The organism is Allobosea sp. 117, from assembly GCF_000702305.1.
Taxonomy (GTDB): Bacteria; Pseudomonadota; Alphaproteobacteria; order Rhizobiales; family Xanthobacteraceae; genus Ancylobacter.
The window spans coordinates 80,883-134,008 of sequence record NZ_KL370890.1; the positions used below are offsets into that span (position 1 = coordinate 80,883).

The 53,126-nt window shown below is 66.2% G+C and carries 47 protein-coding genes (1 of these 47 only partly in view); 34 read left to right on the plus strand and 13 right to left on the minus strand.

The genetic code is table 11. The annotated features are described in order from the left end of the window. Positions 1-745, minus strand: partial view of a helix-turn-helix transcriptional regulator gene (locus tag U742_RS0121555; protein WP_156034305.1) — the 5' portion only. The gene continues 92 nt to the left of window position 1, outside the view; only the first 745 of its 837 coding nucleotides appear in the window; it begins with the start codon at positions 743-745; its stop codon lies off the left edge, out of view. Between the two features lie 103 nt (positions 746-848). Between U742_RS0121555 and U742_RS0121560 the strand changes: the two genes are divergently transcribed. Then, on the plus strand, positions 849-1,976 hold the full coding sequence (locus U742_RS0121560) for an aminotransferase class I/II-fold pyridoxal phosphate-dependent enzyme (RefSeq protein WP_029356867.1): 1,128 nt from the start codon (positions 849-851) through the stop codon (positions 1,974-1,976). Between the two features lie 71 nt (positions 1,977-2,047). Here the strand turns inward: U742_RS0121560 and U742_RS0121565 are convergent, their stop codons facing one another. From U742_RS0121565 to U742_RS0121580, 4 genes are all read right to left on the minus strand, one after another. Then, entirely contained in the window at positions 2,048-2,863 is an 816-nt protein-coding gene (locus U742_RS0121565) for an inositol monophosphatase family protein (protein ID WP_248310459.1), read from the minus strand. A gap of 26 nt (positions 2,864-2,889) precedes the next feature. Continuing rightward, positions 2,890-3,573 (minus strand): ABC transporter permease, encoded by a 684-nt coding sequence (locus tag U742_RS0121570; RefSeq protein WP_029356871.1) that lies wholly within the window; start codon positions 3,571-3,573, stop codon positions 2,890-2,892. Further along, positions 3,570-4,268 (minus strand): ABC transporter permease, encoded by a 699-nt coding sequence (locus U742_RS0121575; protein WP_051661411.1) that lies wholly within the window; start codon positions 4,266-4,268, stop codon positions 3,570-3,572. The genes U742_RS0121570 and U742_RS0121575 overlap by 4 nt, the downstream gene beginning before the upstream one ends. Before the next feature lie 69 nt (positions 4,269-4,337). Then, positions 4,338-5,156 carry a transporter substrate-binding domain-containing protein gene (locus U742_RS0121580; protein ID WP_051661412.1) on the minus strand — a complete coding sequence of 273 codons (819 nt, stop codon included), beginning with the start codon at positions 5,154-5,156 and terminating at the stop codon, positions 4,338-4,340. Positions 5,157-5,427: 271 nt separating this feature from the next. Between U742_RS0121580 and U742_RS0121585 the strand changes: the two genes are divergently transcribed. The 6 genes from U742_RS0121585 (at position 5,428) to U742_RS0121610 (ending at position 14,524) form a co-directional block, all read left to right on the plus strand. Further along, complete coding sequence (locus U742_RS0121585) at positions 5,428-6,804, plus strand: ABC transporter substrate-binding protein (protein WP_029356877.1); 1,377 nt, start codon at positions 5,428-5,430, stop codon at positions 6,802-6,804. Then, positions 6,801-8,756 (plus strand): ATP-binding protein, encoded by a 1,956-nt coding sequence (locus U742_RS0121590; RefSeq protein WP_029356879.1) that lies wholly within the window; start codon positions 6,801-6,803, stop codon positions 8,754-8,756. Before U742_RS0121585 ends, U742_RS0121590 begins: the two co-directional genes overlap by 4 nt. Beyond that, positions 8,753-10,099: a sigma-54-dependent transcriptional regulator gene (locus U742_RS0121595; protein ID WP_029356881.1), complete on the plus strand. Its 1,347-nt coding sequence runs from the start codon at positions 8,753-8,755 to the stop codon at positions 10,097-10,099. Before U742_RS0121590 ends, U742_RS0121595 begins: the two co-directional genes overlap by 4 nt. Before the next feature lie 197 nt (positions 10,100-10,296). After that, on the plus strand, positions 10,297-11,616 hold the full coding sequence (locus U742_RS0121600; RefSeq protein WP_029356882.1) for an ABC transporter substrate-binding protein: 1,320 nt from the start codon (positions 10,297-10,299) through the stop codon (positions 11,614-11,616). 77 nt (positions 11,617-11,693) lie between these two features. Beyond that, positions 11,694-13,421, plus strand: coding sequence for an ABC transporter permease (locus U742_RS0121605; protein WP_029356884.1), 1,728 nt, complete (start codon positions 11,694-11,696; stop codon positions 13,419-13,421). Continuing rightward, complete coding sequence (locus U742_RS0121610) at positions 13,418-14,524, plus strand: ABC transporter ATP-binding protein (protein WP_029356887.1); 1,107 nt, start codon at positions 13,418-13,420, stop codon at positions 14,522-14,524. The genes U742_RS0121605 and U742_RS0121610 overlap by 4 nt, the downstream gene beginning before the upstream one ends. Before the next feature lie 67 nt (positions 14,525-14,591). Here U742_RS0121610 and ugpC read toward each other — a convergent pair whose 3' ends face one another. The 5 genes from ugpC to U742_RS0121635 are packed head-to-tail and all read right to left on the minus strand — an operon-like array spanning position 14,592 to position 19,593. Further along, on the minus strand, positions 14,592-15,725 hold the full coding sequence (gene ugpC / locus U742_RS0121615; protein ID WP_029356889.1) for an ABC transporter ATP-binding protein: 1,134 nt from the start codon (positions 15,723-15,725) through the stop codon (positions 14,592-14,594). 7 nt (positions 15,726-15,732) lie between these two features. Continuing rightward, complete coding sequence (locus tag U742_RS0121620) at positions 15,733-16,635, minus strand: carbohydrate ABC transporter permease (RefSeq protein ID WP_051661413.1); 903 nt, start codon at positions 16,633-16,635, stop codon at positions 15,733-15,735. 30 nt (positions 16,636-16,665) lie between these two features. Next, positions 16,666-17,955: an ABC transporter substrate-binding protein gene (locus U742_RS0121625; protein ID WP_029356893.1), complete on the minus strand. Its 1,290-nt coding sequence runs from the start codon at positions 17,953-17,955 to the stop codon at positions 16,666-16,668. Positions 17,956-17,982: 27 nt separating this feature from the next. Further along, positions 17,983-18,795, minus strand: a complete 813-nt coding sequence (locus U742_RS0121630; protein WP_029356895.1) for a carbohydrate ABC transporter permease — start codon at positions 18,793-18,795, stop codon at positions 17,983-17,985. Positions 18,796-18,810: 15 nt separating this feature from the next. Then, on the minus strand, positions 18,811-19,593 hold the full coding sequence (locus tag U742_RS0121635) for an SDR family NAD(P)-dependent oxidoreductase (RefSeq protein ID WP_029356897.1): 783 nt from the start codon (positions 19,591-19,593) through the stop codon (positions 18,811-18,813). A gap of 230 nt (positions 19,594-19,823) precedes the next feature. Here U742_RS0121635 and U742_RS0121640 point away from each other — a divergent pair, with 230 nt between their 5' ends. The 9 genes from U742_RS0121640 (at position 19,824) to U742_RS0121680 (ending at position 29,700) form a co-directional block, all read left to right on the plus strand. Then, positions 19,824-20,669 carry a DeoR/GlpR family DNA-binding transcription regulator gene (locus U742_RS0121640; RefSeq protein ID WP_029356899.1) on the plus strand — a complete coding sequence of 282 codons (846 nt, stop codon included), beginning with the start codon at positions 19,824-19,826 and terminating at the stop codon, positions 20,667-20,669. Between the two features lie 22 nt (positions 20,670-20,691). Next, complete coding sequence (locus tag U742_RS0121645; RefSeq protein WP_029356900.1) at positions 20,692-21,492, plus strand: BtpA/SgcQ family protein; 801 nt, start codon at positions 20,692-20,694, stop codon at positions 21,490-21,492. 12 nt (positions 21,493-21,504) lie between these two features. Then, entirely contained in the window at positions 21,505-22,995 is a 1,491-nt protein-coding gene (locus tag U742_RS0121650) for an FGGY-family carbohydrate kinase (protein WP_029356902.1), read from the plus strand. Continuing rightward, on the plus strand, positions 22,992-23,594 hold the full coding sequence (locus U742_RS0121655) for an HAD family hydrolase (protein WP_029356904.1): 603 nt from the start codon (positions 22,992-22,994) through the stop codon (positions 23,592-23,594). Before U742_RS0121650 ends, U742_RS0121655 begins: the two co-directional genes overlap by 4 nt. A 320-nt stretch (positions 23,595-23,914) precedes the next feature. Next, positions 23,915-24,916, plus strand: a complete 1,002-nt coding sequence (locus U742_RS0121660) for a TRAP transporter substrate-binding protein (RefSeq protein ID WP_029356906.1) — start codon at positions 23,915-23,917, stop codon at positions 24,914-24,916. Positions 24,917-24,927: 11 nt separating this feature from the next. Further along, the gene (locus U742_RS0121665) at positions 24,928-26,790 is read left to right on the plus strand and encodes a TRAP transporter large permease (RefSeq protein ID WP_051661414.1); all 1,863 of its coding nucleotides are present in this window, start codon (positions 24,928-24,930) and stop codon (positions 26,788-26,790) included. A 4-nt stretch (positions 26,791-26,794) separates the two neighbouring features. After that, positions 26,795-27,844, plus strand: a complete 1,050-nt coding sequence (locus U742_RS0121670) for a LacI family DNA-binding transcriptional regulator (protein WP_029356910.1) — start codon at positions 26,795-26,797, stop codon at positions 27,842-27,844. Positions 27,845-27,856: 12 nt separating this feature from the next. Beyond that, positions 27,857-28,612, plus strand: a complete 756-nt coding sequence (locus U742_RS0121675; protein ID WP_029356912.1) for an SDR family NAD(P)-dependent oxidoreductase — start codon at positions 27,857-27,859, stop codon at positions 28,610-28,612. Positions 28,613-28,755: 143 nt separating this feature from the next. Then, the gene (locus U742_RS0121680) at positions 28,756-29,700 is read left to right on the plus strand and encodes a sugar kinase (protein ID WP_029356914.1); all 945 of its coding nucleotides are present in this window, start codon (positions 28,756-28,758) and stop codon (positions 29,698-29,700) included. 194 nt (positions 29,701-29,894) lie between these two features. Here the strand turns inward: U742_RS0121680 and U742_RS0121685 are convergent, their stop codons facing one another. After that, a complete protein-coding gene (locus tag U742_RS0121685) occupies positions 29,895-30,917 on the minus strand; it encodes an AraC family transcriptional regulator (protein WP_051661416.1) in 1,023 nt (340 codons plus the stop codon). A gap of 347 nt (positions 30,918-31,264) precedes the next feature. On the opposite strand from U742_RS0121685, the gene U742_RS22320 reads away from it, so the two are divergent. The 12 genes from U742_RS22320 (at position 31,265) to U742_RS22715 (ending at position 42,754) form a co-directional block, all read left to right on the plus strand. Next, positions 31,265-31,897, plus strand: a complete 633-nt coding sequence (locus U742_RS22320) for a hypothetical protein (RefSeq protein WP_248310462.1) — start codon at positions 31,265-31,267, stop codon at positions 31,895-31,897. Positions 31,898-32,095: 198 nt separating this feature from the next. After that, entirely contained in the window at positions 32,096-34,408 is a 2,313-nt protein-coding gene (locus U742_RS0121695) for a DUF3604 domain-containing protein (protein ID WP_248310460.1), read from the plus strand. Continuing rightward, a complete protein-coding gene (locus U742_RS0121700) occupies positions 34,405-35,544 on the plus strand; it encodes a hypothetical protein (RefSeq protein WP_038362419.1) in 1,140 nt (379 codons plus the stop codon). The genes U742_RS0121695 and U742_RS0121700 overlap by 4 nt, the downstream gene beginning before the upstream one ends. A 14-nt stretch (positions 35,545-35,558) precedes the next feature. Next, positions 35,559-36,548 carry a peptidyl-prolyl cis-trans isomerase gene (locus U742_RS0121705; RefSeq protein ID WP_248310461.1) on the plus strand — a complete coding sequence of 330 codons (990 nt, stop codon included), beginning with the start codon at positions 35,559-35,561 and terminating at the stop codon, positions 36,546-36,548. After that, a complete protein-coding gene (locus U742_RS0121710) occupies positions 36,545-37,567 on the plus strand; it encodes a HupE/UreJ family protein (RefSeq protein WP_029356929.1) in 1,023 nt (340 codons plus the stop codon). Before U742_RS0121705 ends, U742_RS0121710 begins: the two co-directional genes overlap by 4 nt. A 33-nt stretch (positions 37,568-37,600) precedes the next feature. Beyond that, positions 37,601-38,179 carry a HupE/UreJ family protein gene (locus U742_RS0121715; protein WP_248310463.1) on the plus strand — a complete coding sequence of 193 codons (579 nt, stop codon included), beginning with the start codon at positions 37,601-37,603 and terminating at the stop codon, positions 38,177-38,179. Next, positions 38,176-38,781 (plus strand): HupE/UreJ family protein, encoded by a 606-nt coding sequence (locus U742_RS22710; RefSeq protein ID WP_029356933.1) that lies wholly within the window; start codon positions 38,176-38,178, stop codon positions 38,779-38,781. The genes U742_RS0121715 and U742_RS22710 overlap by 4 nt, the downstream gene beginning before the upstream one ends. 260 nt (positions 38,782-39,041) lie before the next feature. Beyond that, entirely contained in the window at positions 39,042-39,851 is an 810-nt protein-coding gene (locus U742_RS0121725) for an ABC transporter substrate-binding protein (RefSeq protein ID WP_029356935.1), read from the plus strand. A gap of 82 nt (positions 39,852-39,933) precedes the next feature. Continuing rightward, positions 39,934-40,230, plus strand: coding sequence for a hypothetical protein (locus U742_RS0121730; RefSeq protein WP_029356936.1), 297 nt, complete (start codon positions 39,934-39,936; stop codon positions 40,228-40,230). Between the two features lie 21 nt (positions 40,231-40,251). After that, on the plus strand, positions 40,252-40,818 hold the full coding sequence (locus U742_RS22330; protein WP_081853146.1) for a CGNR zinc finger domain-containing protein: 567 nt from the start codon (positions 40,252-40,254) through the stop codon (positions 40,816-40,818). A 32-nt stretch (positions 40,819-40,850) separates the two neighbouring features. Further along, entirely contained in the window at positions 40,851-42,119 is a 1,269-nt protein-coding gene (locus U742_RS0121740; protein WP_197028313.1) for an NAD(P)/FAD-dependent oxidoreductase, read from the plus strand. Between the two features lie 2 nt (positions 42,120-42,121). After that, positions 42,122-42,754, plus strand: a complete 633-nt coding sequence (locus U742_RS22715; RefSeq protein ID WP_029356939.1) for a VOC family protein — start codon at positions 42,122-42,124, stop codon at positions 42,752-42,754. A gap of 475 nt (positions 42,755-43,229) precedes the next feature. Here the strand turns inward: U742_RS22715 and arsJ are convergent, their stop codons facing one another. Further along, on the minus strand, positions 43,230-44,471 hold the full coding sequence (gene arsJ, locus U742_RS0121750; protein ID WP_029356940.1) for an organoarsenical effux MFS transporter ArsJ: 1,242 nt from the start codon (positions 44,469-44,471) through the stop codon (positions 43,230-43,232). A 2-nt stretch (positions 44,472-44,473) separates the two neighbouring features. Further along, complete coding sequence (locus U742_RS0121755; RefSeq protein WP_029356941.1) at positions 44,474-45,517, minus strand: ArsJ-associated glyceraldehyde-3-phosphate dehydrogenase; 1,044 nt, start codon at positions 45,515-45,517, stop codon at positions 44,474-44,476. Between the two features lie 202 nt (positions 45,518-45,719). Here U742_RS0121755 and U742_RS0121760 point away from each other — a divergent pair, with 202 nt between their 5' ends. The 6 genes from U742_RS0121760 to U742_RS0121785 form a co-directional block, all read left to right on the plus strand. Beyond that, the gene (locus U742_RS0121760; RefSeq protein WP_029356942.1) at positions 45,720-46,604 is read left to right on the plus strand and encodes a substrate-binding domain-containing protein; all 885 of its coding nucleotides are present in this window, start codon (positions 45,720-45,722) and stop codon (positions 46,602-46,604) included. A 2-nt stretch (positions 46,605-46,606) separates the two neighbouring features. Then, positions 46,607-48,058 (plus strand): sensor histidine kinase, encoded by a 1,452-nt coding sequence (locus tag U742_RS0121765; protein WP_029356945.1) that lies wholly within the window; start codon positions 46,607-46,609, stop codon positions 48,056-48,058. Further along, on the plus strand, positions 48,048-49,358 hold the full coding sequence (locus tag U742_RS0121770; RefSeq protein WP_029356946.1) for a sigma-54-dependent transcriptional regulator: 1,311 nt from the start codon (positions 48,048-48,050) through the stop codon (positions 49,356-49,358). The genes U742_RS0121765 and U742_RS0121770 overlap by 11 nt, the downstream gene beginning before the upstream one ends. 174 nt (positions 49,359-49,532) lie before the next feature. Further along, complete coding sequence (locus tag U742_RS0121775; RefSeq protein ID WP_029356947.1) at positions 49,533-50,060, plus strand: arsenate reductase (azurin) small subunit; 528 nt, start codon at positions 49,533-49,535, stop codon at positions 50,058-50,060. An 11-nt stretch (positions 50,061-50,071) separates the two neighbouring features. Beyond that, entirely contained in the window at positions 50,072-52,534 is a 2,463-nt protein-coding gene (locus U742_RS0121780) for an arsenate reductase (azurin) large subunit (RefSeq protein WP_029356948.1), read from the plus strand. 71 nt (positions 52,535-52,605) lie between these two features. After that, on the plus strand, positions 52,606-53,126 hold a 521-nt coding region (locus U742_RS0121785), incomplete at its 3' end, for a GTP 3',8-cyclase MoaA (protein ID WP_038362425.1).

Here is a 53,126-nt window from a genome sequence, read left to right on the forward strand (position 1 = left end):
TCTTGCGATGGGTTTTCACCGTCGCCAGCGAGATGCCGAGCTGGGACGCTATCGATTCCGAGGAATGCCCTCGCAGGACGAGCTCCAGCACCTGCCGTTCGCGTGAGCTGATCCTGCCCTTTCCGAACGGATCGGCCTGGCGCGGCTCCGACTGGTCATGACTGGCGCGGTTGCGGCGCCAATACGCACTGAAGCAGGCGAGAAGGAAGACGAGCTCGTCCTGGATCAGATCGAGATCGGCTTTCTGGAAGTCGCCATTTCGCAGATAGCGGTAGAGCGCGAGCTCGACGGTTTCGTCAGCTTCTAGCCGGAGGGCGATGTCGACTTCAGCGAGGCCCTCCGGCCAATCTTGCGTCACGTAGCCGATCTCCTCGCGGCTCGTCACCTTGATCCGGTAATCATTGTAGAACTCGCTTTGAAAGAAGACGTCGGGAGCGAGGTCGCGGATGCGATAGACACCGGAAGCAAGCCCGGCACGCTGGGCCTGGTAGAACGGGTTGAGGGCATAGGTCTTTTCCAGATACTCCCGAACGCCGTTCTTGGCCTTCTCGCCGGTGAAATTGTCGAAGACATGGATGGGGCCCTGGTCTCGCCGGTGCACGAAGATCGTCGCCGCGTCGAAAGCCACGCGTTCGGCGAGGTGCCCTATGAGGGTTTCGGCGAAATCGTCCCGGTCGATCGCCCTGACGAGGCATGCCGCCCGCTCATGTGCATGCCGCATCCGCCGCTCTTCACCCCGCGCCACCGACGCCCATCCGCGCCATCCCTCTCTGGGAGGATAGGCGAGGACGAGGCGCTGTCACAATAAATCATGCAGGAAGAGCAGCCAACGACAGCGGACAATGCCGATGAAATACGCTCGCATGGTGATCGAGGCCGAAGCGCCGGAAGAGTACGGATATGAGCGGATTCGCTTCAATCTCTCGGAAAGCTCGATCCGCGACCAGACGCTTCACAGCTTCGCATCCGCGCTGCCCGACTTGACGCTGTTCTATGGCGAGCATCGCGGCGAGGCGCGCCTGCGCCGGCTGATCGCCGCGCAGGGAACGGGCCTGGCGCCGGATCATGTTCTGGTGACGGCCGGGGCGGCCGGCGCGCTTTTCATCATAGCGACCTCGCTGCTGTCGCCCGATGACCATCTCGTCGTCGTCAGGCCGAACTATGCGACGAATATCGAGACGCCGAAGGCGATCGGCTGCGAGATCACCTATATCGACCAGTCGTTCGATGATGGTTTCGCGCTTGATCTCGATGCAATCGCGCGGGCGATCCGCCCGAACACGCGCTATGTCAGCATCACCTGCCCGCACAACCCGACGGGCACGGTGATCTCCGAGCCCGCCCTGCGGCAACTGATCGCGCTGGTCCAGGTCCGCGGTTGCCGCCTGCTCGTCGACGAGACCTATCGCGACCTGTCCTATGGCGAGCAGCTCCCGGTCGCCGCCAGCCTCAGTCCCAGCGTGATCAGCGTCTCCTCGTTGTCCAAGGCTTATGGCATTCCGGGCATCCGGGTCGGCTGGATCGTCACCCGCGACGCCGCTCTCTACCAAACCTTCCTGGCCGCCAAGGAGCAGATCGGGATTTGCGGCAGCGTCATCGACGAATGGATCGCGGGCACGATGCTCGAGCGGCGCGACAGCTTCCTGGCGGCGCTCTCGCCGCTGATGCACGAACGATTGGCGATCACGCGCGACTGGGTGGCGAACGATCCCCTGATCGAGTGGGTCGAACCCAAGGGCGGCGTCGTGGCCTTTCCGCGCATGAAGGTCGACGACGATTTCGATTTCGACCGCTTCTACGCGACGCTGCTCGACAAATACGGCACCTATGTCGGACCGGGTCATTGGTTCGGCATGCCACGCAGCCATTTCCGCATCGGCTTCCTGTGGCCGCTCGAAGAGGAACTGCGCGGCGGACTGGCCGCGATCTCGGCCGCCATCCGCGAGACCGCGTCTCAACCGGACGTGGCGGCCTGAGGGTGCCATGACCTGATCCGGAAACCCGTCCCCCCTCCCGGCTGCCGGGGACGAGGACGGGTTTCCGCGATTCAGCGCAACACCGATTCCGGCCGGGATACCAACTCCCGGGCCAGCGTCGCCAGGACCTCTTCATGCAGTTCCGGCGTCGCGCTGGCAACGAAGCGCTGGCCGGATGTCAGGCCGAGCGGCCGACCCTCCCAGTCGCTGATGACGCCTCCCGCCGCCCGGATGATCGGTGCGAGCGCGCAATAGTCGAACGGATCATGGCCGGCCTCGACGCCGATATCGAGCTGGCCGCTCGCGAGGCGCGCATAGCCGTAGCAACCCGCACCATAGACGCACCAGGCCGCTTCGGAGCGCAGCGCGGAAACCGCCCGGCGCTCATCGTCGTCAAAGGGTTCGGGGCTGGTGGTGAACATCAGGCTTCCCGGCAGCGAGCGGCGCGCCCGCGTGGTCACGGCCCTGCCATTGCAGAGCGCCGGCGTGCCTTCGGCCGCGCTCCAGCGCTCGCCGGTAGCGGGGTGATCGATGATGCCGAGCACGGGAAAGCCGTTGCGGGCGAGCGCAATCAGCGTGCCGTAGAGCGGGATGCCCGCGATGAACTGCTTGGTTCCATCGATCGGGTCGAGCACCCAGACCCATTCATTGTCCAGATTGGAGGGCTCGAACTCCTCGCCCAGAATTCCGTGGTCGGGGTACTCGGCGGCAATGGCGGCGCGCAGTGCTGCTTCGACCTCCCGGTCGATCGCCGTGACCGGGCTTGAATCGCTCTTGCTCTCGAAACCCCGCACGCCATGGCCGAACCGCTTGAGGATCACGCCGCTGCATTCCGCCAGGCGGTGGGCGAAGGGCAGAAAATCGGCAGGCATGGACGGCTGGATCATGGTGGCTTCCGCGGCGGGTGGAACGGTCAGCGCTGCGCGTGGCGGTCGAGCCGCGCCTCGAGATGCGTGACCAGCGTCTGCACGAAGAACGTCAGCACGAGGTAGATCACCGCCGCCGAGATGAAGATCTCGTAGGGGGCGAAGGTTTCCGCGACGATGGACCGGGCGATGCCGGTGACGTCCAGCAAGGTCACGGTGCTGGCGAGCGCTGTTGCCTTCAGCAGGCTGACGACCTCGTTGCCATAGGCCGGCAGGCACAGGCGCAGGACGATGGGAACGGTGACGAAACGCAGTTGGTGGAAACGGCTCAGGCCCAGCGCCCAGGATGCCTCCTTCAGGCCCGTGCCCACGCCCAGCATGCCGCCGCGGATGATCTCCGCGACATAGGCGCCATTGTTGAGCGACAGCGCCAGGCACATGCACCAGAACGGCTCACGCAGGAGCGGCCATAGCGGTCCCGTCCGGATGAACTCGGCCTGCGGCAGGCCGAAATAGATCATGAACAACTGCACCAGCAGCGGCGTTCCCCGGAAGAAGTAGACATAGGCTTCCGCCGGCCAGGACAGCCAGCGCGTGTTGCGGGCGCAGCTCGTCGCGAGCGCGATCGCGAGCCCGAAGACGAGCGAGAACGCGAGCAGGCGCAAGGTGGTGCTCAGCCCCTCCAGCAGGCGGGGGAAGCTCAGCAGCATCAGCGGCAGATCGAAGCTCATCTCGCCGCCGCCGTGAAGCGGTTCGCCCTGCGCTCGAGCCGGCGCATGGTGGCGGTGATGATCGTCGTGAAGGCGAGATAGATCAGCGCAACGGTGAAATACATGGCGAAGGGCATCGAGTTCGTGGAAGCCGCCATGTCGGCCGTGAACATGATCTCCTGCAGGCCGATGACGGAAATCAGCGCCGTATCCTTCACCAGGGAGTTCATGTGGTTGCCGAAGCTCGGCAGCGCCAGGCGCCACATCTGGGGCAGGCGAACGAGAAAGAACACATGCGAGCGCCTCAGGCCGAGCGCCCTGCCGGCCTCGATCTGCCCCTGATCGACGCCGAGGAAGGCGCCCCGGAAGGTCTCTGTCGCCGCGGCGCCCACGATCAGGCTGATAGCGAGCGAGCCGGCCCAGAATGGCGAGAGATCGACGAAACGGGTCTGCGGCCAGACGAGTTTTGCCAGGGCCGTCAGCGTGACCGCCGAGCCGAAATACAAAAGCAGCAGGACGAGGAATTCCGGCGTGCCGCGGAAGATCACCGTATAGGCGTTGGCGGCGGCGCGCACCGCCCGGTTGCCGGACAGCTTGGCGCTGGCGCCGATGAGACCCCAGACCACCGTCAGAACCAGCGAGACAATGAAGACCAGCAGGATGACGAGCGAGCCCTGCATGAAGGCGCCGCTCCACCGCCACAGTTCCTCGAACATTGCATATCCCTTGCGGCGCCGGGTCGAGATCGAGCCACCGTCGGCCGGAACCGGCGGTGGCGCCTCGGATCAGTTGGTTGTGGTGGGCTTCCAGTCGCGGGGATAGATCGGGAAGGGGAAGTATTTCTTGCTGAACCGGTCGAGCGAGCCGTCCTCGGTCATGCCGCCGATGGCCTTGTCGATCTCGGCAAGCAGCGCCTCGTTACCCTTGCGCAATCCGACTCCCGCCCCGGCCCCGAAGAGCTTGTCGTCCGCGATCTCGGGTCCCACGAAGCCGAAACCGGCGCCATCCGGCTTGCTGAGGAAGGCGTCATGCGCCTTCATCGGGTTGGTCATGATGACGTCAACGCGGCCGGCCTTGATGTCCAGGAACAGCGCTTCGACCGTGTCATAACGCATGACATTGGCATCGGGCATCTTGGCCTTGAGCCAGTCGTCGTACGTGGTCGAGCGCTGCAGGCCGACCTTGATCGACTTGAAGGCTTCCGGGTCGAGCGACCCGTCCGGCTTGAACAGGGCGAGCTTGGCACTCGTCGGCGCGACGAAGCGGCCGACGGAGATCCGGTAGGGTCGGGAGAAATCGATCTTCTTCTGGCGCTCCTCGGTGATGCCCATCGAGGCCACGACGAGATCGAACTTGTTGGCGAGCAGGGCCGGGATCATGCCGTCCCACTTCTGGCAGACGAACTCGATCTTGTCGCCAAGGCGCCGGCCGATCTCATTGGCGACATCGACGTCGTAGCCGGCATAGGCGCCGCTGGCATCGCGGTAGTTGAAGGGGAAAGAGGTGCATTCGATGCCCACCCTCAACTCTCCGGCCTGTGCGCCAGCGGCGCTCGCCGCCACGCCGATCATTGCTGCGAAGAACCACTTGGCGCTGATTTTCATGACCGTTCCCGTTTTTGCAGGCGGCTCGTCCGCGGTAAGAGCCGAGCGAATGGCCGCGGATGCGAAGATTAAGCACCCGACTGCCGAAGGGGCCTATCATCCCAGAGGTTGATGCGCTGCAGCATCGGGGCAGCGTTCGCTGGCCCGTATCGCATGCGCCCCGGAGGGTTGCATGCCCCCAAACCGGTCGTTCGCAAGGCATTGTTTTCCCGCACTGGCGAAGCCGATCCCGCGGGCGATAAGGTGGCCTGCAGACTGCCGGAGCGGAGCCGTGGCTGGAAACATCCTCAGGAATGGCGTGCTTGTTGCCGCGCTCTGCTCCGTGTGGTGGAGCTCGACCTGCGAGGCGCGGGCATTGCGGGTCGTCACCTCGTTCCCTCCCTCGATGATCGACGTCTACCGCCGCGCCTTCGCGAAGGCGCGGCCCGATATCGAGGTCGCGTTCATCCAGCGCAAGACGACCGCCGCCGTCGCCGAGCTCGCGGGCGGAGACAGGCTCGACGCCGACCTGTTCTGGGCGTCTGCGCCGGATGCCTTCGAGCTCCTGAAGCTGGAGGGCCGGCTGTCGCCGCTCGCGCCGCGCGACACCGGCGCGCCCGCAACGGTCGCCGGCTATCCGGTCAACGACCCGGACGGCACCTATCTCGGCTTCGCGCTTTCCGCCTACGGGCTCGCCTGGAACGAGGCCTATCTCGCACGCCACAGTCTGCCGGTGCCGCGCGGCTGGCAGGACCTCACCGCGCCGATCTATACCGGCCATGTCGGCATCTCCTCGCCCTCCCGCTCGGGGACGACGCATCTCGTCGTCGAGGCGCTGCTGCAGTCGGAGGGCTGGGAGCAGGGCTGGCGGACATGGCGGCAGATCGGCGGCAATCTCGCCACCGTCACCGCGCGCAGCTTCGGCGTCTCCGCCGGGGTCGCGCGTGGGCGCTTCGGCATCGGCATCACCATCGATTTCCTGGCGCAGCCGGCGGGGCTCGATGCCGATCCGGTCCGCTTCGTCGTGCCGAATCCGGAGATCTTCGCGCCGGCCAGCATCGCGCTGCTGCGACAGGCGCAGAACCGGGCGGCGGCCGATGCCTTCGTCGATTTCCTGCTGTCGGTGCCGGGCCAGCGGCTGCTGCTGGATCCGAAGGTCGGCCGGCAGCCGATCCGGCCCGAATTCTACGCCGAGGGCCACGGCGAAGGGCCGAACCCCTTTCAAGCATCGGAGGATGGTGCCGGTTGGCGCTTCGACGCCGGTCGTTCCGCCGCGCGCTACGAGCTGATCAACCTCATGTTCGACGAACTCGTCACCTTCCGCCTGGCCGAGACGGCCGCCGTCTGGCGGACGGTGAACGAGGTCGAGGCCAGCCTGGCGCAGTCGCCCGACGAGGCCGCAGCCAAGGCGGCGACGCAGGCCCGCGCCCTGCTCGGCGCGGTTCCGTTCACGGAAGCGGAGGCGGCCCGGATCGTGGCTGAGACCCGGCTGGCGCGCGTGCCGCGCGGCCTCCAGCCGCCCGAGGCGCAGGCGAAGCTGATGGCACGCCTGCACGACTGGGCCGGCGACAACCTCGCCGCGGCCAGGGCGGCGGCGGCGAGCGCACGCGCGCGGCTGGTGACGCTGGAGCGGTTGCCGAAGAGCGCCCCCGGGAGCGCAGCGCCATGACCGCCCGGGACATCCAGCCGGCGGAACGGGCGCCGGAGTGGTCGCGACCGCTACGCTTCGGCATCGGCGGGCGGCTGCTCGTCGCCTTCATCGGCGTCGGCGCGCTGGCGGTCGGCGCCTGCCTGGTCGGCTGGCTCTCCTATGCCCGGCTCAGCGCCGAGCTGGAATCGACCGCGCGCGGCCATGTGCCCGCGCTGGTCTTCGCCGCGCGCCTGTCCGAGGCGGGCGGGCGGCTGACCGCAGCCGCCACCGAGCTCGCCACCGCGGAGCGGCGCGAGGCGCATGCGGTGGCCATGGCAGGGGCCCGCGAGCGACTGGACGATCTGCGCGGCCTGCTCGACACGGCGCCCGCCGCCGGAGCGGCGACCGGCTTTGGCGCCCTGCGCCGGCAGGCCGAGGCCCTCGCCGCCAATCTCGATGCGGTGGAGCGCGCGGCGACCCGGCGCTTCGACATCGAAGCCAGCACCCGCACCATCGTCGAGGAACTGCGCTGGCTGCAGGCCGACCTCGTCGACGAGGTCGAGCCGCTGGTCGACGACGCCCGCTTCAACATCCACGCCGCGCTCGAACGGGTCGGCCAGCCGGACGCCGCCGCCGATGCGCAGAAGGTGCTGCGCGACGAGAACGCAAAGACCGAGGCCATCCTCGTGCTCAACGCCCAGGCGCATCTCACCATCGGCATATTGGGGCGCGTCGCCACCGTGCGCGCGGTCGAGGACCTGAAGCAGACCAGCCATTTCCTCGGCGAGGCGGCGGACGAACTCGCCGTCGAGGGCAAGCGGCTGGAGGTCTGGCCCGACAGCATCACCGTCCGCCAGATCGTCGAGCGCCTCGTCACGCTCTCCAATATCGAGAGCGGCCTGCCGGGCCTGCGCACCGCCGAGATCGCCGCGGCCGACGACGGCCAGCGCCTGTTGGCGGAGAACCGCGAGATCGTCGGCGAAGTCGGCCGTGCCATCGGCGAGGTGGCCCGGCGCATCGAGGGCGAGGCGCGAGAGGCCGCCGCGCGGGCGGCGGAGGCGATCGAGGTCGGCCGCGGGCTGCTGCTCGCCATCGCGCTGCTGTCGCTGGTGGTCGCCGTGCTGGTCGGCTGGTTCTATGTCCGCCGCAGCCTGATTGCGCGTCTGGAGCGGCTCACCGTGGCCGCCGGCGCCATCGCCGAGGGCGGTCCGGTGGATCTGCCCCTTCCGGTGGCGCGTTCCGGAGGCGACGAGCTCGACCGGCTCTCGCATGCGCTCGCCGTGTTCCGACAGACGCGCGACGAGCTGGTGCAGGCCGCCAAGCTCGCCGCGCTGGGGCAGATGGCCGCCGGCATAGGCCACGAGCTGAACCAGCCGCTCGCCGCCATCCGCTCGCACGCCCATAACGGCGCGGTGCTGCTCTCGCGTTCCCGTGCGGGGGAGGCGGCAGAGAGCCTGGCGCGGATCGAAGCCCTGACCGCCCGCATGGCGCAGAGCATCAGCCACCTCAAGCGCTTCGCCCGGCGGCCGGAACCGGCTATCGGATCGGTCGATCTCGGCGCGGCGGTGGAAGGAGCGCTGTCCCTGTTCGCGCGCCGCATCGCCGACGAGCGCATCGTCGTCGAGCGCGACATCCCGCCGGAGCTGAAGGTTCTCGCCGAGGAGGTGCGGCTGGAACAGGTGCTGGTCAACCTGGTGTCCAACGCCCTCGACGCGCTGGACGGCGCCGGGGAGCGCCGCATATCCGTCATCGCGCGGCGCGAGGGACCGCATGTGCGGATCGACGTGCGCGACACCGGTATGGGGGTCGGCGAGGAGATGCGCGCACGCATGTTCGATCCCTTCGTGACCAGCAAGCCGCCGGGGGCGGGGCTCGGCCTCGGCCTGTCGCTGTCCTTCAACATCGTGCGCGACTTTGGCGGGCGGCTTATCCTGATCGAGAGCTCGCCGCAGGGTAGCACCTTCGCCATCGAGCTGCGCGAGGCCGCATGAACGCTCCTTCCGCCCATGACGTGCTGCTGGTCGACGACGACGACGAGGTGCGCACCGCCTATGCCCAGACGCTTCAGCTCGACGGCCTCGACACCGTGAGCTTCGCGAGCGCGGCCGATGCGCTGAAACAGATCACCCCGGCCTTCGCCGGCGTGGTGGTGAGCGACGTGCGCATGCCCGGCATGGATGGACTCGCCCTCCTCAAGGCGGTCGCGCAGATCGACCGCGAGATCCCGGTCGTGCTCGTCACCGGCCATGGTGACGTGCCGATGGCGCTCGAGGCCATGCGCGGTGGCGCCTGGGATTTCATCGAGAAGCCGGCCGACCCGGTGCTCTTGGTGGAGACCGTGCGCCGGGCCCTGCAGCATCGCCGCCTCGTGCTGGAGAACCGCGCGCTGCGCCAGCCCGCCGTGCCGGACGATGCGTGGAGTGGCCGCCTGATCGGCCGCTCGGAGGCCATGCAGCGGGTGCGCCGGACGCTTTCCGTGCTCGCCGACGCGCCGACCGACGTGCTGCTGTTCGGCGAGACCGGCACCGGCAAGGAGCTCGCTGCCCGCGCGTTGCACGATTTCGGCCGGCGGCGGACGGCGCGCTTCGTGGCGGTCAATTGTGCCGCCCTGCCGGAGAGCATGATCGAGAGCGAGCTGTTCGGCCATGAGGCCGGCGCGTTCACCGGCGCGCGCGAGCGGCGCATCGGCAAGATCGAGCATGCCAATCGCGGCACGCTGTTCCTCGACGAGATCGAATCCATGCCGCTCGGCGCGCAGACGCGGCTGCTGCGCGCGTTGCAGGAGCGCTCGATCGAGCGCCTCGGCTCGAATGCCGAGATTCCGGTCGATATCCGGGTGGTGGCGGCGACCAAGGTCGATCTCGTGGCCTGGGCGTCCGAGGGGCGGTTCCGCGAGGACCTCGTCTATCGCCTCAACACCGTCACCGTCCGCTTGCCGCCGCTGCGCGACCGGCGCGAGGACGTGCCGATGCTGTTCCGCCATTTCGTGGCAAGGCTGGCCGAACGGCACGGCGTCGAGCCCGAGACGCCGTCGACGGCCGCGTTGGCGGCGCTGATGGAGCGTTCCTGGCCGGGCAATGTGCGCGAGCTGCGCAACGAGGCGGAGCGCTTCGTGCTCGGCCTCGAGAACCTGCCGGGCGTGGCGGCGGCGAATGCGCCGGTCGCTCCGCTCGATGCCGCCGTCGACGCCGCCGAGCGGCAGGCCATCCTCGCCGCGCTGGCGCGGCACGGAGGCAGGGTCGGCCAGAGTGCGGACGCGCTCGGCGTCTCGCGCAAGACGCTGTATCTCAAGATGCGCAAGCACGGGCTGGAGCGCGTGGCGGTCGAGGACTGATGTTACCGTCCTGACCCATTGGGGCGTGCCGGGCGTTACCCGCGCGACCCACACCGGGCGCCTGGGCAGCACGGCCCACCTGGTCATCCATTTGAATTCAGAGGCATTTCCTCTCCAGCCCCACGCTGGCACGGGCGTTGCGACCCCGAGGGCAGCAGCCTCGCGGCCGCCAAGAACCCTATGTGGAGGAAATGCCCATGATCCGCTCCGCCGCCTTCGCGGCCACCCTTGCGCTTGCCTCGTTCGCCGCCACCGGCGCCTTCGCGCAGGGCAAGGTGACCGTCGTCACCTCGTTTTCCAAGGACGTTACCGATCCGATCAAGAGCGCCTTCGAGAAGGCCAATCCCGGCACCACGCTCGATGTGCAGAACCGCAACACCAATGCCGGTGTGAAGTATCTCGACGAGACCAAGTCGAACCCGCAGGTCGATCTGTTCTGGGCCTCGGCGCCGGATGCCTTCGAGGTGCTGAAGGGCAAGGGCCTGCTGCAGAAATACACGCCGAAGGCCGAGGGCATCCCGGCCAAGATCGGCGCCTATCCGATCAACGATCCGGACGGCTTCTATTTCGGCTTCGCCGCCTCCGGCTACGGCATCATGTGGAACACCCGCTACCAGCAGGCCAACGACCTGCCGGAGCCGAAGGAATGGGGCGACCTCGCCACCGCTCCCTATTACGACCACGTCGCCATCGCCTCGCCGGCACGCTCGGGCACCACGCACCTGACCATCGAGACGATCCTGCAGGGTGAGGGCTGGGACAAGGGCTGGCGCACCATCAAGGAGATGGCCGGCAACTTCCAGACCATCACCGAGCGTTCCTTCGGCGTGCCCGAGGCGGTCAATTCCGGCCAGGTCGGCTACGGCATCGTGATCGACTTCTTCGCCTTCTCCGCGCAGGGCTCGGGCTTCCCGGTCAAGTTCGTCTATCCGACCGTGACCACCGTCGTGCCGGCCAATGTCGGCATCGTCGCCAACGCGCCGAACACGAAGAACGCACAGGCCTTCGTCGACTTCCTGCTGTCGCCCGCCGGTCAGGAGGTGCTGCTGCAGCCGGCCATCCGCCGTCTGCCGGTCAATCCGGCGGTCTATGCCAAGGCGCCGGAAGGATACCCTAACCCCTTCAAGGATCCGCGCTTCGCAGCGATGACGATGTTCGACGTCAACAAGTCCGGCGCACGCACCGATGTCGTCGACACGCTGTTCGACCAGCTCATCTCGTTCCAGCTCGACAACCTCAAGGGCGTGACGAAGGCGATCCACGAGGTCGAGGGCCGCCTCGCCAAGAAGGACAACCCGCAGGCCCGCGCCCTGATCAAGGAGGCCCGCGACCTCGTCGCCGCGATGCCGGTCGCCGAATCCGAGGCCGCCAGCGACGCCATCCGCGGCGCCTTCACCGGCTCCAAGGAGAAGGGCGCCCGCCAGGCCGAGCTCGAGCAGAAGTGGGCCGCCTTCGCCAAGGAGAACTACGCGAAGGCCAAGGCCAAGGTCGACGAGGCGGCGAAGCTCGCCAACTGACATCGACGCCGGGGCGCGGCAGCGTCAACGCCGCGCCCTCCCGCCCCTGACACTCCTGCACAGATCGGAGCGCGTCCATGTCGCTCGCCCTCTCCGGGGCTTCCTCGAAGCCTGCGAGACCCTGGCGCCTGCCCGGCACACCGGGCCAGATCACGCTGGCGCTCGGCATCGGAGCCTTCCTTCTCGCCTTCCTCATCGTGCCGGTGGGTTCGGTGATCTATGTCGCCTTCACCGAGAAGGGGACGGGCGGGTTCACGCTGGTGAACTTTGCCGACTTCTTCCGCACCGACCTGTTCCTGCGCTCGTTCTGGAACTCGTTCTACGTGTCGGCGGCGACGGTGGTGCTGGCCTCGGTCTTCGCCCTGCCGCTCGCCTACATCACCACGCGCTTCGACTTCCGCGGCGCGGTGATCGTGCAGACGCTGGGCTTCCTGCCGCTGATCATGCCGCCCTTCGTCGGCGCGGTGTCGATGCAACTGCTGTTCGGGCGCAACGGTACGGTCAACCTTCTGCTGAACGACTGGTTCGGCTTCCGCATCCCCTTCATGGAAGGGCTGAACGGCGTCATCTTCGTCCAGGCCATCCACTATTTCCCCTTCATCCTCATCAATCTCTCGGCGGCGCTGCGCAACATCGACCGCTCGATGGAGGAGGCGGCGCAGAATCTCGGCTCGTCCGGGATGCGGCTGTTCCGGCGCATCGTGCTGCCGCTCGCCATGCCGGGCTATGTTGCCGGCGCCTCGCTGGTGTTCGTGAAGGTGTTCGACGATCTCGCGACGCCGCTGCTGCTGAATGTGAAGGACATGCTGGCGCCGCAGGCCTATCTGCGCGTCACCTCGATCGGCATCGCCGATCCGATGGGCTACGTCATTTCCGTGGTGCTCATCGTGGTCTCGGTGCTCGCCATGTGGGTCTCGGCACTGGCGCTGAAGGGGCGCGACTACGCCACCACCCAGCGCGGCGGCGGCGGTCTTGCGCGGCGCCGGATGCGCCCATGGGAGAGCGCGGTCGCTTACGGCGTCGTCGGCCTCATCCTTACGCTGGTGCTGGCGCCGCATATCGGCCTGCTGCTGCTGTCCTTCGCCACCATCTGGTCGTTCAGCCCGCTCCCTGACGGCTTCACGCTGGCGCATTACGGGCGTGTGTTCGGCGAGAGCTCGCTCTACATCAAGAACACGCTGATCTACGCCACGCTGGCCGGCGGCATCGACGTGGTGCTCGGCACCGCCATCGCCTATCTCGTGCTGCGCACCAAGCTGGTCGGCCGGCAATGGCTCGACTGGGCGGCGATGGCCGCGTTGGCAGTGCCCGGCGTGGTGCTCGGCATCGGCTATCTGCGCACCTTCTTCGACGTGCGCATGCCGGACGGCACGCCGCTGGCAACGCTGTGGATCGTCATCGTGCTGGCGCTCGCCATCCGCCGGCTGCCTTACGCGCTGCGGGCCTGCTACGCCGCGCTGCAGCAGATCTCGGAATCGCTGGAGGAGGCCGCCGAGAACCTCGGCGCCACCAAGGCCCGCACGGTGCGGCGCATCGTGATTCCGCTGATGACCGGCGGCATCCTCGCCGGCTTCGTCACCAGCTTCGCCACCGCGGCGGTCGAGCTCTCGGCCACGCTGATGCTGGTGCAGTCCAACGCCGACGCGCCGCTGGCCTACGGGCTCTACGTGTTCATGCAATCCGCCGCCGGCCGCGGGCCCGGCGCGGCGCTCGGCGTCATCGCCGTGCTGCTCGTCGCCGCCTGCACGCTGCTGTCGCAATACATCCTCGACCGTAACCAGAAGAACCGAGGGGCCGCCCGATGAACGCCATTGCCAAGACCAGCGCGCCCGAGGCGGCGCTGCATACCGAGGCGCTCGACGTGCGCATCGCGGGAGTGAACCTCTCCTACGGCACCAACCATGTGCTGAAGAACATCGACCTCGACATCCGCGCCGGCGAGTTCTTCGCCTTTCTCGGGCCCTCGGGCTGCGGGAAGACCACGCTGCTGCGCCTGATCGCCGGCTTCAACACGGCCGATACCGGCACGGTGAGCGTCGGCGGGCGCGACATCGGCAACCTGCCGCCGTGGAAGCGCGACGTCGGCCTCGTGTTCCAGAGCTACGCGCTGTGGCCGCATATGAGCGTGGCGCAGAACGTGGCCTTTGGACTGGAGGAGCGCGGCGTGCCGCGCGCCGACATCAGGCGGCGGGTCGCCACCGCGCTGGAGATCGTCGGCCTCGGCCATCTCGCCGACCGGCGGCCCTCCCAGCTCTCCGGCGGCCAGCAGCAGCGCGTCGCGCTGGCACGCACCGTGGTGATCGAGCCCAAGGTGCTGTTGCTCGACGAGCCGCTCTCCAATCTCGACGCCAAGATGCGGGTGCAGGTGCGCCGCGAGCTGCGCGACCTGCAGCAGCGGCTGGGCCTCACCACCATCTTCGTCACCCACGATCAGGAGGAGGCCAACACCGTCTGCGACCGTATCGCGGTGATGAGCGACGGCATCGTGCAGCAGGTCGGCACCCCGATGGAGCTCTATGAGCGGCCGGCGAACCTGTTCGTGGCGAACTTCCTCGGCACCGCCAACGTCGTGGAGGGCAGGGTCGCCGGCGCCGGTGCGGACCGCGTCTTCGAAACCGCGAGCGGCTGGCGGCTGCCGGTGATGAGCGGGATCGAGGTGCCGGCCGGCGCCCGCCTCGTCTTCCGGCCGCAGGTCGCCCGCATCGCCGAGGGCGGGGATGGCGCCCCGGCGCTGCGCGGCGAGATCGTGCGCCGCGAGTTCCTCGGCAGCATCATCCGCTACGGCATCGCCTCGGGCGGTCAGGAGATCACGGTCGACGAGCCCTTCCTGCCCGGACAGGCGCAGCATGAGGTCGGCGCCAACGTCGCGATCGACGTCCCGGCCTCAGCCGCGCTCTGGCTGGCGTGAGGCGCCTCGAGCCAATGACGGCGGAGCCCGGCATCACAGGCATCAGCCAAGGCACAGGCGCGCCCATTCACCCGGCGGAGACAAGCGGGCGAGCCAGCGCTTTCGTCGTCTCGACGTCGAAAACATGGATCTGCGCGGTGTCGTAGTGGAGGGTCACGCGGCTGCCGACCTCGTATTCCCGACCGAAGTCCACACGCGTCGCGATCTCGGGGCCAGCCTCCCCCATCAGGCTCGCCATCAGCACTGTCTCGGGGCCGAGCGCTTCCACCGTCGTCACCGTCAGGGTCACCGGCAGCCCGCCCAGCGCGCCGGCGCGATCCGGCGTCTCGTGGAAATCCTCCGGCCGCAGCCCGATGATCACCTCGCGCCCGGCATGGGACGCATAGGCCTCGGCATAGGCCCTCGGCAGCGCACAGCGGAATCCGTCCGTGACGGCATGGAGCTGCCCGCCCTCGGCCTCCAGCCGGCCGGGCAGCAGGTTCATCGGCGGCGTCGCCAGGAAGCCGGCGACGAAGGTATCGGCCGGGTTGCGATAGACGTCGAGCGGGCGCCCGACCTGCACCACCTCGCCGTCGCGCATGATGCAGATGCGCTCGCCCATGGTCATGGCCTCGACCTGGTCGTGCGTCACATGGATCATGGTGGCGCCCAGCCGCCGATGCAGCTTGATCAGCTCGGTGCGCATGGTGGCGCGCAGCTTGGCGTCGAGGTTGGAGAGCGGCTCGTCCAGCAGGAACGCCTTCGGCTCGCGCACCAGCGCCCGCCCCAGCGCCACGCGCTGGCGTTGCCCGCCGGACAATTGCGCCGGGCGGCGGTCCAGCATCGGGCCGATGCCGAGCATGGCGGAGATGCCGTCGATGCGGCGCGCAATCTCCGCGCGCTCCAGATGGCGCAGCTTCAGCCCGAAGGCGAGGTTCTCGCGCACCGACATGTGGGGATAGAGCGCGTAGTTCTGAAATACGATGGCGAGGTCACGCTTTGACGGGTCGACATCGTTCATCCTCACTCCGTCGATCAGCAGGTCGCCGGAGGTGATGTCCTCCAATCCGGCGATCATGCGCAAGGTGGTGGACTTGCCGCAGCCCGACGGGCCGAGGAACACCATGAACTCGCCGTCGCCGATGGTGAGGTCGACGTTGCGGACCGCGGAGACGACATTGGCGTAGGTCTTGGTGACGGCGCGCAATTCGATGGCAGCCATTATGTCCTCATGAAATCGCGCGCATGGAGCGGTGCAGATAGGCGGTCATCGCCAGCACGATGACGAGCAGGATTCCCGACATCGCGCTGGCCTCTCCGAGATCGAGGCCGACGAAGGCGCTGCGGTAGATGAAATAGCTGATGAAGTCGGTGGCCACCCCCGGTCCGCCGCGGGTCATGATGTAGACGAGGTCATAAGTCTTGACCGCGAAGATCATGCGGATCAGCAGCGTGACCACGATCACCGGGCGCATCAGCGGCAGGGTGATGTGCCAGAAGCACTGGAGGGACGAGGCACCGTCGACCCGCGCCGCCTCATAGGGTTCGCGCGGCAGAGCGGCGAGACCGGCCAGCAGCAGCACGATCATGAATGACACCTGATGCCAGATATCGACCATCACGATGGTCCAGAACGCGACGTCGACGTCGCCGAGCCAGTTGACCGGGGGAATGCCGATCCGGCCGAGCAGATAGTTCACGATGCCCAGCGAGGGATGCAGGAACATCCGCCAGATCAGGCCGACCACGACCGGATTCATCAGCAGCGGACACAGCAGGATGGCGTAGTACAGGTCCTTGCCGCGCTCGGTGTCGTTGAGCATGAGCGCGATGAGGAAGCCGAGGGCGAATTCCAGCACCACCACCGCGACGACGAACATCGCCGTCACCCGGATGGAATGCAGGAATTCGGGATCCCCCAGCGCCTTGGCGTAGTTCCCGGCCCCCACATAGGTATGGAAGCCGGGATTGATCAGCGTGTACTCGAACAGGCTGGTGAACAGCGCCCACAGCACCGGAAACGCGATGACCAGCAGAAGCAGGGCAAGACCCGGCATTGTGAGCAGCCAACCGAAGCGGCGATCGTGCACATGGATCCGGTTGGGAGCGTTGTTCACCACGGAAGTCGTCATCGTCAGATGGTCATTTCCACTTGTGCCTGCTCACTTGAGCTTGCCGTCCTTGCGCGCCAGCTCGTCGAACTCCTTGTCGACGGTGGCGAGGGCTGCTTCCGGCGTCTTCTGGTTGGCGACCGCCAGCGAGAGTTCGCGGCCCAGCACTTCGACGAATTGCGGGGTGTAGGTGAAGGTGGGGAAGTTGTGGCTCTGGTTCAGAAGGTCCTTCAGCGCCGCCGCATAGGGGAATTTGGCGAGCACGTCGGCATCTGCGAACACGTCGTTGCGGGTGGGCGAGCCGCCGGCCAGCGCGCGTTTCTTGGCGATCTCGAAGGATTCGACCCACTTCAGGAAGGTCCAGGCCGCGTCCGGGTTCGGGCTCGACTTCGGAATGGCCCAGCCCCAGGCGCCGTTTAGGCTGCCGCTCTTGCCGGGCGCGGTGCCGGGCACCGGCATGATCTCGACCTTGCCGACGACGGAGGACTTCGACTTGTCGTCGAAGGAGGTGCGGAAGAAATTATAGGTGATGTAGCTGTAGGCCTTGCCCTGCGCCATCACGTTGAACGCTTCGTCGAAGCCGAAGCTGGCGGCGCCGACCGGGCCGTATTTGTTGATGTTCTGAATGTACTGGGACAGCGCGGCGCGGCCGGCCTCGGTGTTGGTCGTCGCCTTCCAGTTGGCGTCCTGGAACTGGCCGCCATTGGCAAACAGGTAGTTGGACCATTCCATCGCGATCGGATCGGGCCGCAGGCCCTGATTCACCACGCCGTTGAAGCCGTCCTTGGTGAAGAATTCGACCTGCTTGAGATAGTCGCCCCAGGTCGCGGGCTTGGTCAGCTCGCTACCGTACTTGGCCTTGAAGTCCGCCTTGTTCTTCTCGTCGGCGAGAAGATCGGTGCGGTAGGTCAGGCCCATCGCGTAATTATAGAACGGCAGCATATAGGTGACGCCGTCGACCTTGCCGACGAGATCCATCAGTGCCGGCACATAGGGCGTGGTGTCGAACTTGTCGTCCGCGATGCGCTTGTCGAGCGGCTGCATCCAGCCGGCCTTCACGAACTCGCCGACCCAGTAGAAATCGACCACGATCGCGGAATAGCTGCCCTTCTTCGCCACCAGTTGCGGCACCAGCTTGGTGTGCATCTCGGCGTAGTTGACGACCTCGATATTGACCTTGATGCCGGTCTGCTTCTCGAACTCGGGGATCAGCGCCTTCACGTATTCGGTGTCCGGCACGCCCTCCATCAGAATGGAGACGGTTTCGGCGGCGTTGGCCGAGCCCGCGAGCGGGGTCGCCAGCAGAGTGGATAGACTCAACGCATAGAGAAACTTTTTCACGGCCGTTCTCCTGTCTTCTGGAAGGTTTTATTTGAGGGCCCCAAGCGAAAGCCCCTTGATGAGGTATTTGCGCAGGAAGGGGAGAAGGATGAGCACCGGCGCCAGCGCCAGCAGCGTCGCGGCGGCGAGCGGGGCGATGTCGACGCCGGCATGGGTCTCAAGCCCCGCGAGCCCGACAGGCAGGGTCTGGCTGCTCGAATCGCTCAGGATCAGGGCGTAGAGGAACTCGTTCCAGCTCAGGATGAAGCCGAGCAGGCCGGCGGCCAGGATGCCGGGGCCGGCGACCGGCACGGCGATGCGGATGAAGGCCTGCCAGCGTGTCGCGCCGTCCATCCGCGCGGCTTCTTCCAGCGAGCGGCTGTCGCCCTCGAAGAAGCTCACCATCATCCATGCCATGAAGGGCAGGTTGATCGCGACATGGGCGATGACGATGGCGATCCGCGAATCCACCGGCAGCACGCTGAGAAACACCATGAACAGCGGCAGCACCAGAATGATCGGCGGCAGCATCTGGCTCGCCAGCACCGCGATCCACAGCGGCGAGCCGCCGGTGCGGAAGCGCGCGGCGGCATAGGCCATCATGGTGGCGAAGGGCAGCGAAATGAGCGTGGCGAGCACCGCGATCAGCACGCTGTTGCCGAACCACAGAGCGAACGGGAAGGAGCGGAACACCTCGATGTAATTGTCGAGGCTGAGATGCCCGATCTCGGGCGGTATCTTATAGGCGGTGAGCTTGTCGGTCAGGCTGACCCGCAGCACCCACACCAGGGGCAGCACGATCATCGCCGAGAACGCGATGAGGATCGCGTGACGGACGAAGGTGCGCAGGGTGTGCGGCATGCCGATTTTCCCCGCTCAATCCATCCTCACGCCGCCGGTCACATTCACGCCCTGGCCGGTCATGAAGCGCGCGGCGTCGGAGGCGAGGAACAGGACGACGTCGGCGACATCCTCCGGCTCCTCCAGCCGGCCCAGCGGGGTGAGCGAGACGTACTCCTCCCGCACGGCGTCCGGCGTCATCTTGCGAAGCGAGGCCTCCCATTCGACCTCGCGCTCCTGCATCGAGGTGCGCACGAAGCCGGGGCAGACCGCGTTGACCCTGATGCCGTGTGCCGCCATCTCGCGCGCCAGCGACTGGGTCCAGCCGAGCACAGCGAACTTGCTGGCGGAGTAATGCCCGAGCAGCGGCGCACCGACCTTGCCGGCGAGCGAGGCGGTGTTGACGATCACGCCCTTGCGGCCCTCGTCGAGCAGACGGCGGCAATAGATCTGGTTGGCGAGAAAGACGCCGCGCGTGTTGACGTCGAAATTGAAATCCCACTCCTCATCGGTCAGCTCGATGGCGGCGCGCATGGTGGAAACGCCGGCATTGGCGATGAGGATGTCGATGCCGCCCAGCGCTTCGAACGCGCCGTCGAGCGCGCTCTGGACAGAGGCGCGCACCCGCACGTCGATCGGCAGGCACACAGCGTCATTGGCGAGCTCATCGGCCAGAAGCTGCGCCCGCGTCACATCGAGATCGGTGATGGCGACGCGAACCCCGGCACCATCCAGCGCCCGCACGATGGCGGCGCCGATACCCGACGCCCCGCCGGTGACGAGCGCGGTCTTGCCGGAGAGATCGAAGACGGAGCGCATTCACCAGCCTCTGTTACGTCGGTTCGCTTCCGGCACGCCTCGAGCGCGCATGATGGCGCAAATGCTGGGATGGCGATGCTCAGCACCTGGATGCTTTCACAAAACCAAACATCAGGCAACAATGCCGAACATAATTTCTTGCTGTTTTGTTCGTTTATGTGCAAACCTTCATCAACAAGCCGCCCATTGCCGCGAATGCAGGCACCGGGGCGACGGTCGGAACTGGCAACATGAAACGGGTCGAGCACGAGGAAGCCGAACGATCGCCGGGCAGCGGTGCCGGCCGCATCCCCGCGAGCGCGCGCCAGATGCAGATCATGGAAGCCATCGAGCGGCACGGTTTCGCCTCGGTCGCCCGCGTCGCCAGCGATCTCAACGTCTCCGAGATGACGGTGCGGCGCGATCTGGTCATTCTCGAAGAGAAAGGCCTGCTGACCCGCACCCATGGCGGGGCACTGGCGATCGGCGCCGGAGCGTCGGCTCGCGAGGTGTTCGATGCCGAGGAGCCGGTGTTCGAGCAGCGCCGCCGCCTGCACGCCGCCGACAAGGAATTGATCGCCGCCGCGGCCGCCCGCTTGATCGGTCCGCGCGAGACCATCGGGCTCGACGTCGGCTCCTCCGTTCTGGCATTGGCCGAGCACGTCGCCGCCCGTGCGGATTTGCGGGTGCTCACCAACAATCTGCGCGCCGCGATCCGGCTGTCGACCGGCCGCAGCCCGGTCTACACGCTGGGCGGACAGGTGCGTGACCCTGAACTGTCAGTGGTCGGAGCCGGCGCCGTCGCCCAGCTCAAGGACTATTTCCTCGACCGGGTGTTCATCGGCGTATCCGGTCTCATCGAGAGCGGCCTCTACGACTATTCCATCGAGGATACCGAGGTGAAGCGCGTCTTCATCGAGCGCGCCGAGCACGTGGTTGTGCTGTGCGACGCCTCCAAGTTCGACCATCGCTCGCTCGCCCGCGTCTGCGGGCTGGAAGCCATCGATGTGTTGGTGACCAACGCGGCGCCCCCGCCGCATCTCGCCGAGGCGCTTGCCGCTGCGGACGTCGAGGTGGTGGTGGCCGGGCCGGCATAGAATGCAATCCCAGGAGTGACGCATGGTTTTCGAATTCTTCGGCCCGCGGCCCAAGGCGATTATCGCCATGGCCCATATCGGCGCCCTGCCCGGCTCGCCGCTCTATGATGCCGATGGCGGCATGAACAAGCTGATCGACGGGGTCGCGAGCGACGTCGAGAAGCTGCAGGCCGGCGGCGTGCATTCCATCATGTTCGGCAACGAGAATGACCGCCCCTATCAGCTCACGGCCCCGGCCGAGGGCGTCGCGGCCATGACGGCGGTGATCTCCGCGATCAAGCCGATGCTGAAGGTGCCGTTCGGCGTCAACTACCTTTGGGATCCGGTCGCCTCCATCGCCATCGCCACCGCGACCGGCGCCTCCTTCGCCCGCGAGATCTTCACCGGCCTGTTCGCCTCCGACATGGGCCTGTGGGAGCCGAAGGGCGCGGAAGCGCTGCGCCTGCGCCGCAATCTCGGCCGGCCCGACCTCAAGCTGCTGTTCAACATCAATGCCGAGTTCGCCGCCACGCTCGACACGCGCCCGATCGAGCTGCGCGCCAAGAGCGCGGTGTTCTCCTCGCTTGCCGACGCCATTCTCGTCTCGGGCCCGCTCACCGGCCAGCCGGCCGATGCCTCGGACCTGCGCAAGGTGCGCGAGGCGCTGCCCACCATCCCGCTTTTCGCCAACACCGGCGTGCGGCTGGAGAATGTGCGCGATGTGCTCTCGGTGGCCGATGGCTGCGTGATCGGCACCCACTTCAAGGTCGACGGGGATACCTGGAACGCGGTGGACGGCGAGCGCGTGAAGCGCTTCATGGACGTCGTCGAAACCATCTCCTGATCGGGAAGCTGTATGTCGCCGGCGCACGTCATCGGGCTGGATATCGGCACCACCTCGACCATTGGCATCCTTGTCCGCCTGCCCGACACCGTCGTCGCGCTCGCCTCCCGCCCGGTCACGCTGACATCGCGTCATGCCGGCTGGGCGGAGGAAGACCCCGAGCAATGGTGGACCAATTCCTGCGCCGTGCTGGCCGAGCTGCTCGACCACGCGCCGGAGGCCCGCGCCTCGCTGAAGGGTCTCTGCGTCACCGGCATGCTGCCGGCCATCGTGCTGCTGGACGAGGCCGGCAAGGTGCTGCGCCCGAGCATCCAGCAGAGCGACGGACGCTCCGGGCCGGAGGTGGCGGAATTGGCGGCCGAGGTCGACCAGGCGGCCTTCCTCGCCCGCACCGGCAATGGCGTGAACCAGCAGTTGGTGGCGACCAAGCTGCGCTGGATCGAGAAGCACGAGCCGGACGTGTTCGCCCGCATCGCCACGGTGTTCGGCTCCTACGACTACATAAACTGGCGGCTGACCGGCGAGCGGGCGGTCGAGCAGAACTGGGCGCTGGAAGCCGGCTTCATCGATCTCGCCAGCCATGAGATCAGCGACGAGCTGGTCGCCCTCGCCCATGTTCCCCGCAGTGCGATCCCGCGAAAAATCGCCTCGCATGCGCTGCTCGGGCCGGTGTCGGCGACCGCCGCGCGGGAAACCGGACTGCCTGCGGGCGTGCCGGTCTTCGGCGGCGCCGCCGACCACATCGCCTCGGCCTATGCCGCCGGCCTCATAGCCGACGGCGACGTGCTGCTGAAATTCGGCGGAGCCGGTGACATCATCGTGGTGTCGCAGGCAGCCAGGCCCGATCCCCGGCTCTATCTCGACTATCACCTCATTCCCGGCCTCTACGCCCCCAATGGCTGCATGGCAGCCTCCGGCGCCGCGCTGAATTGGATAGCCGGCATCATTGCTCCCGGCCAGGAGCGCCCGCACCGCGAACTCGACCGGCTCGCCGCCGACGTGCCGGCCGGCAGCGACGGCGTGACCTGCCTGCCCTATTTCCTCGGCGAAAAAACGCCGATCCACGATCCGCTGGCGCGCGGCACCTTCACCGGCCTCAGCCTCAGCCATGGCCGCGGCCATCTGTGGCGCGCCTTGCTGGAAGCCGTCGCCTACGGATTCCGCCACCATCTCGAAGTGCTGCGCGATGCCGGTCACGCCACCAATCGACTGTTCGTCTCCGATGGCGGCAGCCACAGCCGCGTCTGGATGCAGATCATGGCGGACATCGCCCAGCAGCCGGTGAGGACCCTGCTCAACCATCACGGCTCCAGCGTCGGCGCCGCATGGCTGGCGGCCATCGGCTCCGGGCAGGATGTGTGCTGGGAGGATATCGGCCGCCTTGTCCAATACGACCGCGAGATCGCGCCAAATCCCGAACATGCCGCGGTCTATGAGCGCGGCTATCAGGATTACCGCGCGCTCTATGCGGCGTTGCGGCCCTATTTCCGGAGGCACGCATGAGCGGCCTGCCAAAGGCGGTCGCCTGGGACATCGACGGCACGTTGATCGACAGCGAGCCGTTGCATCTGGCCGCGCTCGTCACGGTGTCCGCGCGCTACGGGCTGGACCTCTCCCACGAGCCGGAGGAACGCTTTCGCGGCCGGCACATGGGCGATGTCTGGCGCGCGTTGCGCACGTTCTATCCGGGGGGCTTGAGCGAGCAGCGCTGGGCCGATGAGATCATCGACACCTATATCGCGCGCGCCCCCTCGCTGCGACCGATGCCCGGCGCTCTGGAGACCATGCGCGAGCTGCACGCGCGCGGCATTCCGCAGGCCTGTGTCTCCAATTCGGAGCGGCGCGTGGTCGACGCCAATCTGGAGGCGCTCGGCGTACTGGAACTGATCGCGTTTTCCATCAGTCGCGACGACGTCGCCGCCGGCAAGCCCGACCCCGCGCCCTATCTGGAGGCCTGCCGCCGCCTCGGCGTCGCGCCTCGCGACGTGCTGGCCGTGGAAGACAGCGATCCCGGCACGCAGTCCGCGCAGGCGGCGGGGCTGAAAATCCTGCGCGTCGACGCAGGCGGTGTCAGCTTCAAAATGTTGAATTTATCATTTTGATACATCGACTTGCGTCGATGGCTCGTCAGCACATCTCGCCGTCTTCGGTCGCGCCAGCCATTGCGAGGCTCAACGGCCTTTGCGACGCCGAAGTCGTCCCGTGAGCAGCATCAACGATCTTCCGCCCCGGAGTCGGCAGCCCTCCACGATCCTCGACTGAGGGCGCGGTCAGGAAACGGCGAATCCGGGCGCCCTGGGCCTTGTGGTTGTGAGGCACCCCACAGTTGTCACCAACGCTTGACAGGTTCCCTTGGGTAGGTTTATCGATTCACTAAATCGATAAACCGTCGCAATAAAGCGACGTAGTGGGAGGGAATAAAATGCCGCAACTGACCCGCCGCGCCGTCACATTTGGGGCGTCCGCCGCCATTCTTGCGCCGATGGTAAGGCGCGCCAACGCAGCCGTCGTGCTGAGGATGTCATCCTCGCTGACCGCCGACGCGAACTCATCGCACTACGTCTGGTTCGAGAGGTTTCAGAGCAGCCTCAAGGAGGTGCTCAAAGATGAGATCGTGATCAATTACTTCCCGAACAACCAGCTCGGCAAGGAGTCCGACGTCGTTCAGCAGGTTCGCCTGGGCGCCATCGACATGATGATTTCGGGAACCTCGATCTGGGCCACCATCACGCCCGAGATCGGCAGCCTCGATCTCGGCTACCTGTTCTCCGACAACGATCATGTGGGTCGGGCGCTTGACGGAGCGGCGGGCGCGGCGCTGTCGGGCATGATGGATGCCAAAGCCTCGGTCCGGGTTCTCGGCTACGGCTACAGCCTAGGCGCCAGGAACGTCTACACCCGCCACCCCCTCGCTGCGCCCTCGGATCTGCATGGCGTCAAGGTCCGCGTGCTCCCGGTTCCCAATTTCATCGCGACGCTCAAGGCGATGGGTGCGGTGGCGACGCCGATTCCCTTCGGAGAGATCTACACCTCGCTGCAGACCGGCGTGGTCGACGGAGTGGAGCAGGACGCGCCCACCGTTCTCGCCGGGAAGTTCTATGAGATCGCCAAGTACTGCACGCTGACCCAGCACATCTACAACCCCGTGATGCCGGTCATGAACAAGCGTTCGTTCGACCGGTTGCCGGAACCGATGAAGCCGGCGTTCCTCAAGGCGGCGAAGGAGGCCACCATCTACCAGCGGGCACAGGCCGCCACGGCCGAGGTTCGCGCGTTCGAAGAGCTGAAGAAGCTCGGCGTGAGCATTTCCCCTACGGACCGGGCCTATTTCCGCGCCAAAGTCGAGCCGCTGTGGGGCGAGTTTTCCACTCAGTATCCGGCGGTGAAGCCGGTGATCGACGCTATCCGTTCCTCGGCAAGCTGACTGGCCCGGTCATGTCCACCGAAATCTCCTCGATCGGCGAGACTTGCTTGCGAATCTCCCTGGCGCGGACGCTCGCCCAGGCGTCCGCCGCCATCGCCGCCGCCGCCCTGGCCGCCGACGTGCTGGTCGTCTTCGCGTCGGTCATTTGGCGCTATCTCCTCCACGACCCCCTGGAGTGGGCCGAGGAAGTGGCGCGCGCGCTGATGGTGACGCTGGTTTTCTGCGGCGCCGCCACGGCGACCGCAAGAGGGCGCCATGTCGGCGTCGACCTGCTCCAGAACCGGCTGCCGCGCCATGTGCGCGCCGCGCTTGCGGCCGGCATTCGCTGGGTCCTCGTTGCGGTCGCGGTGGGGCTCCTGTGGTCCAGCCTGTCCCTCCTCGCCGAATCCTTCGCCCAAACGACCCCGACCGGGCTGCCGCAGGCTATCTACGTCGCTCCGGTGGTGTTCGGGGCCGGTATCATGAGCATCGGCGCGCTTGAGCATGCCGTGGAGGGACCGGCGCGGTCGGTGGTCGGGTCGGGGCTGGCGGTCCTCGCCTTCCTGCTCGGCCTCCTGGCGATGCCGCATCTTTTCGTCGATTTCCGCCCGCCTTCGGGCGCGCTGATGATCGGCCTTTTCGCATTGGGGATTCTCGCGGGCGTCCCGATCGCGTTCACGCTTGGATTTTCGGCCCTTGTCTTCTTCATCACCGAGCCGAGCCTGCCCTTTCTGTTCTTCGCTCAGCAGGCCGCGGCGGGCGTCGATCATTTCGTGCTGTTGGCGATCCCGTTCTTCCTCCTCGCCGGAGCGGCCATGGAGGCCAATGGGATGTCGACGCGGCTCGTCGAGCTGATCGTCCGCGGCATGGGCCGCTTTCGTGGCGGGATGAATCTCACCATCGTGCTCGCCATGGCGTTCTTTTCGGGCATCTCGGGATCGAAGCTCGCGGATGTCGCGGCGGTGGGAGGGGTGCTGATGCCGGCCGTCAGGCGGGCCAAGCAGAATCCCGCCGACGCCGCCGGCCTGCTCGCCACGTCGGCGGTGATGGCCGAGACCATCCCGCCCTGCGTGAACATGATCATCATGGGCTTCGTGGCGAACATCTCGATCGGCGCGCTGTTCCTGGCGGGCATCGTTCCGGCCGCGATCCTCGCCGGTGCGCTGTGCATCATCGGCGTGATCTATGGTGGCCGCATCAATGTCGCCGAAGCCTATCCCGTTCTGACGCCGGCCCGGCAATTGGCCATCGGCGCCGCGGTCGGTCTCGTCATGGTCCTGATGATCGGGAAGGGCGTCGTCTCCGGGATCGCGACCTCGACGGAAATCTCCGCCTTCGCGGTGGTTTACGCGCTTGTCGTCGGCTGGATCACGTTCCGGGAGCTGACATGGCGGGCGGTCGTCAAGCTGTTCATCGATACGGCGACCCTATCCGGGATGCTGCTCTTCATCATCGCGGCGGCGACCAGCGTTTCGTTCGCGTTGACCATCGAGATGATACCCCAACGCCTCGCGGACCTGCTGATATCCGTCGGCCAGACCCAGGGCGCGTGGTTGTTCATGGCGCTTTCGATCGTGCTTCTGGTCGTGTTCGGCGCCGTACTCGAAGGCGCACCGGCGCTCATCATCTTCGGGCCCATCCTGGTGCCGATCGCGCAGCGGCTCGGGTTTGATCCGCTGCACTACGGGTCCGTGCTGATCATCGCGATGGGGCTGGGCCTGTTCGCCCCTCCCATGGGCCTCGGCCTCTATACCACCTGCGTCGTATGCGGAGTGTCCATGTCGGATGTCGTCAGACCCATGAGAAAATATCTGCTCGCACTGGCAGTGGCTCTGGCCGTGGTCGCGGCCCTTCCGATGATCACGCTCTGGCTGCCCCGCGCCATGGGATATTGAGGACATGTCCGACGTTACTATCCAGGATGTCGCCCGGGCGGCCAGCGTATCCACCGCAAGCGTCTCGAACTTCCTCAACGGGCGGCACGACCGGATGCGCCCGGAGACGCGGGACCGGATCCTGTCCGTTATCAAGGACCTCGACTACAAGCCGAGTGGGGTCGCAAGGCAGCTCAAATCGGGCCAGGCGCCCATGATCGGCCTCCTGGTGCCGACCGTGGCAAACCCGTTCTTCGGCGAGCTCGCGGTGGCGGTCGAGCGATCCGCGCAAGCGCAGGGCTTCCACGTTCTGCTGTGCAACACCTTGCGCGACCTCAAGCGGGAGCGCGAATTCGCGAATGAACTCGTCGCTTACGGCGTTCGCGGGCTCATCTCCGCGTCGGCGCTGACGGATCTCGACGAGGTGAATTCGCTCATTCGCCGTGGTGTTTCCCTGGTGTTCTTCGATGTCCAGAGCCTGGATGTCGGTGGCATGGGCGTCGACGTCGTCACGCTCGACAATGCCGGCGCATCCCGGCTGGCGGTCAATCATCTGGTCGGGCTTGGGCACCGCCGCATTGCCTATGTCACCGCGCCCACCGGCACCATCAGCCGCTCGGCGCGCCTGCGGGGTTATCGCGAGGAAATTCGCGCCAATGCCTTGGATTTCGAACTGGTGGTGATCGAGGAGGCCCGCAAGCGCGACGGGGCCTACGGCGACACGGACCTCGCGGAGCTCGGGCGCCGTGCGGCCACCCGCATCGCCACATCGACTCCGCGGCCGACTGCGGTCGTCGCCATGAACGACATGATCGCATTGGGACTGATATCCGGCCTGCGTGACGCCGGGCTGAACGTGCCGCATGACATCTCGATCGTCGGCATCGACGACATCAATGTCGCGTCTCTGCTTTCTCCGTCGCTGACGACCATCCGCCAACCCTTCGCCGAAATGGCCGAAGCGGCTGTCGGAGGACTGAAGAAGCGCATGGCGCTGCCCACGCAAAGCGGCAGCGAACACGTCTTCGCGCCCGAGCTGATCGTGCGCGCCTCCACAGCGTCCCCCACCTTATGAAGAGTTGAGCTAATGAACTTCGCAGGAAAAGTAGTGCTAATCACCGGCGGCGCCTCGGGGATCGGGGGCGCCACGACGCTGGCATTCGCCAAGGCCGGTGCGCAGGTCGCATTCACCTATATGTCGAGCACTGCCGAAGCCGCCTCCCTGGCCGATACCATTGCGCAGTCCGGCGGCAAGTGCCTGGCCATCAATGCGGACATGACCGTGCCGGCCGGAGTGGATGCGGCATTCCAAGCCGCCGAGGCGGAATTTGGACCCGTCGATGTCGTTTTCGCCAACGCGGGAGGGCTTCTCCAGCGCAGCCGCTGCACGCAGATGTCGTTCGATCTCTGGCAGCAGTCCATCGCCGTCAACCTGACGAGCACGTTCCTGACCTGCCAGGCCGCGCTGCGCTCCATGGAGCCGCGCAAGACAGGCGTCGTGGTGACGATGGCGTCCCTGGCGGCTTTCGACGGCGGTGGGCCGGGCGCTTCACACTACGCGGCGATGAAGGGGGCAGTCGCAACCTATACCCGCGCGTTGGCCAAGGAGGTCGGGCCGCTCGGTATCCGGGTCAACGGTGTTGCACCGGGACTGATCGGCACGCGTTTCCATGACACCTTCAACACGCAGGAGGGACGGAGGCAGACCGCGGAGCGCACGCCTCTTCGCCGCGAAGGGCGCCCCGACGACGTCGCCGACGCCGTTCTCTACCTGGCATCGGACCACGCATCGTTCCTGGCTGGCGAAATCATCCAGATCAATGGTGGTCTCGGCCTTTACTGAAGTATTGGCACGCATCCATTGCAGGTGGCGGTCAAACCGGCGCGCGGCTGAACCGGGGCCGGCATCGATGCTGGCCACCGGCTGCGGGCGGCGGACTGCAGCCTTTCCACTGACCGACCATCAAGGGCCGAGGAACCCGCGCCATGGGCGAGGTTGCCGCCGACAAAGGCGCGACTAAGGTCGCCTGCATCGGCGAATGCATGATCGAGGTGCGCCAACCTGCCCATGGGCCGGCCAGCCTCGGCTATGGCGGCGACACGCTCAACACTGCAGTCTATCTGGCGCGGCTCGGCATCGCCACGAGCTATGTCACCGCGCTCGGCGACGACAGCTGGAGCGAGACGATGATCGCCGGCTGGCGGGCGGAAGGCATCGACACATCCCTGGTGGCCCGCCTGCCCGGCCGGCTGCCGGGGCTCTACATCATTCAGACCGACGCGCGCGGGGAGCGGCGCTTTTCCTATTGGCGCGACACCTCGGCCGCCCGGCATTTGTTCGACCTGCCAGAGACGCCGCATCTGGCGGCGGCACTCGCTAGTTTCGACCTTGTCTATTTTTCCGGGATCACCTTGTCGATCTACGGTGCTCATGGGCGGCAAACACTGTTTGCGGCGCTTGACGAGGTCCGCAGCCGGGGCGGGCGCGTCGCTTTCGACACCAATTTCAGGCCACGCGGCTGGCCCGACCCGGCAGAGGCGCATGATGCGTTCCGACGCGCCATTGCCGCCGCCGACATCGTCTTTGCCTCCTCGGAGGACCTGGAACTGCTGTGGGGAGCTTCCGGTCCCGATGATTTTATGACCGGAGAGGGCGCATCGGAGCGGGTCTTGAAGCTGGAGGTGCCGGCGTGCCGCGTCTGCGCGCCGTTCAGTGCCGATATCCTGGTTGAGGCCGAACCTATGCCGCCTGGCGCGATTGTGGATACCACAGCCGCCGGCGACAGCTTCGCCGCCGCCTTTCTCGCCTCCCGGCTGAACGGCCGCACCCCAGCCGAGGCGGCCGCTGCCGGTCACCACCTCGCCCGCACTGTGGTCCAGCATTCTGGCGCGATCATCCCGCGCGCCGCGATGCCGACAATACCGGCTTGATACCCCGGGACCTCCGGCCCGCTCGCGCATCAAGGAGGGATCTCCAGGTTCGATTCGCCGCCGACAGTGCGTCCCTTTCAGCGGTAGAAGCCTGGCTCGCAAGCAAACATTCATCGTTGAGCAACCCTGGTGGGGGCCGGAAGCGGATTCCAGCCGCGCGAGGCCCACATCAGGCCAGGTTCATGCTCTGGCTCTCAGCTACCATCCCGCTTGCTTGTACGAAATTCGCGCGGTCCGATGCCCGTCACCTTGCGAAAGGCTCGCGTAAAGCCGGCGGGCGAGGAATATCCCAGCTCCGCTGAAATATGGGTGATCGAGCCGCCCGTGTGCCGCAGCAGCTCGGTCGCGCGCTGGGTTCTCACTGCGCTCGTGAGGCTGCGAAAGTCCGTGCCGGCGCGATGAAGCTCGCGCTGCAGCGTGCGAACGCTGGTGTCCATCGACCGCGCGATATCGTCGATCAACACGCTGCCGGTCAGGACCTGGGTGCGGATCTGTTCGATGGTGACGCCGAGCAGACTTCGCGGCGCGCCGTCAGGCCAGTCGCGCGCGACATCCTCGATGGTCATGACGGGCCGGGACGTGGATGTGCGGGTCGATCCGGCCATCAGGTGGCGTCGTTCAAAGACGACCGCGACCGCAGGCGCGTTGAAATGAACCGGACACTGAAACGTGTCTTCGAAAAGAGAAATCTGGCGCGGCGCTTCGATGTCGAGTTCGACGCGTATCGGTCGCCAGTTTTCAGGCAAATAGGCCCTGAAGAGGCTCAACAACTCGCCGGCCGCAGCGCTCGCGACAGTGGGATAGCCTTTGGCGCCGGCCGAAGCAAAGGCATAGCTGTATTTTGCTTCGTCGGCCGAGGTCGTGATGGACAGCTTGTCATAAGTACTGTGATAGCGGAGGGCCGCGATGCTGCGCTTGATGGCATGGCCGAGGGTGTCCGCCCCGAACACATAGCGTCCGAAGCTGCCATAGTCGCCCGCGTTCATGCTGGGAGCGATCAGCAGCCCGAGATGCGGCTCGCCCGCCGCCTTCCCGACCGCATGGACGAAGTCCACCACCGCCTGTTGGGGGATGAAGCAATTCGTCCCCTCGATCAGTTCGACGTCGATCCCTGCGGCGCGATTGGCCCGCTGCAGCGCCGTTTCCCCGATCTCGCTTCGTATGAAGGCAGGCAGGCCCTGCAGGACATGGCTGGAGATCACAGGAACCGTGGCCATGCGACAACTCTCCTGAGCATCGGCATCGGTGGCGTAAAATGGGTGGTTTCGATACCCGCCGCCGCTTAGCGTAGCAACAGTCACGTGAAGCTGCGCCGCAGAAAACGGGGCCTACGAAGACGAATCCCGGTGGTGATTTGGCCTGCAATATCAAGAATTCACGATCCGGATGGGTTAGCAGGCGTCGCGGCACACACCCGGGATAGCATGTATTCGCATCGCACCTTCCTCACTGTTTTTGGACGATGATGCCGGCCAGGCAGACAACACGAACACGTATTTTGCGTCACGGAGAACAGCCGATGTCGAAGCGACCGTTTCTGATCCCCCTCACACTCTCCCTGACGATGCTTTCTCTAGGAGTCGCCGTCGCGCAACAGGCGCCGAATGCCATCACGGCGCCGGCTACAAAGACGATCGGCACGGCGAAGACCCAGATCGAGCCGGCCCTCATCGTCATGAACGCGAAAGGTGCGAGCCTGCAGGGCAACAAGCTCGTCCTCAAGGGGATTTCTCCCAACTCGATCATGTTCGCGGATCGTCCAGTTCGCGCCGCCGGCCATGCGCTCACCGCGCATCTGCTGGAGGAGTGGTCGGCCGGCGACAGCTTTGCCAAGGATCCGCCCAACGCGACCGTCTCGGTCCTGAGCAAGACCGGCGACGGCGTGCAGGACGTGGTGGTGACGCTGAAATCGCCACAGCTCGAAGGCGACACCCTCACCTTCGACGTCGCAGTGCTGGAAGGCTCGCTCGACGGCAGCGAAGGGCCGGCATCGGTGTTCATCGATATCATCGGGATGCCGTTCACGCCGCTGTCCTTTGCGGGCGTCGCCCGCCGCACGGCGTATCGGGGTGCCTGGTATGCGGGTGCCGCGGCAGGAGCTGCAGCCGCTGCCGCCCCCTATTATTACCGCCCGCCGGTCGCCCCCTATTACCGTCCGCCGGCTTGCGGGTACTACCCATATCCGCCATGCTACTGACCAACACGACCGAGCCGTCGGGCATATCTTGCGAGGAATGAGGCCTTTCTTCTCGCAAGAAGGCTGGTGTCATCAAGATGAAATAGCACTCTCATCTATAAACCTCATCCTCGCGACTGTGGTCACGAGTCGATGAGGCCATCGCGCCGATCGAGACGGAACGCTGAATCAAATATAGAGGACCGAAGGGCGGGGGCCATGTCGAAGTCACTTGTTGCAAGACTGTACGGAATCGCGCCTGCTGCTTGCGCAGCGATCCCTCTGCTTGGCGCTCTCGATGCGCCGGCCACGGCGCAGAGCGCCCCGGAGCGCAAGGCGTATTTCGGCGAGACGCACGTCCACACCAGTTGGTCGTTCGACGCCTACATCTTCGGCAATCACATCACCGGCCCGGCGGATGCCTACAAATACGCCAAGGGAGAGCCGATCAAGCATCCGCTCGGTTATGACGTAAAGATCACGACGCCGCTCGACTGGATGGGTGTGACCGATCATTCCGAATATGCCGGGGTCGTCCGGCTTTCGAATGATCCGAACTCCCCCATCAGCAAGCTGCCGATCGCCGACAAGCTGAAGGTGCGGGACGCCGCCGACATCCAGCGCATCTATCTCTGGCTCGGCACCAGCATGATCAAGGAACAGCCGATCGAGGCCCTGGTGAACCCGGAGATTTCGGACACGGTCTGGAAGGCCAACAATTCGGCCGCCGATGCCGCCAACGAGCCCGGCAAGTTCACCGCCTTCTGCTCCTATGAGTGGACGTCGAATCCCGACTTCCGGAACATGCACCGCAACATCTTCTTCAAGGACTGCGCGAAGATTCCGAGCCGCCCGTTCAGCTCGCTGGAATCGCAGGCGCCCGAGGACCTGTGGAACTGGATGGACGGCCAGCGCAAGGCCGGCAACGAGCTGCTCGCGATCTCGCACAACGCGAACCTGTCGGGCGGACTCATGTATCCGACGGAGGTCGACTTCAAGGGGCGGCCGATCGACCAGGCTTGGGCCGAATCGCGCGATCGCAATGAGAAGCTGACCGAGATCAAGCAGATCAAGGGCGCGTCCGAGACGCACCCGCTGCTCTCGCCGAACGACGAGTTCGCCAATTACGAGATCCTCAACTACCTGCTGGGCGACCCGCAGGGACAGTTCATCACCCTCGGCGGCAGCTATGTCCGCCAGGCGCTGAAGGACGGCGTCGCGATGCAGCAGGCGCGCGGCTACAATCCGTTCAAGACCGGCGTCGTCGGCGGATCGGATTCGCACAACACGGCCGTGCCCTATCGCCAGGAGAACTTCTTCGGCGGCCATGCCCGGCTGGACGGGGCGGTCAAGGAGCGCATGGCGGGCCATAATTTCGCGGGTCTCGACGTCCGCTTCGAGAACCCCGCCGGCCTCACCGGCCTGTGGGCGGAGGAGAATACGCGTGTGTCGCTGTTCGAGGCGATGAAGCGCAAGGAGACCTTCGCCACCAGCGGCCCGCGCATCACGCTGCGCTTCTTCGGCGGCTGGGACTATGCGTCGGGCGCGACCGACCGCGCCGACTGGGTCAAGGTCGCCTATGCCGGCGGCGTGCCGATGGGCGGCGATCTCCAGCCGCGTTCGGGCGAGAAGGCACCGACCTTCATGGTGTGGGCGGTCAAGGACCCGACCTCGAGCAATCTCGATCGCATCCAGATCGTCAAGGGATGGTCGAAGAACGGGCAGTCCTTCGAAAAGGTCTATGACGCGGTGTGGGCCGGAAACAGGAAGCCCGATCCGATAACCGGCAGGGTGCCCGCGATCGGCTCGACCGTCGACATCACGGCTGCGAGCTATACCAACACGATCGGCGCGGTGGAGCTCAAGGGCACGTGGACCGATCCGGACTTCAATCCGGCCGACGACGCCTTCTACTATGCCCGCGCCATCGCGATCCCCACGCCGCGCTGGACAACGATCCAGGCCAAGGAGCTCGGCGTGCCCCCGCCCGAAGTCGTGCCGGCGACGGTGCAGGAGCGCGCCTGGTCCTCGCCGATCTGGTACACGCCGACGGCCGAGCAGCGCGTCGCTGCGCAGGAGGGCACGACGGAAGCGGACCTCAAGGAACAGGGGGCGGTCGTGCTCGACGAGGCGTCGCTCAAGGCGCTGCTGGTCGGCAAATACACCTGGATCCGCAACAATGTGACCGGCGCCATCTTCAAGGTTCAGTGGGGGGAGAATGGCCAGATGCTGGTCATGAACGTCGATCCCCGCATCCCGCAGCCGTCGGAAGTGGGTGATGTGGCGGGCGGCTCCTATCTCGGCACGCCGAGCGACTACTCGATCCGTGACGGCAGGGTCGCGACCTGGTTCGGCAACCGCGAATATGAGTTCACCGTCTACAAGCTCGCTGGTGGCTCGAAAGACCTCCTGACCAGGGGCGATACCTATCTTGCCGCGCGAAGCAACGAGTTCGGCTACGCGAACTACGAGATCGTGCCGACGCCTGTGTTCCTCGGAACGGATGTCAAGGACCCGACGGTGCCGCAATGAGATCGGTGCCGAGGCTCGCCGCGGCGCTGCTCGGCGCCGCGCTGGTTCTGGGCGCGGGCCCCGGACGCGCGCTTGCCTGTGCGATCTGCCTGTCGGCGGTGTCCGTCACCACGGGGCAGAAGCTGGATGCCGCCGACCAGGTGGCCCTCGCGACGCCGGTCTCGGACGGCGAACGGTTCCGGATCGTGGAGGCCGTCAAGGGCGACGCTCCCCTCGGCACGATCGTCGAGGCGAGCGCCGACCGCGCGGAAGCCGCCCCTTCCCAGGCCGGGAAGTCGTATCTGCTTGCCCGCAACGGCCTGTCCGGCCGCTGGACGAATTTCGGCGTGATCGGCGCCGGGAACGCCAGTTGGCTGCGCGAATTCCTCAAGACCAATGACGGACTCGCGAAAGCGCCGCCGCGCGCATGGCCGGTGGCCAATACCGTTCAGGCCACTCCCGACAGCACCAACTGGCCCGAGCGGATTCTGCTGATCGCGCCCCATCTCGAAAGCGAGGATCGGCTTGCCGCCGAAATCGCCTTCGGCGAGCTCTCGCGCGCTCCCTATGAATCGATGCGCCGGCTCAAGCCCGTGCTGGATGCCGACCGGATTCGCGGCTGGATCAAGGACCCTGCGCTCTCCCGGCGTCACGATGCCTACTTCCTGCTCCTGGGCATCGCGGGCGGCAGCGACGACGTCGCGATGGTGGAGGAACGGCTCGCCACGGCCAGGGCCTCGCACGATGCGACGCATCTGGCCGCGATGCTGGCGGCCGATCTGGAATTGAGCGGTCCGTCACGCGTCGGATGGATCGAGGAGAACTATCTGGCGGACCGCAGCCGTTCCCTGCCGGAAATCGAGGCGGCGCTGCTGGCGTTCAACGTGCATGGAGGGGCCGGCGGCGTGGTTTCCCGCCAGCGCATCGTGGACGCCTATCGGAGCTTCATCCGCACGCGCACGCCGATGGCCGGGTTCGTCGCGCCCACTCTCACCGAGTGGAAGGCGTGGGATGCCGTGCCCGATTATGTCGAGGTGCTTCGATCGAACGCCGTGAAGGACCCTGCCGGGCAGTTCGCGATCCTGGTCTATCTGCGGGACAGCCCGGACGGCAGAGCACATGCGGCGGCGACGGCCTTCACCGCACAGGCGAACTGAGCGGACACTCCGATATGAGCAGCCCTGCGGAAGATGGTCCCCGTCTCGACACCCCTTCACCCGCCCCGGAGCCGGGACAGGGCGGAGGGCGCTCATGGACCGGACGGCTCCTGCGCGAGCCGCTGCTGCATTTCGTCGTGCTTGGCGTGCTGGTGTTCGGCGGCTATCGGCTGATCGACCACCAGCCGCAGGCGCCGGCCGGCGCCCAGCGCATCGAGATCACCAATGACGATCTGCGCCAGTTGGCCGTCGGGTGGCTCGCGCAGGGACGCGACAAGCCGACACCCGACCAGCTCCGCGCCATGGTGGACCAAAAGGCCGTCTCGGAGATGCTGGTCCGCGAGGCGATCGCGCTCGGCCTCAACAAGGACGACGAGGTCATCAAGCGACGCCTCGCGCAGAAGATGGACTTCCTGCTCGCCGACATCGCGGCGCTGGCTCCGCCGACCGACGAGGAGCTTGCGGCCTGGTTCGCGGCGCACAAGGCCGAATTCACCAGGCCGCCGCGGATCCGTTTCCGTCATCTCTATTTCTCGTTCGACAAGAGAGGCGAGGGCGCGCGGGCGGCCGCCGAAGCGAGCCTCCCGCTTGTCGCCGGCCGCTCGCCCGCCTCGCTTGGAGAGACGGATGTCGCCGACCCCTTCATGTTCCGCGACTACTATGCCGACGTAACTCCCGAGCAGATGGCGAAGGAATTCGGCGGGGTATTCGCCAATGCGCTTTTCGAGTTCAAGCCGGGAGATTGGCGCGGACCGATCGAATCCGGCTATGGCTGGCATCTGGTCTGGATCGACTCCTACGAGGCCTCCCGCGTTCCGACGCTTGAGGAAGTCAGGCCGACCGTCGCCCAGGCCTGGCAGGCGGAGAAGTATCGCGAGGTCAAGCAGCGCGCGATGGACGAGATCCGCTCCCGCTACCAGGTCGTCGCCCCGTCCCTCGACAATCTCAACATGGACGACCTGACCATTGCGCCGTCGGGTCCGAGCGCTTCGGTCGCGGAATGACGGCGAAGCTCGTACGTCACCTGGCCGCGACGAGGCTGCTGCTCGCGATCGTCATAGCCGTTATGGGGCTGAGCGCCCCAGTGGCAGCGCATGAGGTGAGGCCCGCCTATCTGCAGATCGACCAGACGGACGCGAGCCGCTACACGATCCTGTGGAAGACGCCGCTGCTGTCCGGCATGCCGCTCCCCGTCGTCCTGAAATTTCCCGGCGACGTGACGCATGTGATGGAGCCGCAGGAGCGGCCGCTGCCCGGCTCTATCCTGCAGAAGCGCATCATCTCCGCGCCCGGCGGCCTGGCCGGGCGTCAGATCGACTTCGTCGGGCTCCAGGCCACGATCACCGACGTTCTTGTCCGCGTGACCTGGCTCGACGGCAGACAGGCGAGCGCGATCGTGCGACCGTCCCAGCCCTGGTACACCGTTCCCGCGGAGCAAAGCGGTTGGTCGGTCGCCTGGGAATATCTGAAGCTCGGCATCCGGCACATCTTGTACGGGCTCGATCATCTGCTGTTCGTCGCCTCGCTCATGCTGATCGTGCGCGACTGGCGCGTGCTGGTGAAGACGATCACGGCCTTCACGCTGGCCCATTCGATCACGCTCGCCCTCGCCACCTTCGGTCTCGTCACCCTGCCCGCTGCGCCGGTGGAAGCCATGATCGCGCTCAGCATCCTGCTCGTCGCCGCCGAGGCGGTGCGGATGGAGCGCGGCGAGACGAGCCTGACGATCACCTGGCCATGGGTGGTCGCCTTCGGGTTCGGGTTGCTCCACGGCTTCGGCTTCGCCGGCGCCATGGCGGATCTCGGCCTTCCGCAGCGGGACCTCCCGATGGCGCTGCTCTTCTTCAATATCGGCGTCGAAATCGGCCAACTGACGTTCATCGCCGTGCTGCTCATGGTGGGGTACTCGGCCCGCCTCATCTTCGCGTTCGGCAGACCCATGCGGATCGCCGCGGCCTACGGCATCGGCACAGTCGCGGCATTCTGGGCGGTGGAACGCCTCGACACGATCTTTCTCGGATAGGAGGCTGACTTGGCGTGGAACAAATACGGCGCCGTGGGCGCGATGGTCTGGCTCCTGGCCGTCGTTGCCGCCGAGCCCGTCCTCGGGCACACGGGCGAAGAGCATGGGGCCGGCGGATTCTCGAGCGGGTTCATGCATCCGCTTCTGGGGCCCGACCACGTGATCGCCATGGTCGCCGTCGGGCTCTGGGGTGTGTTCCTCGGGGCGCCGGCCATCTGGGTCCTGCCCATCGTCTTTCCGCTGGTGATGGCGCTCGGCGGCGTGTTCGGCATGATCGAGGTGCCGCTCCCCTCGGTCGAAACTGGCATCGCCCTGTCGGCGGTAGTGCTCGGCCTCTGCGTCGCCTTCGCCGCCAAGCCGCCGCTCTGGGCGGCGGCGCTCATCGTCGGTACCTTTGCGATCTTTCACGGCTATGCCCACGGTGCAGAGATGCCGGTCGCGTCCGACGCGGTGTCCTATGCGCTCGGCTTCGTCATCGCGACGGGGCTGCTTCATCTTTGCGGCATCGCCTTCGGCCACCTGGCCCGTTGGCCGGCCGGGAGGGTCGCCGTCCGCATGGCGGGCATCCTGATCGCGGTCATCGGCGGCGCGTATCTCACCGGCGTCGCGTGATCCGGCGCTGCTCCGTCCTTTCGACCGGAGCCCTGCTGTGGCTGGCGCCTCGGCCGGCTCTCGCGCACGGCGCTCTGGAGGGTGCCGGCGACTTCTATGCCGGGCTTCTGCATCCGGTCGTCGTGCCTGCCGAGCTTCTGGCGCTCGTGGCGACGGGCCTGTTGATCGGCAGGGCCGGCCTCGCGACGTGCCGGTGGGCGATCCCGATGCTTGCCGGCGGCGTTGCCGTCGGGCTCGCGGCGGCGCACGCCGTCGACGCGCTATCCGGGGCAACGACGGCGTTGATCGTGTTCGCGCTGGCCACCGCGGCGATCGTCACCACGGGGCTGCGCGCGCCCATGGGGATCGGAGTTGGTCTGGCATCGCTCACCGGCGTCGCCGTCGGGTTCGATGCGGCACCGGAACCGAACGCATGGTTCACGCTGCTCTTGACCGCCGCGGCGACATTGCTGGGGAGCACGGCCATCGCCGCGATCCTCGCAGCGCTCGCGCTCAAGGCGGAACAGCACTGGCAGCGCATCGCGGTGCAGATTGCCGGCTCATGGATCACCGCGAGCGCGCTGCTCTATCTCGCTTATCAATTCATGGCGCCTGCCCGGTAGGGCTCGGGGACGCAGCTCGCTCGCGGTCGGAATGCCGAGGATGGAGCGTTGAGCCGATGTCCCCGAAGCGGACGTCGATACCCTTGCGGCGCGTTGCATCAGGGAATTTGGGAAGACCGGGACAGTGACGGCAGGTCAAGCCATGACAGGCGAGACAATCAAGGCTCCCTGGACCAGACTGACCCGCGAAACAAAGTAGCTAAACTTGACTAGCTCATTTTGTGGACATAGCGTCCCGCTGCCTTCCATAGGAGCAGCCAATGCCCTTCAACCTTCTCGCAAGAGCCTCCACCTTCCTCACCGCATGCCTTTTCGGCCTCGCCGCCGCGCAGGCCGCGCCCGCCGATGTCGAGCTCAACCAACCCGGCACGCTCAGCGTCTGCATCGTCGACTCGAATGCGCCGATGTCTTCCGTCGTCGATGGCAAGCTTGTCGGCTATGAGGTCTCGTTCTCCGAAGAGATCGCGAAGCGCCTCGGCCTGAAACCTGATTTCAAGTTCACGGTTTTCGAGGGAATCTTCTCCACCGTTGCCAACCATGTCTGCGACATGTCGGCTGGCTCGCACTCGATCACGCTGAAGCGGCTCGAGATCATCAACTTCTCCAGCCCGCATTTCGTCGGCTCGTTCACCATCCTCAGCAAGGCCGACAGTCCGACCAAGACCGTCGCCGACCTCGCCGGCAAGCGCCTGGGCGTTGTGGCCGCCTCGATCCAGGAGACCTACGCGAACGAGACCTACAAGAAGACCACCGTCATCCCGTTCCCGGATTCCGCGGCGATGCAGATCGCCCTGCTGTCCGGCCAGATCGACGCCGCCTTCTTCGAGGGCGGCCTCGCGGCGATCTACGTGAAGGAATCGCAGACCCCGCTGCAGGTCGTGGTGTCGATTCCCAATGACGATCAGCCCGCGGGCCTCGGCATTGCGAAGGACCGGCCCAAGCTGCTCGCCGCGGTGAACAAGGCGGTCGCCGACATGATCGCCGACGGCACCTATGCCAAGATCTACAAGGAGACGATAGGCGGCGACGTGCCCAAGCTGCCCGGTCCGGACTTCAAGCCCAGCCGCTGAACCACCGAGACACCTGGCGTGGGTGCGTTTTGCGGCGCACCCACGGCCCGGCCGAGCGACGCCAAGGGAGACTGGGCCGTCCATGGGATTCTGGAACACGTTCTTCAATTCCAGCTACATGCTGGCCGTGCTGCCTGAGATCATCCGGGTCGGCATCATCAACACGTTGAGCATCTCGATCGCGGCGACCATCGTCGGCATCCTCATCGGCATGCCCATGTCGCTTCTTGCGCTTTCCCGCGTCGCCGTTATCCGGGCGCTGGGCGAGATCGCGGCCGATCTCGTCACGGGCGTGAAGCCGGCTTTCGATCTCGCTCCCTTCGCCATCCCGTCCAGCCTCTATACATCCTCCGTCCCGCGTCAGATGTTCGTGCCCTGACAACCTCCAAAGGTACGAAGAATGTCGATGCTGATCCCCGATACCGTCCGTTCGCTGGGCGTGTGCGCCGAACTCGTGAACTACGAGGACGGAGCGGAAACCGGCATGGTCACCAAGGAATGGGCCGTCTCCATGATCCGGCGCTACAAGATGTCCTATGTCGGCCCGCTCGACGAAGCCGTTCGGGCCCGGCTGCATGCCCTTGGTCCGGAGTTCCGCCCGCTCTTCGACATGAAGGAGGGCCAGCTCGCGGACTGGGCCAACGCGACCGTAAGGAAGCTGCGCATCTATCCGCAGATCGTGACGCATGACGATCTCGGCTGGCACATCCACTATTTCGAGGCCGACACCCCCCTCGTCGACCGCATCCGCGGCTCCACCGCCATGGCTGCCATGGACGTGGTCCAGCGCGGCGAGGCGCGCCGGCTGCGGGTCTGCACGGCGGTGGATTGCGACAACGTCTTCCTCGATACCACGCGCAACCTGTCGAAGGTCTTCTGCGATCCGGCAAGCTGCGGAAACCGCATGCACGGAATGCGCTTTCGTCAGCGCAACCGTGTCAGGGAACAGCAAGGCCCGACACAATGACGCATTCGAAGGCCCACGTTGACGTTGCGATCGTGGGCGGAGGTATCATAGGGTGTGCGGCGGCCTGGTATCTCACCCGTCGCGGCCTTCGCGTCGGGCTCTATGAGAAGGGCCGCATCGCCGGCGAGCAGTCAGGCAAGAATTCCGGCTTCGTGCGCAAGCAGGGACGCGACGAGCGCGAGATGGCGCTGATCGTCCGCAGCCTCGAACTTTGGCGCGGGATCAACGCGGAGATCGGCGAAGAGACCGGCTTCGTCTCGCATGGGAACCTCGCCGTCGCGGCCGACGCGGACGCGCTGGCACGAATGGAGGCCTGGCTCGGCATCGCTCGTGCCTTCGGCGTGGACAGCCGGGTGCTCGGCGCCGCCGAGCTCGGCAAGGCATTCCCCCGTCTTCGCCCGGGCTTCGCCGGCGGATTGTTCACCCGGAGCGACGGGCAGGCCGAGCCCACGCTCGCCGCCCCGGCCATTGCGCGCGCCTTGCGGGGGGCGGGCGCCGACGTGCAGGAGAACGTCGTCGTCGAGGAGCTGATCCGCGAAGGCGGTCGCGTGACCGGCCTGAGGACCGAGCGGGGCGAGGTGAGAGCCGGCACGGTCATCGTGGCCGCCGGGCTCTGGACGCGCCTCTTCCTCAGCCGATACGGCGTTGAGCTGCCGCAGAGCGACCTGAAGGTCTCGGTCGGCCGCACGGCACCCTTCGACCACGGATTGACTGTGCCCGCCTGGACCGCGAGGACGCTGGTGCGCCCGCGCCACGACGGCGGGCTGACCATATCGCTGGGCACGATGGGACCGCTCGACTTCGAGCCGACATGGCGCAACCTGGCGCCCGCCCCGCGCTTCCTGCCGACCTTCCTCGCCAATCGCGAGGCGACGCGGATACGTCTCGGCGGCCGCTTTCTCGAAGACCGCCGCTGGGTGGCGACCTATACGGGCGCGCGGCGGGACCGCTATGACGAAATCCGCGTGCCGGACGTGCCGCCCAACGTGGCGGTGCTCGACGCGAGCCGGAAGGCCGCCGCGATCGACTTCACCTTTCCCGATCCGCTCGAGCTGGTGGAGAGCTGGGCGTGCCGGATCGACGTTACCCCCGACGCGGTCCCGGTTCTGGGCAGCATTCCCGGTCTGCCCGGGCTGGTGGTGGCGACCGGCATGAGCGGCCACGGCTTCGGCATCTCGCTCGGGGTCGGGGAGGCGATCGCCGAACTCGTTGCCACCGGCCGCTCCGCCATACCGCTCGACGCCTTCCGCATCGAACGCTTCGCCGAACGCTATTTCGCCGCGCCCCAGAACGTCCTCTGACGATGAACGGCACCATGAAGCTCGACCATTTCGCCTATGCGTCCGCATCCCTCGACAAGGCCATCGCCGATTTCGAAAGCTGGACCGGCGTGCGGCCGAAGCCCGGCGGCTCGCATCCGGGCAAGGGCACGCGCAACGCGCTGGTCTCGCTGGGACCCGGCCTCTATCTGGCGCTGGACGCGCCGGACCCGACGCAGCAGCTCGTCGGCAACAACGGCGCCTGGATGGCGAAGCTCGACAGCTACCTCCTGTTCCTCTTCGCCGTCGCCACCGATGACATCGGGCGGGCACAACGGGTTCTCGCCGGGCATGGCGTCGCAACGACGCTCGCTTGCGGAGAGCGCCGGACCGCCGACGGAAGGCTGATCGCCTGGGACTTCCTCGAGGGCGCCGATGAGGGATTCGGCATCGCCCTGCCGCACGTCATGCAATGGAAGACCGAGCATCACCCCTCGGCGGATAGTCCGGCTGGATGCCGCCTTGCCGGTTTCACCGTCCAGCACCCTGACCCAGCCCGCATCGAGGCACTCTATGCCGATCTCGGGCTCGATGGCGTCGAGGTCAGGCGAGGAGCCGAGATCGCGCTCGGCATGACCGTCGACGGCTCACATGGAGAAACCACGCTGCCCACCTAGGGTCAGGATTACGGCCCGCGGCGACTTTAGCGCGCCCACCGCCATCGACCATTTCCCGCGCCTCGCTCGGACGTGGCCCGGCGGCGATCGGCGGCAATTCTCGGCGTCGGCGGGGTGGAAATGGCAGAGATGGCGCGACGGACGAGATGAAACTGAGAACGACGTTTTCGCTGCAGCCCTCTAGGATGCGAATTCCAATTTGGCTGATCACGACTGGCGTAGGGCCCAGTTCGAATCCCTTTCGTTCCGGACGAGATCTGATTCCGGTTTTTGAGGTCGGCAAACGTCGCTTTGGCCATCAAAATGAGGGCGAAGCCGAATGTCCGCTGCCACGAAGCGATCTTATGTCTCTTCTCGGTGCTGATAGCGCCAAGCCCTATCGAGAAGCGACATGGACGCGTAGTCGCAAATAGACCACCGAAAAATCTGCATTCAACGATGGTAGCGTTATCGAACCGCGAGCCTTGAACTCTGATCAGGCGACGACAGCCGCGGACCCATTTCGAGTAGGCAGCGCCAGCGTCACAACCCAGCAGATGAACAGCATGAGCGCCGAGCCGATCAGGCACGCGTAGATGCCGCCAAGCTGATAGAGGAAGCCGGATGCGAGGATGCCGATGAAGCGTCCCGCCGCGTTGGCCGCGTAGTAGAAGCCAACATCTTCCGCGGCCTTTTCGGACCCCGCATAAGCAAGCACCAGATAGGAATGGACCGAGGAATTGACGGCGAAGGCGACGCCGAACACCCCAAGGCCCACCACCAGGACGATGGTCGGATTCGGCGGAGCCAGCGCCAGCACGATGGCGATCAGGACCGGCACGATCGCCAGCGCCAGGGACCACCAACGGGCCGCTGGTACCTCCCGGGACAGACCATCCGGGCTGCGCGCCACGAGGGAAGGCGCGGCGGCCTGTACGAAGCCGTAGCCGATCGTCCAGAGAGCCAAGAAGGCGCCGACCATCGTGAAGGTCCAGCCGCTCGCATAGAGGAACACCGGCACACCCACCACGAACCAGACATCTCGCGCTCCGAACAGTACGACGCGTGCGGCCGCGAGCAGATTGATGCCACGCGACTTCGCGAAGAGCTCGCGGGCGCTGCGGCTGGCCTTGGTCTTGCCCATCATCGGCGGCAGCGAGAACACGATTCCGAGCAGCACCAGAAGCAGCGCCGCCGCCATCAGCCACAGCGCGTAGCGAAAACCAATCAGCTGGAGCAGCAGTCCCCCCAGGAAGAAGCCGACGCCCTTCATCGCGTTCTTGGAGCCGGTGAACCAGGCCACCCATTTGAACAGGCGACCGTCGCCGCCGCCCATGGCCTGGGCTTCCGTGATCTTGATGGCGGACTTGGACGCGGTCTTGGTCAGGTCCTTGGCGACCCCGCAGACCCCCTGCGCGACGACGACCCAAACGACCAGCAGAGCACTCCCCCATTCCGGGGAGACGGCCGAGAGCAGCAGGAAGCCGAAGATCTGCGTCGAAAGCCCGACCATCAGCATGCGCGTGATGCCGAAGCGGGCCGCCAGCCAGCCGCCGATGAAGTTAGCGCCGATGCCCGCGGCCTCGTAAAGGAGGAATAGAAAGGCAAGGGTGAAAGGCGAATAGCCGAGCTGGAAGAAGGTGAACAGCACCAGCATGCGCAGCGCGCCGTCCGTGAGGGTGAAGCCCCAATAGGCGGCCGTCACGATCGCATAGTTGCGCAGTCCGCTCGCCGCCATGATCAAATCCCAACCTTCCGGAGATGGCAGGCGAGATCAACCATGCGGCAGGCATAGCCCATCTCATTATCATACCAAGCGTAAACCTTGAGGAGCGTTTCGTCGGTGACGAGAGTGGAGAGCCCATCCACCACGGAGGAGCGCGTGTCGCGCGCGTAGTCGGCCGAGACGAGCGGACGGGGTTCGAAGCCGAGGATGCCGGCGAGCTGCCCTTCCGCTGCCACGCGGAACAGCTCATTCACTTCCTCGGCGGTGGTCGGCCGCTGCATCTCGAACACCGCGTCGGTGAGCGAGGCGTTCAGCACGGGTGCGCGGACCGCATGGCCGTTCAGCTTGCCCTTCAGTTCCGGATAGATCAGCGCGATCGCGGTCGCACTTCCCGTGGTCGTGGGCTGGAGGGAGAGCATGGCCGAGCGAGCCCGGCGAAGATCGCGGTGCGGCGCGTCCACAACGACATTGGTGTTGGTTGGATCATGGATGGTGGTGATCTGGCCATGGCGGATGCCGATGGCCTCATGCACCACCTTGACCACGGGGGCGAGGCAGTTGGTCGTGCAGGAAGCCGCCGTGACGATCGGATGGGACGCCGGGTCATAGAGATGTTCGTTGACGCCGACGACAACGTTCAGGACCGATGGGTCCTTGACCGGCGCAGCGACGATGACCCGCTTGGCGCCGCGATCCAGATGGCCTTGCAAGATGGCCGGCGTCAGGAACTTACCGGTGCATTCCAGCACGACCTCGACACCGAGATCGCCCCAAGGAATCTCCGCCGGCATGCCAAGCGCCGAGAAGGAGATGTGCTTGCCGTCGATCGTCACGGCATCATCGCCGTTAGCGGCAATATCGGCCCGCCAGCGGCCCTGAACGCTGTCGAACTCGAGCAGGTGTGCGGTCGCCGCCGCACCGCCCTTGATCTCGTTGAAATGGACCACCTCAAGGCGGTTGTCGGCACGCGGATCGTCCGCTGGACGTTCGGCCGCTCCCATCGCTGCACGCAGCGCCAGGCGCCCGATCCGTCCCATGCCACTGATGCCGACTCGCATGTCGCCCGCTCTCCTACCGGCTTGGCCGTCGCCCGATCTCAATGGGGATGGGTGCGCCGTAACAGGCTTGAATGACAGTTGGGTGACGGTTTTGCAGGCCTGACCCTAGGAGCGACCGCCAATGTCGTGAGGTTCGTATTTCCGTCCCAAAGGAAAAGGGATAATCTCTCTGGAAAAAGAAGAACTAAAAACGGGAAATGCCATGATGGGGAGCGTCGGCGCTACGGCGAGCCGTCGCCTGTTGCTGAAACAGATCGCGGCCACGACTGCCTACTTCATGGCATCGCGAAGCTATTCGCGCGCGAGTACCGAAGAGCTTCGTTTCGGACTGACGCCAGTTTTCCTAACGTCCGACCTCGAACTGCTCGGCCGACTTCAACTCTATTTGTCTCGCGCAACGGGCCTGCCGGTAACGCTGCTGACGCGGCGCACTTATCAGGAAATCGTAGCTCTCCTTATTTCGAGACAGATCGACGCGGCGTGGATCTGCGGCTACCCGTACGTGATGCACGAGGGCGAGCTCCAGCTCGTCGCCATCCCGGAATGGCGAGGTCGGCCGCTCTATCAATCCTATCTGATCATCGATGCGGATCGGCAGGGCGACGGTCTCGGGGACCTGAGGGGCGATACCCACGCCTTTTCCGACCCGGACTCCAACTCCGGATTCCTCGTCACCCGCGCCGCGCTAGCGGAGATGCGGGAGACTCCGGAAAGGTTTTTTGCGCGAACCTTCTTCACCTACGGGCACCGCAACGTCATCCGGGCCGTAGCCTCCGGGCTTGCGACGTCCGGCTCCGTCGATGGCTATGTCTATGAGGTAGTGGCCGCGATCGAACCCGCGCTCACGGCCCGCACGCGCATCATGTGGCGATCTGAATGGCTCGGCTTCCCCCCGATAGCCGCACCCCGCAATCCGGTCGACCCGGGGCGGCTTGCCCTGCTGTCGAAGGCACTGCTGAACATGTCGGATGACGAGGATGGGCGAGCTGTCCTCGCAATGCTGCGCCTCGATGGCTTCGTGACCCGGGGAGCGGAGCTGTTCAGTCCCATTGCTGCGAAGGCGGCGCTCGTCGCGTCGGCAGGCTAGCGATGACAGGCTGGCTCCACCCGTCCAGTTGGCCGATCACCGTCAAGGTGCCGCTGGCGGTGGCCGCGCTGATGATCCTGGTCGGCATCGTGCTCTCCGAGCGCGTGCTGGCGCATCTCGATGAATCCCAGCAACGGCACCTGCGTGACCTGGCGCAGAGCTATCTCGACGGACTCTCCTCGGCGGCAGCTCCGTCCATCCTCCGCGACGATGTCTGGGAGGTCTTCGATGCGATCGAGCGGGCGCAAGCCCTGAACAAGAGCGTCAATGCGGCGGAGACCATCGTGGCCAACGCCGACGACCGCGTGATTGCGGCTTCCGACCCGCGCCGGTTCCCGACCGGTGCGCCCGTCCCCCGCCTCGTTCTCGACCAGACCCACGCGCAGCCCTTCCGGTTCGATATCGGCGGGGATCGCGCCTATGCCATGCGGGTCCTTGCCTATCCCGGCCGGGAAGTCGGCACGATCTTCGCCAGCTTCGATACCAGCCATCTGGCAAGCGAGCGTCGCGGCGTGATCCTGACGCTGGCGGCCACCAATGGCCTGCTCACCTTCTTGCTGGCCGCCGCCGGCTGGGTGCTGGTCGCCCGCATGATGCGTCCGATCCGTGTCCTGTCGGACCATCTGGGCAGTGCCCGGGAATCGGGCGCGACACCCATCGCGGGAGACGTTGTCGCGCACAGCCGGGGCGAATTTGCGCGCCTGTTCGGCGCTTACAACGAGCTTGTCCACTCGATCGATCAGCGGCACGAGTTGTCTGCCCGGCTGGCCGAAGAAGAGAAGCTCGGCAGCCTCGGGCGCCTTGCATCGGCACTGGCACATGAGATCAACAACCCTCTGGGCGGCATCTTCAACGCGCTCGCGACCCTCAAGAGCCATGGCCATCTCGAAAGCGTTCGTGCCGGTAGCATCGACCTGGTGGAGCGCGGGCTCGTCGGCATTCGCGATGTGGTCCGAAGCACCCTCGCGCTCCACCGGACGGACGGCTCGACCCGAGACCTGATCCCCGCCGACATCGATGATCTCGGTCTGCTGGTGGCGCCCGAAGCCAGCCGCAGATCGGTCACGGTATCGATCTACAATGGACTGGTGGGCGGCATTCCGGTCCCCAGTTCATCGGTGCGGCAGGCGACCCTCAACCTTCTCCTCAACGCCCTCGCCGCGGCGCCGCCTGGCTCGCGCATCGACCTGTCGGCTCATGTCGCGGATGGCGGCCTCCTGCTCGAAGTGGAGGATCGCGGCGAGGGATTGCCTGCCGCCGCGGCCGAACAACTGACTGGCGCATCGACCAGCCGCCCGTTGCGCGATGGAAGCGGTCTCGGTCTCTGGATGACACGACGGCTGATGGACACGCTCGGCGCGACAATAGCGGTCGAACGCCCCGAGGAAGGTGGCACCATCGTGCGCATCCGGGTTCCCGTTTCCCGACATGAGGTGCTCGCCGATGTCGCCTGACGCTCCGCTTATCGGCCTCGTCGAGGACGATCCGCTCATGGGGGAGAGCCTCATCCAGCGGCTCGCGCTGGAACGGGTGACGGTCAAATGGTGGCAGTCCGGGGCGGAGGCGCTTGGTGAGATGGGGCGCCACCCGTTGCAAGCCGTGGTCTGCGATATCAGGCTGCCGGACGTCAGCGGCGAGACGGTGTTCCGCGAGGTCGTGCGCACGTCCAACGCGCCCCCGTTCCTGTTCATCACCGGCCACGGCGACATCGATCAGGCGGTGCGTCTCATGCGGGCCGGAGCGGTCGACTACGTCACCAAGCCCTTCGACATGGACGATTTCCTGGCACGGCTCGGCGACCTCGTCAGGGGACACGATCCGAGAACCCAGACGCTCGGCACCTCCCCTGCCATGCAGGATATCGAACGCCTGTTGCAGCGCGTGGCGCGGATCAGCTCCAGCGTCCTGATCACCGGCGAGACCGGCACGGGTAAGGACGTCGCGGCCCGCCTTCTTCACGCCGCGTCGGCCAATCCCTCCGCTCCCTTCGTCGCGGTCAATTGCGCCGCCATTCCCGCCCATCTCATGGAAAGCGAGTTGTTCGGCCATGAAAAGGGAGCCTTCACCGGAGCCGTGCAGCGCCACGCCGGGTATGCCGAACGCGCGGGCGATGGGGTCCTCTTCCTCGACGAAATCGCCGAACTGCGCCCCGACCTTCAGGCCAAGTTGCTGCGGCTCATTGAGGAGCGGGCCTTTCACCGTGTGGGCGGCGAGCGGCCGATCCCCTTCCGTGGCCGCCTGGTCACGGCGACCAATGCCGACCTCCCGTCACGCGTCCGGGAGGGGAGTTTCCGCGAGGATCTGTTCTACCGTGTCAATGTCGTCTCCATCCGGCTGCCGGCGCTTCGCGAGCGCCGCGAGGACATTGCCTGGCTGATGGACCGCTTCTTTCTGGAACTCTCCGAGCAGTTGCCGACACAGGCCCGTGGCGTGAGCGGCCTCGCGCATGAAGCCGCCCTCGCGCATGCGTGGCCGGGCAACGTCCGCGAGTTGCGGAACCGCATGGAGCGGGCGGTGGCACTGGCGATGGGGCCGTGGCTGATGCCCGGCGATCTCTTTCCCGAGTCGGCCGGCGGGCCGTTGCCGTCAACCCCCTTCGAATCCCTCGAGACCGCCCGGCTGGAGGCTGAGCGGCGCCACATCGTGCGCGCCCTGGCCGCAACGAACGGCGAGATCAGTGCGGCGGCGCGCCTGCTCGGCATCGGGCGGACCACCCTGTGGGAGAAGATGCGCCGCCTCGGCTTCGACGCGTGACCTTGTCCTGAAATCCGAACCCACGGCGCTGCAGCATGTTCGGGTACCCGGACATTGCGGCGTCGGGGCTCGCCTCGGATTCAGCCAAGCCACTGATAAACAATCAGATTAAATCTTGGCCCATAGCCTGCAAAGGCTCTCCCGTCCTGGTTGGACGCTATGGGAGGAACCAAGATGAAGAGGTGCAACAGCCTCGTGGATGCCGGGCGCCGGAAGTTCCTGACGGGAGCCGGGCTCATGACCGCGGGCGCGGCAGCGACGAGCGTGCTGCCCGCCGAGACGCAGGCGGCCGAACCAGCCCCGGCGGCATTGGTCAAGTATCCGGTCAATCGCCTCGGCAATGTGAAGGACCTGAAGGTCAACGAGGCGCTTGAGGTCTCCTATCCGGACGAGGATGCTCCAGGTGTCCTGCTGAAGCTCGGCACGCGCGTGCCCGGCGGCACGGGCCCGGACGGGGATATCGTCGGCTTCTCGACCGTATGCCCGCACAAGGGATTTCCGCTGTCCTATTCGGCGGGTGACCGGACGTTGAACTGCCCCGGGCACTACTCCCGGTTCGACTGCGAGAAGGGCGGTCAGCAGATCTGGGGTCAGGCGACGCAGAACCTTCCCCAATACGCGCTGCGCATCGATGACAAGGGCGACATCTACGCCGAGGGCGTGGACGAGCTCCTGTACGGCCGCCTGTCGAACGTGCTCTGAGGGAGGGAAAAATGGCCTACAAGCGCCAGATCGGCCGGCTGCCCATCGTGCCGGCAAATGCCAAGGTTCACAATGTCGTCTGCCACTACTGCATCGTCGGCTGCGGCTACAAGGCCTATAGCTGGGACGCCCGCTACGAGGGCGGGCCGGCTCCGAGGGACAACGCGTTCGGCGTCGATCTCTCGCAGCAGCAGGGGGCCGAAACGCCGGCCTGGTACGCACCATCCATGTACAACATCGTCCGCCAGGACGGCCGCGACGTTCACATCGTCATCAAGCCCGACCGCGAATGCTCGGTGAACTCCGGACTCGGCTCGGTGCGCGGCGCGCGCATCGCGGAGATGAGCTATTCGCGCCAGCGCAATACGCAGCTCCAGCGGCTGACCGATCCCCTCGTGTGGCGCTACGGCCAATTGCAGCCGACCAGTTGGGAGGATGCGCTCGATCTCGTCGCCCGCGTGACGGCTGCGGTGATCGCCGAACAGGGCGAGGATGGGCTTTTCGTCTCCGCCTTCGACCATGGCGGTGCCGGCGGCGGCTACGAGAACACCTGGGGCACCGGCAAGCTCTATTTCGGCGCCATGAAGGTCAAGAATATCCGCATCCACAACCGCCCCGCCTATAACTCCGAAGTCCACGGCTCGCGCGACATGGGCGTGGGTGAGCTCAACAATTGCTACGAGGACGCGCAGCTCGCCGACACCATCGTCGCCGTCGGGACCAACGCGCTGGAAACCCAGACCAACTATTTCCTGAACCACTGGGTGCCGAACCTGCGCGGCACCTCGCTCGACAAGAAGAAGGCGGAGTTCGGCAGCGAGCCGGTGGACCGCGGACGGATCGTGATCGTCGATCCGCGCCGCACGGTGACGGTGAACGCCTGTGAGGCCGAAGCCGGCAAGGAGAACGTGCTCCATCTCGCGCTCAACTCCGGCACCGACCTTGCCCTGTTCAATGCCTGGTTCACCTATGCCGTCGAAAAGGGCTGGATCGACAAGGCCTTCATCGGCGCGTCCACGAAGGATTTCGACAAGGCAGTCGCCACCAACAAGACGTCGATCGCCGAGGCGGCGAAGATCACCGGCCTTTCCGAGGCCGATATCGTCAAGGCGATCACCTGGATCGCCGAGCCCAAGGCCGGGGGCGCACGCCGCCGCGCCATGTTCGCCTATGAGAAGGGCCTGATCTGGGGCAATGACAACTACCGCACCAACCAGTCGCTGGTGAACCTGGCGCTGGCCACGGGCAACGTCGGACGCCCTGGTGGCGGCTGCGTGCGCATGGGGGGCCATCAGGAGGGCTATTCTCGTCCCTCCGATGCCCATGTCGGTCGGCCCGCGGCTTATGTCGACAAGCTGCTGATCGAGGGCAAAGGCGGCGTCCACCACATCTGGGGATGCGATCATTACAAGACGACGCTGAACGCCATGGAGTTCAAGCGGGTCTACAAGAAGCGCACCGACCTCGTGAAGGACGCCATGAACGCCGTTCCCTATGGCGATCGCCCCGCCATGGTGGCCGCCATCATGGATGCCATCCGCAAGGGCGGGCTGTTCTCGGTCGATGTGGATATCGTTCCGACCAAGGTGGGCGAGGCCGCCCACATCGTGCTGCCGGCGGCCACCTCGGGCGAGATGAACCTCACCTCCATGAACGGCGAGCGGCGCATGCGGCTTACCGAGCGGTATATGGACCCGCCCGGCGTCGCCATGCCGGACTGCCTCATCGCCGCGCGCATCGCCAACCACATGCAGCGCGTGCTCGGTGAGATGGGGAAGGCGGACATGGCGGCGAAGTTTTCCGGCTTTGACTGGAAGACCGAGGAGGACGCCTTCATGGACGGCTATCACGGCCATGAAAAGGGCGGCGAGTTCGTCACCTATGACCTGCTGCGCACCATGGGCACGAACGGCTTCCAGGAGCCCGCGACCGGCGTCCGGGACGGCAAGATCATCGGGACCAAGCGGCTCTTTGCCGACGGCAAGTTCAACAAGCCGGACGGCAGGGCGGTGTTCGCGCAGACGCAGTGGCGGGGCCTGGAGGCGCCCGGCAAGCAGGCCGAGAAGGATAAGTTCCCCTTCCTGATCAACAACGGCCGGGCCAACCTCGTCTGGCAAAGTGCCTATCTCGATATGGAAAATGAGTTCGTCACCGACCGGTGGCCGTACCCGTTCATCGAGCTGAATCCGCAGGACATGACGGAGCTCGGGCTTCAGGCCGGTGATCTGGTCGAGGTCTACAACGACAATGGCTCGACCCAGGCGATGGCCTATCCCACGCCGACGGCCAAGTCCAAGCAGGCCTTCATGCTGTTCGGCTACCCGACCGGCGTTCAGGGCAACGTGGTGTCATCAGGGGTCAACGAGTTCGTCATCCCGAACTACAAGCAGACCTGGGGCAGCATCCGGAAGATCGCCACCGCCCCGAAGGGCGTGCAGCACCTCAGCTTCAAGTCGCAGGAATACACCTCCTGACGGTGTCGGGCCGCCGCCCACGCGGCGGCCCTCTTTCCGCCGCGACAGAGCAGCCTGCCTGGAGCCCTACGATGAATGTCTGGTTCGCCTCCGCTGCCACCGCGGGGCGCTTCCCCTCACGCGCGCCGCTGGTCGACACCTTCGGGCGGGCGGTGACCTATCTGCGTGTCTCGGTGACGGACCGCTGCGATTTCCGCTGTGTCTACTGCATGGCCGAGCACATGACGTTCCTGCCCAAGCCGGAACTGCTCACGCTCGAGGAATTGGACCGGCTGTGCTCGGCCTTCGTCGCGCGCGGGGTGAAGAAGCTGCGGCTCACCGGCGGCGAGCCGCTGGTGCGCCGGGACGTGATGACGCTGTTCCGCTCGCTCGGCCGGCATCTCGACAGCGGCGACCTCGAAGAGCTGACGCTGACCACCAACGGCTCGCAGCTCGCCCGCTTCGCCGGCGACCTCGCCGCCTGCGGGGTGAAGCGCATCAACGTCTCGCTCGACACGCTGGACCCGGCCCGCTTCCGGGCGCTGACCCGCTGGGGCGATCTCTCCAAGGTGCTCGCCGGCATCGACGCGGCGCAGGCCGCAGGGCTGCATGT

Bases quoted from the DNA above. Each gene is read 5' to 3' on its own strand.
- U742_RS0121560 (WP_029356867.1), top strand. From the start codon at position 849: ATGAAATACGCTCGCATGGTGATCGAGGCCGAAGCGCCGGAAGAGTAC.
- U742_RS0121565 (WP_248310459.1), bottom strand. From the start codon at position 2,863: ATGATCCAGCCGTCCATGCCTGCCGATTTTCTGCCCTTCGCCCACCGC.
- U742_RS0121570 (WP_029356871.1), bottom strand. From the start codon at position 3,573: ATGAGCTTCGATCTGCCGCTGATGCTGCTGAGCTTCCCCCGCCTGCTG.
- U742_RS0121575 (WP_051661411.1), bottom strand. From the start codon at position 4,268: ATGTTCGAGGAACTGTGGCGGTGGAGCGGCGCCTTCATGCAGGGCTCG.
- U742_RS0121580 (WP_051661412.1), bottom strand. From the start codon at position 5,156: ATGAAAATCAGCGCCAAGTGGTTCTTCGCAGCAATGATCGGCGTGGCG.
- U742_RS0121590 (WP_029356879.1), top strand. From the start codon at position 6,801: ATGACCGCCCGGGACATCCAGCCGGCGGAACGGGCGCCGGAGTGGTCG.
- U742_RS0121595 (WP_029356881.1), top strand. From the start codon at position 8,753: ATGAACGCTCCTTCCGCCCATGACGTGCTGCTGGTCGACGACGACGAC.
- U742_RS0121600 (WP_029356882.1), top strand. From the start codon at position 10,297: ATGATCCGCTCCGCCGCCTTCGCGGCCACCCTTGCGCTTGCCTCGTTC.
- U742_RS0121605 (WP_029356884.1), top strand. From the start codon at position 11,694: ATGTCGCTCGCCCTCTCCGGGGCTTCCTCGAAGCCTGCGAGACCCTGG.
- U742_RS0121610 (WP_029356887.1), top strand. From the start codon at position 13,418: ATGAACGCCATTGCCAAGACCAGCGCGCCCGAGGCGGCGCTGCATACC.
- ugpC (WP_029356889.1), bottom strand. From the start codon at position 15,725: ATGGCTGCCATCGAATTGCGCGCCGTCACCAAGACCTACGCCAATGTC.
- U742_RS0121620 (WP_051661413.1), bottom strand. From the start codon at position 16,635: ATGACGACTTCCGTGGTGAACAACGCTCCCAACCGGATCCATGTGCAC.
- U742_RS0121630 (WP_029356895.1), bottom strand. From the start codon at position 18,795: ATGCCGCACACCCTGCGCACCTTCGTCCGTCACGCGATCCTCATCGCG.
- U742_RS0121635 (WP_029356897.1), bottom strand. From the start codon at position 19,593: ATGCGCTCCGTCTTCGATCTCTCCGGCAAGACCGCGCTCGTCACCGGC.
- U742_RS0121640 (WP_029356899.1), top strand. From the start codon at position 19,824: ATGAAACGGGTCGAGCACGAGGAAGCCGAACGATCGCCGGGCAGCGGT.
- U742_RS0121645 (WP_029356900.1), top strand. From the start codon at position 20,692: ATGGTTTTCGAATTCTTCGGCCCGCGGCCCAAGGCGATTATCGCCATG.
- U742_RS0121650 (WP_029356902.1), top strand. From the start codon at position 21,505: ATGTCGCCGGCGCACGTCATCGGGCTGGATATCGGCACCACCTCGACC.
- U742_RS0121655 (WP_029356904.1), top strand. From the start codon at position 22,992: ATGAGCGGCCTGCCAAAGGCGGTCGCCTGGGACATCGACGGCACGTTG.
- U742_RS0121660 (WP_029356906.1), top strand. From the start codon at position 23,915: ATGCCGCAACTGACCCGCCGCGCCGTCACATTTGGGGCGTCCGCCGCC.
- U742_RS0121665 (WP_051661414.1), top strand. From the start codon at position 24,928: ATGTCCACCGAAATCTCCTCGATCGGCGAGACTTGCTTGCGAATCTCC.
- U742_RS0121670 (WP_029356910.1), top strand. From the start codon at position 26,795: ATGTCCGACGTTACTATCCAGGATGTCGCCCGGGCGGCCAGCGTATCC.
- U742_RS0121675 (WP_029356912.1), top strand. From the start codon at position 27,857: ATGAACTTCGCAGGAAAAGTAGTGCTAATCACCGGCGGCGCCTCGGGG.
- U742_RS0121680 (WP_029356914.1), top strand. From the start codon at position 28,756: ATGGGCGAGGTTGCCGCCGACAAAGGCGCGACTAAGGTCGCCTGCATC.
- U742_RS0121685 (WP_051661416.1), bottom strand. From the start codon at position 30,917: ATGGCCACGGTTCCTGTGATCTCCAGCCATGTCCTGCAGGGCCTGCCT.
- U742_RS22320 (WP_248310462.1), top strand. From the start codon at position 31,265: ATGCTTTCTCTAGGAGTCGCCGTCGCGCAACAGGCGCCGAATGCCATC.
- U742_RS0121695 (WP_248310460.1), top strand. From the start codon at position 32,096: ATGTCGAAGTCACTTGTTGCAAGACTGTACGGAATCGCGCCTGCTGCT.
- U742_RS0121700 (WP_038362419.1), top strand. From the start codon at position 34,405: ATGAGATCGGTGCCGAGGCTCGCCGCGGCGCTGCTCGGCGCCGCGCTG.
- U742_RS0121705 (WP_248310461.1), top strand. From the start codon at position 35,559: ATGAGCAGCCCTGCGGAAGATGGTCCCCGTCTCGACACCCCTTCACCC.
- U742_RS0121710 (WP_029356929.1), top strand. From the start codon at position 36,545: ATGACGGCGAAGCTCGTACGTCACCTGGCCGCGACGAGGCTGCTGCTC.
- U742_RS0121725 (WP_029356935.1), top strand. From the start codon at position 39,042: ATGCCCTTCAACCTTCTCGCAAGAGCCTCCACCTTCCTCACCGCATGC.
- U742_RS0121730 (WP_029356936.1), top strand. From the start codon at position 39,934: ATGGGATTCTGGAACACGTTCTTCAATTCCAGCTACATGCTGGCCGTG.
- U742_RS22330 (WP_081853146.1), top strand. From the start codon at position 40,252: ATGTCGATGCTGATCCCCGATACCGTCCGTTCGCTGGGCGTGTGCGCC.
- U742_RS22715 (WP_029356939.1), top strand. From the start codon at position 42,122: ATGAACGGCACCATGAAGCTCGACCATTTCGCCTATGCGTCCGCATCC.
- arsJ (WP_029356940.1), bottom strand. From the start codon at position 44,471: ATGGCGGCGAGCGGACTGCGCAACTATGCGATCGTGACGGCCGCCTAT.
- U742_RS0121755 (WP_029356941.1), bottom strand. From the start codon at position 45,517: ATGCGAGTCGGCATCAGTGGCATGGGACGGATCGGGCGCCTGGCGCTG.
- U742_RS0121760 (WP_029356942.1), top strand. From the start codon at position 45,720: ATGATGGGGAGCGTCGGCGCTACGGCGAGCCGTCGCCTGTTGCTGAAA.
- U742_RS0121765 (WP_029356945.1), top strand. From the start codon at position 46,607: ATGACAGGCTGGCTCCACCCGTCCAGTTGGCCGATCACCGTCAAGGTG.
- U742_RS0121770 (WP_029356946.1), top strand. From the start codon at position 48,048: ATGTCGCCTGACGCTCCGCTTATCGGCCTCGTCGAGGACGATCCGCTC.
- U742_RS0121775 (WP_029356947.1), top strand. From the start codon at position 49,533: ATGAAGAGGTGCAACAGCCTCGTGGATGCCGGGCGCCGGAAGTTCCTG.
- U742_RS0121780 (WP_029356948.1), top strand. From the start codon at position 50,072: ATGGCCTACAAGCGCCAGATCGGCCGGCTGCCCATCGTGCCGGCAAAT.